This window comes from Hongsoonwoonella zoysiae (genome assembly GCF_013266695.1).
Taxonomy (GTDB): domain Bacteria; phylum Pseudomonadota; class Alphaproteobacteria; order Rhizobiales; family Stappiaceae; genus Hongsoonwoonella; species Hongsoonwoonella zoysiae.
This window is the reverse complement of the sequence record NZ_JABRXF010000001.1, coordinates 841,570-896,765: the sequence shown is the minus strand read 5'-3', so window position 1 is coordinate 896,765 and position 55,196 is coordinate 841,570. Positions and strand designations below refer to the sequence as shown.

The window sequence follows — 55,196 nt, the reverse complement described above, 5'->3', positions numbered from 1 at the left end:
TTTGAAGCGCGGCGTGCCCGTTTATATCGGCGATCCCGGCCGGTCTTATCTTCCAAAGGAGCGGCTTGTGGGGCTCGCGACCTACGAGATCGAGGTAATCCGTTCCCTGGAAGATGCCGAAATCAAAAAGACGAGCGTTTTCAAATTCGTGAGCTAGGTGGCCCGTTCGCTCCCGCATCACCGCCGGATGTACTTCCTAAAAATATGATGATACGGGACTTGCGCCTATGGGCCATTCCGCATGAGATACGTGCTTTCCTGCCCTCTCGCCCGACCCATATTCGCGGGCGGAACCCAAAAAACACCAGAGGACCGCAATGCCGATCGTAAATCGTTTTGCCGATCTTTCCGAAGAAATCACCGAATGGCGCCGGGACATTCACGCCAATCCGGAGCTTCTCTACGATGTTCACCGCACTGCGGCACTGGTGGAGGAAAAGCTCAAGGCTTTCGGCCTCGACGAAGTGGTCCCCGGCATCGGCAAGACCGGTGTCGTCGGCGTTATCAAGGGAAAGTCGGACGCATCCGGCAAGGTGATCGGCCTGCGCGCCGATATGGACGCCCTGCCGATCGAGGAAATCACCGGCAAGCCTTACGCTTCGACGGTGCCTGGCAAGATGCACGCCTGCGGCCATGACGGCCACACCGCGATGCTTCTGGGGGCTGCCAAATATCTGTCCGAGACGCGCAACTTCGACGGCACCGTGGTCGTCATCTTCCAGCCGGCCGAGGAGGGCGGCGCGGGCGCCAAGGCCATGATCGACGACGGCCTGATGACGCGGTTCGGCATCCAGGAAGTCTACGGCATGCACAACATGCCCGGCGCGCCGGTGGGAACCTTCGCGATCCGTCCCGGTCCGCTGATGGCGGCAGCAGACCGGCTGACGATCGAGGTGGAGGGCAAGGGCTGCCACGCCGCGAAGCCGCATGAAGGCATCGACACGATCTTGGTTGCGAGCCAGATCATCAATTCGCTGCAATCCATCGCAAGCCGCAATGCCGATCCCCTTGAATCCGTCGTCGTGTCCATCACCATGTTCAACGCAGGCTTCACGGACAATGTGATCCCGCAGACGGCCACGCTGCGCGGCACCGTCCGCACGCTCACCCCCGAGATGCGCGACATGGCGGAGGAGCGCGTCAAGCGCATCGCGACCTCTGTGGCTGAAGCTTACGGCGCGACTGCGACGGTAAACTACCGCCGTGATTATCCGGTGACCGTGAACAACGCCGAGAAGATGGAATTCGCCGCCTCCATCGCCGCCCAGATCGTCGGCGAGGAGAACGTGGAACTCAACGTTCCGCCGACGATGGGCGGCGAGGACTTTGCCTTCATGCTGGAGGAGCGCCCCGGCGCCTTCATCTTCGCCGGCAACGGCGACAGCGCCATGCTTCACCATCCGGCCTATGACTTCAACGACGAGCTGATCCCCGTCGGTTGCTCCTATTGGGTGAAGCTCGTCGAGACAGCGCTCGCCGCGAAGTAAGCCTTGTCGCAGGCGAAAGCATATCCCGGCGGGCAAAGCCCGCCGGGCCCGCCAACCGATGAGAATTTCATGTCCGACAGCGACGAGAGCAAAATCACGATCCGCGAGGTGGGCGAGATCGACGATGACGATCGCAGCTTCATCTTCAGCCTGTCGGAGCGTCTTGCGCGCGTTGCCGGGCTTGCCTGGTACACGGGCGACGAGCTGATCGAATTCCAGAACCGCTATATCGCTTCATTTCTGGCGAAGAAGCCGGAAGACCGTCTGCTTCTCATTGCAGAAGACACAGGCGGGACGCGCCGCGGATTCGCGGGAGCGGAGGAACGCCCGGACGAGGTGACCGGCGAACCCACAGCGCACCTGAGCCTGCTGGCGGTAACGCAAGAAGCGGAAGGCGAGGGCGCGGCGCGTGCGCTTGTCGGGGCGTTCGAGGCATCGGCGGCCGAACAGGGATACCGCCTCGCAAATCTCGCCGTCTTCGCGAACAACGAACGAGGCCGCGCATTCTACGAGCGGCTTGGGTATTTCAACGACACGATGACGATGACGAAACCTCTGGCTTCCGGGAACGGATAGACGCTTCGCATTACATGGACGCATTGATGGGCCTTCTCCTTCCCGATAGCATTTCCCCTGTCGTCGGATCCTTCCTGATATTCGCAAGTTTCTTCACCTCAGCCCTCACGGCGGCACTCGGCCTTGGCGGAGGCGCGGCCCTTATCGCCATCATGGCCAACCTGATGCCAATTGCCGCGCTAGTTCCCGTGCACGGTGCGGTACAGATCGGCTCCAACGCGGGCCGCGCGATCGTGCAGATACGCCATGTCGACTGGGCGATCCTTGCCTGGTTTTCAGCCGGCGCCATCGCGGGAGCCGCCATTGGCGGGTCGATTGCGGTAGAGCTGCCCGCGCCCGTCCTGCGGCTGGGGATCGGGCTTTTCATCCTCTGGATGCTTTGGGGAAAGGTGCCCCGCTTTCACGAAGCGCCTAAACGGGTTATCGCGGCAACGGGTTTCATCGCGACGGCGCTCAGCATGTTTTTCGGCGCCGCCGGCCCGATCGGCGGGGCCGTGCTGTCGAAACTCGGTCTCTCCCGGCACGGCTTCGTAGCAACGCAGGCGGTCACCGCGCTTACCATGCACGTCCTCAAAATCATTACCTTCGGTTTGCTCGGTTTCGCCTTCGCGCCCTGGCTCGGGCTTATCACGGCGATGATCGCGAGCGGCTTCCTCGGGACGTTGTTCGGAAGCAGACTTCTGACATCCATGAAGGATGAAACGTTTCGCAAGGGCTTCAAGCTCGTTATGACGGTCCTTGCGCTCAATCTGCTGTGGCGCGCCGTTCTGGAGATGGCCGGCGGCTGATCCTGCAAACATCGCGAGGTTCGAATATGCTTGTCTCCCCGGATGATATTGCAGCCGCCCATGACCGTGTTCGCCAGCATGTCCGCCGAACGCCGGTCATGGAGTCAGGCGCGGGCTCTTTCGGCCTCGACAGATCATTGTCCCTGAAGCTTGAGCTTTTCCAGCATTCGGGCTCCTTCAAGGCGCGCGGCGCCTTCAACAACCTTTTGTCGCGCGAAATACCGGCCGCTGGCGTCGCCGCCGCATCCGGCGGCAATCATGGAGCTGCCGTCGCGTTCGCCGCACGGGCCCTCGACAAGCGGGCCGACATTTTCGTCCCCGAGACATCTTCTGCACCGAAGATCGCCAAGATCCGGAGTTTCGGAGCGAACCTTCACGTGAGCGGCAAGCGATATGCCGATGCCGCCGAAGCCTGCAGGCGACACCGCGAGGAAACGGGCGCGATCGACATTCACGCCTATGATGCGGTGGAAACGATCGCGGGCCAGGGCACCGTCGCCCTTGAATGGGGCGAACAGGAGCCGGATCTCGACACGGTTCTGGTGGCGGTGGGCGGCGGAGGGTTGATTTCCGGCATCGCGGCGTGGTTCGACGGCAAGGTAAAGGTCGTGGGAGTAGAGCCTGTCGGCTCATGTGCGCTGCAGGCCGCGCTCGACGCGGGAGGTCCCGTCGATGTCGACGTGGACAGCATCGCCGCCGACAGCCTTGGCGCAAAGCGCTGCGGCGACCTTGCCCATGCGATCTGCAAGGAGAAGATCGACCGCGTGGTCCTGGTTGGCGACGATGCCATCGCCGAGGCGCAGTCGCGCCTGTGGCTGGAAGCTCAAATCGCCGCCGAGCCCGGAGGTGCGACGGCCCTTGCCGCGCTCATCTCCAACGCCTACCGGCCGCAGCCCGGCGAAAGGGTGGGCGTGCTGGTATGTGGAGGCAATGTCGACCCTTCGACGCTGGCAACCTGAGGGTTACGCCATATCCGGAAATTCGAAGGCAATACAACCTAACATCATGAAATGATTGATCGAATCGACATGTAAACCATATCTTAAATTTTAGAAAATTCGAAAATTACGTTGCGGCTTTATACGCTACCATGGGTTCGGCACAGGAATTGAGAGAGCCGACCATGAAGACGCTCAATAGTTCAGCCGCCGATCAGGCCCCGGCCATTGCGCGAGTTCCCTCCATGACCGACCTTACGGCCCGGGCGTTCATGAGCGCACGGGTCGCGAGCAAGCTTGCGCGCGAACGCCTTTCTCCCCCCGAAGCGCATATCTTCGAGCGCTACAGGCAGGTTTACGAAAACCGCCGCGTGCTCGACCTCGGCGTCGGCTCGGGCCGCACCACCGGTCCGCTGCTGAAACACGCCGCCGACTACCTCGGCACGGATATATCGCCGCAAATGCTTGCCCATGCCAGGAAACGCCATCCGGCCGCGCGTTTCACGGTTTCCGACCTGCGCGAACTCGAAAAGCTGGGCGAACCTGCGTTCGATTTCATCCTGATCGCCTACAACACCATCGACGTGCTGACGCACGATGACCGGATATCTTTCCTGCGAGCCGTCCGCGACCGGCTAACCCCCGAAGGTCTTTTCGTCTTTTCCACCCACAACCGCGCCTGGACGATGGCTGGGAGCCCGCCCAAATTGCCCCGCAAGACACCCCAGGTCGGTTGGCCGCGCTACGGCTGGCGCTTCATCAAGGCGATGAGGGCGCTCAAGAACCACCATAGGCTTGCGCGGTTCCAACGCTCGGAAAACGAATACGCCATCATTACGGGATCCATTCATCGCAGCGGCCTTGTCTATTGCATCGACCGCGAAGCTCAGGAGCGGCAGCTCGCGTCAGCAGGTTTCAACGTGGTTTCCGCCCACGCGATCGACGGCAGGGAGTTGAGACCAGGCGACCTCGCTCCCGACAGCTACAACCTGCATTTCGTCTGTTCTGCGGCGTAAATGTGCTGCAATCTTGCCAAGAGGCCTGAGAGGCTTTAGCAGAACGGGTCGAACAATCATCCCGAAGGCGGAAAGACGACCCATGGCAACCCACAAGCTCCTGCTCCTGCCCGGCGACGGTATCGGCCCGGAAATCATGGCCGAGGTCAAGAAAGTCATCGCGTGGCTGAACGCACGCGGCGGCGACACCTTCGAGACGGAGGAGGACCTTGTCGGCGGCGCGGCCTATGACGCCCACGGCAAGGCGATCTCCGAGGACGCCATGCAAAAGGCGCTTGCCGCCGATGCCGTCATTTTCGGCGCGGTCGGCGGCCCCAAGTGGGACAAGGTCGGCTACGATGTGAGGCCCGAAGCCGGCCTGCTGCGCCTGCGCAAGGATCTTGAGCTTTTCGCCAATCTGCGGCCGGCCATCTGCTATCCGGCACTGGCCGATGCGTCATCTCTGAAGCACGACGTCATCGAGGGTCTCGATATCCTCATTCTGCGGGAGCTGACCGGCGGCGTGTACTTCGGCGAACCGAAGGAGATCACCGATCTCGGCAATGGCCAGAAGCGCGGCGTCGACACGCAGGTCTACGATACCTACGAGATCGAACGTATCGCCAAGATGGCCTTCGAGCTTGCGCGCACCCGCCGCAACAAGGTCACCTCCATGGAAAAGCGCAACGTCATGAAAACCGGTGTGCTCTGGCATGACGTGGTCGACGACGTCCACAAGCACGGCTACGAGGACGTTGAGCTGGAGCATATGCTGGCCGATGCCGGTGGCATGCAACTCGTGCGCTGGCCGAAACAGTTCGACGTGATCGTAACCGACAACCTGTTCGGCGACATGCTGTCGGACGTGGCGGCGATGCTGACCGGCTCCCTTGGCATGCTGCCTTCCGCATCGCTGGGCGCGCCGGATGCGAAGACCGGCAAGCGCAAGGCCCTTTACGAGCCGGTGCACGGTTCCGCTCCGGACATCGCCGGAACGGGCGCGGCCAACCCGATTGCCATGATCGCTTCCTTCGGGATGGCGCTGCGCTATTCGTTCGACATGATCGAGGAAGCCGATCTCGTGGACAAGGCGATCGCCACCGCCCTCGACAAGGGCTTGCGCACGCGGGATCTCGCCACGCAGGGCGAAGCGACGGTCAGCACTGCCGAGATGGGCGATGCCATCGTCGCCGAGCTCGAAAACATGAGTGCCTGATCCAGATATACGCGCTGACGAAGCCCCGGCATACGCCGGGGCTTATCGCGTTACGGGTAATGTGAGTAAGGCATCCATGTCCGACACAGTTGAAAAGATCGCACCCTTCCTCGGCACCTGGCTGCTCGACCACGACGAGAGCGAGTTCGACCAGAGCGCGCCGCCGCAATCCGCCTCCTGCCGCATCGAAGAGGAATTCGGGCTTGTCCGCATTCTGATGACGGTCGTGGAAGCGGACGGCGAGAAGATGGAAGCGGAGATTTCCGGCGTCCCCGACGGCCCGGAAACACGGATGAGCGAAAGCGGCCTCATAGACAGGCTGTCGCTCTATTTCGAAGGCGAACGGACCCTGACGTCGGAAGGAAAACGAAAAGGCCTCACGCTTATGAGGGCGCGCAGAACCCTTTCCGAAGACGGCCGCTCGCTTGAGATAGAGCAGACCGTTGAAGTGCCGGGCGAAGGCCGCATCTCGAATTCCGCGGTCTACAAACGGGCGCAATAAAGAGACACCGCACCGATAAACGGTGCGGGCTCCGGCAAGCCGTCTTGATTGGCCGCGCCATCGCGGACACTCTTGCGGCAAGGTTCAATTTTCGGCTTCGGAGTTTCAATGACACACGTCGCAATCAAGTCACTCGGTCTGGACGACGCGCTGGCGCTAGCGCCATTGATCGCCGAATACGCCCAGGCGCAAAGGCGCGGCGCGCCGCGGCGGCCCGACCAGTATTATGCGGAACGTATCCTGAACGATCCGACGGCGAAGATGATCGGCGCTTTCGATGGCGAGCGGGCTATCGGCTTCGCGATCTATTTCGATCTGCCGGAAATCATCACCGGCCTCAGGATCGGGCAGCTCGACGAGATTTACGTGACGCCCGACGAACGGCGCAAGGGCATCGCCCGGAAAATGATCGAGGCGCTCGTAAACGAAGGACAAAGCCGCGGCTGGCTGGAACTGCGCTGGATCGTGCCCGGCAGGAACGAACCCGCGGTCACGCTCTACGACAAGATCGCGGAACCCGCCGGCTGGAAAGGCTACATCATCCCGATCGACCGCCTGGCACTGCAGCAAGCGGGAATGTAAGAGGCGGGCGTCAGAACGCCGGCGGCACCTTTCCGAGCGGGATAAGGCCGACGCGGGCGGTGCTACGGTCGAACGTAACCGTGACTTCGGCGGTTTCCTCACCGTCGATTTCCGATTTAGCGCCGAAGCCCTGCAAAGCTCCCTGCAGGCTTTGCGGAATGTTCGACCCTGGGGGGAAAACGGGGCGAAGTACCTCGGAAAGCTTGTCGACACCTGCGACCTTGAGCTCCAGCGTCCCGTTCAGCAACCCATCGTCGTCGAGGCCCAGCGATCCGCCCCCGGCAAGCGTCGTCTCGCCGCTTTTCAGCCTCAGATCCGTGATTCCGATACCGCCGGGCGCCCTGAGCAGGGCGGCCAGCGGTTCCGAAGGCCGGCCGGCAAGAAGAGACGCCGCATACGGCAGGTGCAGCACCAACTTGGCATCAAGGGGCGCGATTTCGCTTCCCGCCCGGATCTGCGACAGGCTCAGCGCGACATCGACCCCCGACGCGGTGTCTGAAGCGCGGCGGATATGAATTTCCCCGCTTTGCGAAACCATACTGAACGGCGCGGCGCTGCCTGCCGTCAGGACCAGCTTCGGCGCTTCGAAGATGGCATCGGCCCGCCCGAGCGCATCTTCCTGGAGGCGCACGCTCGCCCTTGCCGTCTCCCAGCCGGCAGACAATGCCGGCATGGACAGACTGCCGCCCGCGCGTCCGGGCGATACTTCGAGCGGGGCATCCGCCTCGAAAATCAGGTGGCGGGGATTATAGGCAAGCACGACCGCCCTGAGTCCGGCAAGCGTCAGCCTCGCCCCGGCTGCATCTCCCGCCTGCAGGGGAGCGCAGGTCAGCTCGAACCGGAAGGGAAAGCCGCCTACGGACTGATTTGAGCAGGCGAATTCGCCGCCGCTTGCGCTTGCCGTCTTCCTTGAATTTGCAAGCACATCGACAATTGCACCGCGCGCGACGGCCCAGTAAGTGGTCCAGGCGCCAATGACGACGGCGACAAGGAGACCGAGAACGATATAACCCCTGCGGGATGGCTTTCGGGGAAGGCTTTTTTCGGGCATGGGCGCTTCGCGGCCTTTCGTGGCATCGATGCTTTCAATGTCTCATTTCCTGCGAAGAAGCATGCAGGGCGGCGGGATGCAAGCGGCAGGTGGCATACGATGATTTTATCGGCGCGACCGAGCCTCCCCATTGCACGGACCGCTTGCCCTTGCTACCTCCCAAGCACCTGAAACGCGGTATCAAGAAAGCGGAAAACGCGAATGCAGGATTTGTGGGTCTTCGGATACGGGTCGCTGATGTGGCGGCCCGGTTTTTCCTATGAAGAGGCCGTTCCGGCGTTATTGCATGGCGCGCATCGTTCGCTCTGCGTCTATTCCTGGGTACACCGCGGCACGCGTGAACGACCCGGCCTGGTTCTCGGACTCGACCGCGGCGGAGCCTGCAAGGGAATGGCGTTTCGCGTAGCCGCCAAAAACCGGGAAGAGGTGATCGCTTACTTGCGCGAGCGCGAACAGGTGACCATGATCTACAAGGAAGCGACCCGTGCATTGAGGCTGGAGGACGGGTTTGCCACACGCACGCAAGCGCTAACGTTCCTTGTGGACCGGGAGCACGATCAATATGCCGGCGTACTGCCGCGCGAAAACCTGCTGCATGTGGTGAGGGGCGCGCAAGGCCAGTCGGGCGCGAACCCCGAGTATGTCATCAATACGGCCAACCACCTGGACCAGCTTGGCATTCACGATCCGGTCCTATCGTGGCTTTCACGGAAATTGGCGGGGGATGCCGCAGCGAAAGAAAGCGGCCTTCGGGCTCAGCCGTAGGCTTTCAGAAGATCGTCCAACGCCGCTTTCCTGTCGGATGCGCCGCTTGCGAGAAGGTGAACATAGGCACGCGCATCGGCAAGCTTGCAACTGAGAGATAAAGCACCCCGGCGCTTGCCGTCGCGATCGATCTCACCGATCCATGGGTTGCCGCTTCTGGCGGCGGCATCGGCAAGGGCTTCAAGCACAACGACGGCGTTGGGATAATCCTCGATCGTTTCCACCGGTACTGACGAGAAAAGATAGCGGCGTCCCGAAGCACCATAGAAATAGCGATAGCGATCGCCGAGACCGAGCATGCGCGCCACCTGCGGCGCTTCGTCTCTCTCTTCGCTTGTCGACAATTCAAGGGCTTGTTCGCTCATCCTGTTCCCTGAAGCTTTTCGCTCCTCGCCGGATAAATCCGCATTCAACTCAAGATCCGGACTATAGAACAAAAACGGAACAACAACCAACCGCTATCATGGATCTCATTGCAACATATCAAGAAGTGGCGACTTTTCCTGCCGATTCAAGAGTCTGCGGGATCCCGGACATGCCGGGCGGGGAGTATTTTCCCCCGTTCTTGCCACCTTTCGGCAACGCGATCGAGAACCGGTAGGTCAGGGTTGGCCACGGCAGCCTCCTCGATCAGGCGGTCCGAAACGGTCTCGATTTCCCGAACCAGCGTTTCTGAAAACTCACTCTGGGGCAGGCCTGGCTCTATGGGCGGGAGGATTTCGAAAACGACCTTTCCGGGGAACCGCAGAAAACCGCGCCTCGGCCAGAAAAGCCCGGTATTGAGCGCTACGGGAAGCACCTTGCAGCCCAGTTCCTTGTACAAATGCACCACACCATATTTAAACTTCGGCTCCGCACCCGCCGGTCTGCGCGTTCCTTCTGGAAAAATGAGGATCTGTCGTCCTTCGTCGATCGCTTCGCGCGCGTGCTTCGTCATGGAGGTGAGTGCCTGCGACCTCTTGCCCCGGTCCACCGGTATCTGTTTCAAGCGTGAGGTGTACCAGCCGAAAATCGGGATATAGCGAAGTTCGCGCTTAAGGATGAACGTCGGATCACGGAACAAGGGCACGAGGGCGAAGGTTTCCAGCGCGGACTGGTGCTTGGCCGCGACAATGAACCCGCCTTCGGGAATATTCTCTCGACCGCGCACCTCCAGTTCGATCCCCGCGATCCACCGAAGCGCGCTGATATTGAGCCGCGCCCAGAATGGTACGACATGCCAGCTCCACCGGCGCGGCAGCAGCAGCACGGGCAGCCAGACGACCATCAGAACCAATGTGGAAACATAGAAAGCGGCGTTGAAAAGAAGCGAACGCAGAGCAAGCATCAGGTGGTCCGGAATCGAGCACGGTCAGTCGGAGGTCAGGGATGCCGCCTCGGTCGTCCCAAGGTCGAGCCGCGCCTCCGTGCGAAGCCTTGCAACGATATACTTCACATATTCCCGCAATAGAAGCCGGGTCGTCGCCCCGTCGAGATACCAATGGTTGACATCGAGATCATCACGCACCACCGGATATGGCACAAGCGTGATGTTCGGCATCGCCGCCTGAAGTTCCAGAAGCGATCGCGGCATGTGGTACGAACTTGTGACCACAAGCAGTTCCGAAAAGCCTTCGCGATGCGCCCATTTCGCCGTCTCGCGGGCATTCTCGGTGGTGTTCAGCGCCTCGCGGTCCAGATCGATGCAACATTCGAACAGTGTCATGTCGCTGTCCGTCATCCGCACGATCTGCTCGCGTGTCGTCTGCGGATGGACACCGCTTATCAAAAGGCGCTTGGCCTCGCTTGCCTTGAAAAGATGCAGGGCCTGTGTAACCCGATCGCTTCCCCCGGTAAGCACCACGATCCCGTCACTCGAAAGGACCGCCGGCGGCGCGACTTCGGCAACCATCGAAGCGAAGCGGAGAAAGCTTCCCACGAACAGACCGAACCCCAGGAAAACGGCCAACACCATAACCGCAACTACAACCCTCAGAAGACCGGACGCGCGCGTTTTCCTGCGCGTCGCAGGCAAGGCCGTGCGCGCGTCATGCGCCGAATCCCCATCGAACTGGTGATCCGTCGGGACGGAAGTTGCACCCGGTTCGACCATGCCTTCTATGCGATTCCTTCTCATTGGCTTCTGGTGTTGACGGACCATGCTATGTGATTCGGGCTTAAAAACGGCATCAAAGCGTTGGGGTTTGGACCCTAGTCAAGTTGCGCAAGATGCATGTGAACCGAAAAACGGGACGTTATAGCGGTCAGGACGGTCACGAGGAAGATCACCGCGAGGATACCAAGGTAGCCGGCAGGGCCTACCGAGAGGTCTCCGAAAAGCACTGTCGCCTGCTCCACGCCCGGCAGGGCGGAACGCCGATCGGCCAGAACGTCGAGACCGATGAAAATAACGCAGGCTATAGCGCCGCCGATTATTCCGCCCTTTAATCCCAAGAGCAGGAAATGGCGCTGGAACTCGCGGGCGATAAAGCTTTCCTCGGCGCCGACGAAGTGCAAGACCTCAACGACCTCCCGGTTGCCGGACATTGCCGCGCGTGTTGCGAACACGACCGAGAGTACCATCGACCACAACACCAGCACGAGTATCGCAAATCCGGCGATCACCACCGCATTCGCCATCGATGCCAGCCTGTCCGTCCACGCCGAATGATCGTCGAGGCTTCCACCGGCGATCTCCCGCGACACCGCTTGCCGCAGGGCGGCAAGATCCAGGGCTTGGGGGTCGTCGACCGAAACCTTGATCAGGCGCGGCACAGGCAGGGCGTCCAGATCCAGACCGTCGCCCAGCCATGGCCTGAGCAGCTCCCTGGTTTCGGCATCGGAAAGGGCGTGCACCGTGCCAACGCCCTGGAACTCCTGCGCCAGCGCGATCGCCTTGTCGATCTCGCGCAGCATGTCGACGCCGTCGGCCGGGCGGATCTGGATTGTCAGTTCCCGGGTGATTTCATTCGCCCAGTCGTCAGCCGCTTCGCGCACGATCGCTACGGAACCGACCGTAACGCATGCCAGAAAGCTCATGATGGCGACGACGAGAGTGAGCGCACGCCCGGCAACGGCCTGCGGCGGTACAATCGCCGCGGGAGGGCGCAATCCGCCGCTGCGCCGCTTGGCCCTGGCTTGCCCTGCTGCGACAGGGGGACGGGGAGGCTTTCCCGCTTTCGTGTTTTTGCGCGGGCGCTGACGCACCCCGCCGCTCTGCCTGGCGGGACTTTCCTGCGCGGCTTGAGTTGCAAATAGCGGTTTTCCCGTCTTAGTCATGGATCGAAAGCCGCCCTTCGTTCAGGATCATGCGCCGTGCATCGACCTGTTCCATTAGCGCAAGATCATGCGTGGCGATCACGACCGACGTTCCAAGCCGGTTGAGCTCGATGAACAGACGAAGGAGCCTGCGAGCAAGTGGCGGGTCCACGTTGCCCGTAGGCTCGTCGGCGAGCAGAAGTTCGGGACGCGTGATCAACGCCCGCGCGATTGCCGCGCGCTGCTTCTCACCACCTGACAGCACGGGTGGAAGCACATGCATGCGCTCACCAAGGCCCACCCATTTCAGCAATTCTATCACGTCCGAGCGATAGTCGCTTTCCTCCTGTCCCAGAACACGCAACGGCAAAGCCACATTTTCGTAAGTTGTCATATGGTCGAGCAGGCGAAAATCCTGAAACACGATGCCGATCCGGCGCCTGAGCCCCGGAAGCTCGGATTTCGAAACGGCCGACGTATCGCGGCCAAACGCGTTCACGATGCCGCGGGTCGGCTTCATCGACAAAAAAAGCAGGCGCATAAGCGATGTCTTGCCCGCGCCGGATGGGCCCGTCAGAAACTGAAAGGATTGCGGCTCGATGCTGAATGTCAGGTCGCGCAGGACCTCGGATCCCATCCCATACCGCAGACCAACGTTTTCAAAGCGAATCACTGTGCGTCCTCATTAAGATTTTCGTAACCTAGAGGCGGCGCGTTAACGCTTCATTAATGATATGAATGCGTCATGGCATTGGAAATGCGCGTTGCCGAACCGAATCGGCAGCCTGACCAGAACGAGCTGCGGGCACTCGGGTTTGCCGCCTGTTAACGCCCGCGCGGGCATAACCGACGGGATACACTGGTGCATCCGGCCTACGAGCGAACGCAGGGCGAATACACTGGAACTTGATATGCGATCGGCTTTCCGACATCCGGATCGCACCCGGATCCGGAACGACCGATCCAGCCGAAGAGGATCGGGTCTTCCGCAATGAAGATCATCTGTCCAAACTGCTCAACTGCATATGACATAGAGCCCGAATCGCTCGGCACATCCGGCCGCTTGGTAAAATGCACAAGGTGCGACAAACGCTGGCATGCGTCGCCGGACGACGATCCTGTTGAAAATAACGAACCAGGCGTCGCGGATTTGCCCCTTGAGGCAGGCGGCGGTGCGGCCGATGAATGGGTGGAAGCCGCTTCCGGCAGCATCGAAGAGCAAGCCGATTTCAAAGCCGGAGCGGGCGCGCCGGAGGACACGGCCCTTCCCGCAACGGGCACCGATGTCCAGGAAACAATCGCCCAGGCTTACGCCAGCGAAGCACCACAAAAACCAAAGGATATAGAAAGCCAGGCGAAAAAGCCGAAGGTGAAGGTCAGGCGTCGCCGGGAGAAAAGGCCGCGCGAGGGACGGGCGTTTTCGAATATCAGATCGGCAACCAAGAAACTGAAGCTGCAGCGTGTTGCCGGAACGTTCGTTTTCGCGCTGGCGCTCGCGGTCGCGGCGCTGTCGGTTCAATTCCGAGCGGAAATCGTCGCACGAGTCCCGGACCTTGCCAGCCTTTATCAGCTGGCGGGGTTGGAAGTTAACCTCAGGGGGCTCGCATTCCGCGACCTGAGGACATTCCGCGAGCTGGAAGACGGGTCGGTGGTGCTGGTGATCGAGGGGACGATTGAAAATCCAACCCGAAAGCCGACATATGTTCCAGCAGTCCGTCTTGCATTGCGCAGCGAAGATGCCCAGGAAATCTATGCCTGGATCGTCGAACCGCGGGTCAGGCAGCTCGAAGCGGGCAAAACCACGCGTTTCCGCACCCGGCTTTCCACGCCGCCGGATCTTGCCGCGGACATTCAGGTCCGCTTCACCGACCGGAAGAACAGGCAGGCAAAGCTCTGATGACTGGAGCTCCGCATATAGAAGTTCTTTACGACGAGGCGGAGATCGCCCGGCGCGTCGAGGCGATTGCCCGCGAAATCGCCGATTCCGAGCCGGTTAGCCTGCTGGTCGTCGCCGTCTTGAAGGGAAGCTTCATCTTCGCCGCCGATCTTGCCCGGGCCATGCACGATGTCGGCCTGGCGCCCGAAATGGAGTTTATTCATCTTTCCAGCTATGGGGCGGGCACGAAATCATCGGGCGAAGTCAAGATCCTGCGGGATGTCGAAAGCGACGTTTCGGGACGCGACGTGATACTCGTGGATGACATTCTCGAAAGCGGGCGCACGCTGGCCTACGCGAAGGACCTTCTGACTGATCGCGGCGCAAGATCGGTGAAGGTGGCAGCGCTTCTCGACAAGCCGCATCGCCGCATCGCCGCCATCAATGCCGACTACGTGGGGTTCACCTGCCCGGACCGATTCGTCGTCGGCTATGGCATGGATATGGGGCACAAATGGCGGCAATTGCCATTTATCGGTCATGTGATCGTCGAAGAGGATGACGGCAGAAGGCCGCGTGATTCGAAAACGGGGACGTAAAATGGCGCGCATTCTTCTGGCAGAAGACGATGAGGCGGTCCGCAGCTTCGTGAAGCGGGCGCTGGAACTCGACAGGCACACCGTGGTCGCCGCCGAAGACGGCGCGGCCGCCGCCGAGGTTCTTCAGGATGATGATGACGGCTTCGACCTGATGCTGTCCGACATCAAGATGCCCGTGATGGACGGGATCGCCCTTGCGCTTGTGGCTGCGCGCGACAAGCCCCAAATGCCGATTCTGCTTATGACCGGATTTGCCGATCAGCGCGAAAGGGCGAGCGGTCTTGACGGCCTCGTGCATGACGTCGTCACGAAGCCGTTCTCGCTTGCGGAAATCCGGCAGGCGGTGACCGATGCCATCGTCGGCATCAACCGAGACGAACGCCGTTTGATGGCGTGATCTGCAAACCTGCCACGAGATGCTAAAGGGCTCTCCAATGCTATGAGGCGGCCTTTGACAAGTCGTTTCGGCCTTCCTCACTGCCGCTCCAGCAGCCTCTCCAGATAATCCAGCTCGAACGGCGGGCGGGACGGATCGGAGAAGCGGCGCCGCAGCTCCTCGAGAATACGGCGCGCTCGCTGGACGTCGATTTCGTCGGGAACGCGAACGCGGTCGCCGAAATCAGGTCCTTCGGTACGGCGCGGGCGGCCGAGCGGATCCTCGTCCAACGGGCTGCGTCCGCGCGCCAGGCCACGTCCCGGCCCCTGGCCCTGATCGCCCATCATCTGTTCCATCATGCCCTGGGCGCCCTGTCGCAATGCTTCCAGCGCATTGCCCTGCTCGCCAACGGCGTTACCCGTGTCGCCCCGGCCAAGTTCCTCGCCCGCGTTGCCCATGGATTCACCGGCCTGACCAAGCTGCTCGTTCGGCTGCATTCCGTTCTGCTCGAGCGCTTCCATGAGCTGCTGGAGCTGTTCGGCCAGATCGCCCTGCTCCTGCTGCAACTGCTGGAGTGCTTCCGCAAGTTCTTCAGGCGTCATCGGTCGGTTGCCTTGCCCCTGCCGACCCTGCTGCCCTCTCTGGCCCTGCTGGCCTTGTTGGCCCCTTTGACCCTGCTGACCCTGCTGACCCTGCTGATTCTGGTCGAAGCGGTGGGTCTGGTCCATCAGTTCCTGCTGACGCTGTATGATGCGGCCAAGCTCGTTCAGCGCCTCCATCATCTCCTGGTTCATGCCCTGCGGCATGTTCTGTTGGCGCCCAGCCTGAAGATTTTCCATCATCCGCTGCATCTGCGACAGCAGTTCGCGGGCCGCGTCGCGCGAGCCTGAACGCGCAAGTTCCTCGATCCGGTCCAGCATCTCGTCAAGATCCTGAGGTCTGAGCGACTGAAGATCCTGGTCGAACTGCTGCAGGGCATTGGGATTCTGCCGGAGCTGCTGCGCAAGGGACTGGAAATAGTCATTCATCGCCTGGCGAAGTTCCTCGGTCAGGCGTGCGATCTCCTCATCCGACGCACCTTCCTCCAGCGCGCGGCGCAAGGCCTCTTGCGCGTCCCTCAATCGCCGTTCCGCGACAGAGAGGTCACCATCCTCGATCGTCACGGCGACATCCCAGAGAAGATCCAGAACCTGCTTCAGGTCCTCATCCGTTTCCGCCTTCACAAGCTCGCGATAGGCAAAGCGGGTGCCGAGGTAGTGTTTCGGCTCCTCGAAGAAACGGTCGGGTGCGATCAGGAGTGCATCGAAAGCATCGATCGCCCGAAGCTGCGAATTGGCATCGAGCGCCAGTTCACGGCGCTGCTCGACGATGGCCCGCGCAAGTGGCTTCGCGAAGCGGCGCTGCGGCAGCGTGAAGCGGTGGGGCTCGGAGTAGCCTTCCTGGCCGGCCTGATCGCGCGCGCTCATCACCAGCTCCACTTCGGAGCCCGCCCAGGGATGGGATGTCAGGTCCTGGTAGGTCTCGCCGGTGCCCGACCTGCGATCGCCCGTCGGCAACGAAAGGGGAAACTCCGGAGCTTCCGCAAGAGGGCGCGGATTTGCCGAATTTTCGCGTTCCGGCCGCGCGACCGGGCGTATCCGGGCGGCTGCGGAGACGACGCCATAGTCGTCCTTGACGCGGTAGGTGAATTTCAGGCTGCCGCTGAACTGCTCCTCGGGATCGTCGAGAAGCCGGATTTCCGGTTGCCTGTCCGGTTCGACGGAAAACGCCCATTGCAGGACGGGCGTTCCGCCATCGCTGATAAGGACGCTCCCGTTTTCCTCGATCACCGAACGCCGGTCGACAGGTTGCGAGGGATCGGTGATATCGGCGGCGTCCAGCGGTTCGATAGGCTGCGCTTCGCCTTCGGTGCCGATGAAACTGACGGCAACCGCGTCGCTTCCTTGCGAACGGATCACGAGCTCGCTGCCTTCCGGAATGCGTATGGCCGATGACGGATCGCGAAGTTCCGCAGTGGCCCCGGTCAGGAATATCGGCGGTCTTTCCGTGTAGACGGGTGGTGTAATCCAGGCATCGATACGTGTCGCAACGCCTGCTGTGTCGGCTTCGGCGGGAAACAGATCGAACAGGCGCGACCAGCGGTCTTCTCCGCTTGAAACGAAACCGACCACCAAAAGCATGCCGGCGAGCGTTCTGAGGCCATAAGGGTCGGCGCGGAACGCACCCGGGCGCGGCCAGCCGGCTTTCAGCGACTTCAATGTTACCGCCATGCGGCGCCGGTGCGCCTCCCAAAGCGCCTGAGACTGTGCATCTCCGCGGCCGCCGGCCAGTTCGTCCTCGATCGCCTTGACGGGGCGATGACGAACGCCGGATTCCGTCTCGACGCGATGCAACGCCTTGTCCCGGCTCGGCCAGCGCACTTTGCGCAACGGAAGAACCGTCCAGACGAATGTGGCGGCGAAAAGCGCAAGCGCTATAACCCTTAGCCACACTGGAAGGAAAAGCCAAACTCCCGTCCAGGACAGTCCCACATAAAGACCGGCGACGACGAGAACCGGCACGAGAAGAGGCCAGAACCCTTCCCAGAAGAGCGCAAGTCTGCTTTGCAGGATCAGCCGTGAAAGCTTGCTTTCGTACGCCCGGGCAAGGTCGGGACCGGCCGGTTCCGCATCGCGCGAGGGGTCGGCTTCGGCCTTATGCGTATCGGTCACGCCGCTCTCCGTGTCATTCGCGGGTCAGGCCAAGCCAGCCGCATCCGCCGAAAGACAATAGGGTGGGGCATCTCTATGGCTTCGGCAAGGCGCATCGAGCGCCCGGCATCAAGATTCGGAGAGCCAGCCGGGAATACGGTCGAGGTCGATAAGGTCCTGATGGCTCGGGCGCGGGCGCACGACGGCGAATTCCCCTTCCTTTACGAGCACTTCCGGAACAAGCGGGCGGGAATTATAGGTCGATGCCTGCACCGCACCATATGCACCGGCGGAAAACACGGCCAGAAGATCGCCCGGCAGGACATCCGGCATTTCGCGGCCGAGCGCCAGATAATCGCCCGTTTCGCAGACCGGGCCCACCACATCGGCGGTGATTCTGGGCCGGTCCAGCTTGTCGAGGGCGACGGGGCGAACCTCGTGATGGGCGTCGTAAAGCGTCGGGCGAACCAGGTCGTTCATCGCCGCATCGACGATGACGAAGGTCTTTGCCGCGCCCTTTTTCACGTAGATTACTCGCGTGACGAGGATGCCCGCATTTCCCGCGATCAGCCGGCCAGGCTCGAATATGATCCTGCAACCGAGCTTTTCGACATGCTTGCGCACGACGTCGGCATAGGCATCCGGGTGCGGAGGCGGCTCGTTGTTGTCGTGATAGGGAATGCCGAGACCGCCGCCGAGGTCGATATGCTCGATATCATGGCCGTCGGCGCGAAGCTGCCCGATCAGTCCGCCAAGGCGCGAAAACGCAGCATCGAATGGCTCGAGATCCGTGATCTGGGAGCCGATATGCATGTCGATGCCGTTCACCTCGATGCCTGGCAGCCCGGCGGCTTCCGCATAGACCTCGCGCGCCCGTTGCCAGGGAATGCCGAACTTGTTTTCCGCCTTCCCGGTGGAGATCTTGGCGTGGGTACGCGCATCAACATCCGGATTGATGCGGAGCGAAATCCGCGCGGTCTTGCCCTTCTGGCTGGCGATTTCCGAGAGCATCAGAAGCTCGGGCTCGCTTTCGACGTTGAAGCAGAGAATATCCTCGTCAAGCGCGTGGGCGAGCTCTTGCGGCGTCTTTCCAACGCCTGAAAACATGATCCTGTCGCCCGGCACACCCGCGGCGCGCGCGCGGCGCAACTCGCCTTCGGACACCACGTCCATGCCCGCACCAAGGCGGGCGAGCGTCGTCAACACCGCCTGGTTCGAATTCGCCTTCATCGCATAGCAGACAAGGGTGGGAATGCCCTTGAAGGCTTCTGAAAACACCGTGAAGTGACGTGTCAATGTCGCCGTCGAATAGCAATAGAAGGGCGTGCCGACAGCTTCCGCCATTTCCGGTATCGACACGTCCTCCGCGTGGAGGACGTCGTTCTTGTAGGCGAAGTGATGCACGCGCGTCGTCCTGATCTGTCGTCAGCCGGCGGGTTTGGCGGAACTTTCCCTGGAAACTGCCGGAAATCGTGTGGAATATTCAGATAATGGCGTCGAGAATGAACGGCGTGTCCCGTTTTCGCGGAGCATCCGGCTCAGCCTGCTCCGCGGTCGCCGGATCGGACACGACCGCCGGAGCCGACCTTGGGCGATCGAGCGAGCCGCGCCGTCCGCAGCCGGCAAGCGTCAGCGAGGCGAGAGCCGTCACGAGAACCAATAGCTTGAGTGCTTTCGTCACCGAATTCCACCCCCGGAACAAACCCGCTTCAGGCTGACCGCGTCAAGAAATGGCAGAGCATCCTGCCTGCAATGATTTCCTTGCACGTTCGGCGGCAGGATCGCAACCCTCTTGCTCACGGACAAATGAATCCGCCGCCAATGCCCGTCAGCCTTTCGCCGTCTCGCGGTCAAGCGCCTTCAGCCAGCGCCGCGCCTGCTTGCGCACGTTGACCGGCGATGTACCGCCGTAGCTCGTGCGGCTTCTCACGGATTTGTCGACGGAAAGCACGGAATAGACGTCGTCCGTGATGCGGTTGTCGACCGTTTGCATGTCTTCAAGCGAAACGCGGTGCAGATCGATGCCTTTTTCCGCCGCGACGGCGACGATGCGTCCGGTGATGTGGTGCGCTTCGCGGAACGGCATTCCGACAACGCGCACCAGCCAGTCGGCGAGGTCTGTCGCCGTGGAATACCCGGAGCCGGCGGCCTTTTTCATCGCCTTTTCGTTGGCTTCCAAGTCGCGGACCATGCCCGTCATGGCGGCCAGAGCAAGCGACAGGCTGGAGAGCGCGTCGAACGCCTGCTCCTTGTCTTCCTGCATGTCCTTGGAATAGGCGAGCGGTAGGCCCTTCATCATAACGAGAAGGCCCGTGAGCCCGCCGTAGATACGGCCGGATTTCGCCCGCACCAGCTCGGCTGCGTCCGGGTTCTTCTTTTGCGGCATGATGGACGAGCCGGTCGAGAATTTGTCCGACAGGCGAATGAAGCCGAACTGGGCGGAGCACCAGATCACGATTTCCTCCGCCAGCCGCGAAAGATGCATCGCGGCGATCGACGCATTCGAAACCGCCTCGATCACAAAATCGCGATCGGAAACCGCATCGAGCGAATTCGCCGTCGGCCGGTCGAAGCCGAGCGCGGCAGCCGTCATTTCCCTGTCGATCGGGAACGACGTCCCGGCAAGCGCTGCCGAACCGAGCGGGCATTCGTTCATCCGTTTCCTTGCATCGCGCATGCGCGAACGGTCGCGGGCGAACATCTCCACATAGGCCATCAGGTGATGGCCGAAGGTCACGGGCTGCGCCGTCTGCAGGTGCGTGAAGCCCGGCATGACAGTGCCGGCGTATTCTTCCGCGCGCGTCGCAAGCGCCCTTATAAGGTCGGTCAACTGCTCGTCGAATGTATCGAGCGTATCGCGCACCCAGATGCGAAAATCGGTCGCAACCTGATCGTTGCGCGAGCGCGCGGTATGAAGCCGCCCCGCGGCCGGGCCGATCAGGTCCGCAAGCCGGGCTTCCACGTTCATGTGAATGTCTTCAAGCGCCCGGGAAAAGGCGAATTCACCGCTTTCTATTTCGGAAAGGATCGCGTCGAGGCCTTCGGCGATCTTGTCCGCGTCGTCCTTCGACACGATATTGCCTTCAGCCAGCATGCGCACATGGGCCTTCGAGCCGGCGATATCCTGCCGATAGAGCTTGCGATCGTAGTCGATGGAGGCATTTATCTCCTCCATGATGGCGTCGGGCCCCTCGGCGAATCGGCCGCCCCACATGCGGTTGCTCATGAACGTATCCTTCGGGATAGGATAAAACGGAAAGACAATGACGGACGTGACGAAAACCCGCTCCCGCCGACTGATGGCATTCACCGCGCTCGGCGTGACAGGACTGGTCGCGATCTCAAGCGCGGTATACGTGATCGGCGGGGTGAATGGCAATGTTTTGCCGGGCGGGAGCGCCTGCCAGGCCGCACTTTCGGCGGGCAAGGCGGGCAAAGCGGCCGCAACGGGAGAGGTTGCCGCGTTCCTTCCGGCGAAACAGCCGTTAAGCGTTGCCGATCTTTCCTTTCAGGACGCGGACGGCAAGACGATTACCATCGCCGATTTCAAGGACAAGACCCTGCTCCTCAATCTCTGGGCGACCTGGTGCGCACCCTGCCGGAAGGAAATGCCCGCGCTCGACCGGCTGCAGGCGGAACGCGGCGGTGAGGATTTCGCGGTGGTTGCCGTCAGCGTCGATCGCGGTCCGCTCGAGAAGGCGAGAAAATTCCTTGAAGACATGGGCACCGATGCTCTCACGCTTTATGCCGACAACACGATGGGCATCTTCAACGAGCTGCGTTCGCGCGGGCGTGCCGCCGGCCTTCCCACGACCATGCTGATAGACGGCGACGGCTGCGAGATCGGCTCGATGTATGGGCCCGCCGAATGGTCGTCCGATGATGCCAAGGTGCTTATCGACGCGGTGGTAACGGCACAGGACAAGCCTGCCTGATCCGGCCCGGGAACGCGAAAACGTGATCGGGATTGATATGCGGAGTCGGCCTAATCCCGTTCATTAGGGCGAAAGCTTTCCCTCAAGATGCGAGGCTCCGGTGAAACTGCGCGACGCTCCCCCGCTTGAAACCCTCTGCTGGCTGAATTCCCGCAGCGACATTACGCTGGAGCAACTCAGAGGCAAGGTCGTCATGATCGAAGCCTTCCAGATGCTTTGTCCGGGGTGCGTCTCGCACGGCCTGCCGCAGGCCATGCGCGTTGCGGAAACATTCAGCCCGGAGGATGTCGTCGTCCTTGGCCTGCACACTGTCTTCGAACATCATGAAGCGCAGGGAACACGTGCGGCACTGGAAGCGTTTCTGCACGAATATCGCGTGAAATTTCCGGTTGGCATCGACCAGCCTTCCGGAAACGGCGGCGCACCGAAGACAATGACCGCCTACCGCATGCAGGGAACGCCAACGCAGATCCTGATCGACCGGCAGGGAAAATTGCGCAAGCAGCACTTCGGTGCGGAGGACGACCTTGCGCTTGGCGCGCAGATCATGTCCCTCCTGCGCGAAGGCGACCTCGAAGCCGCTCTTGCCGCCGGAAAAACGAACACGCAAGGCGCAAATTGCGACGAGGACGGCTGCCGCCTCGAATCGTGAGAGATGACGTTTCGGCTAGGCCGTAATGTCGACAACGCCACCGAGGCCCGGTGCAGGTGCGCTTTGCGCCACCGTCTGCAGGGCTTCGCTCGCCTGCTCTACGAGTGTTGCGATATTCGCAGCCTGCTGCTGGTCCTGCTTGACGAATTCCGTGGCAAGCGCATTGCGGGTTTGAGCGGCTGATGAAACGGCGAGGCTCGCGGCGACACTGGACATAAGTTACTCCTGCTTTCGCAGGCGAAGTTTGCAACTTTCGGTAAAAGCGGCGTTAGCCCTCCTTCAGGGCACGCCGCAACACCTTGCCGCTCGGCGTGCGCGGCAGGGTATCGACGAACCGATAAACCTTGGGGCGCTTGTATTCGGCAAGCCTGGTGGCCGCGAATTCGCCAAGCGCGCTTTCGTCGCGCGCCGCACCCTCGCGCAATACGACAAAGGCCGTGACAAGGGCAATTCCATGCCCGGCCTGGATATCGGTTACCGCCACCTCGGCGACGTCGGGATGAGCCGATAGCGCAAGCTCCACCTCCTGCGGGGCGACACGGTAACCAAAGGCGTTCATCACGTCGTCGGAGCGCCCGCCGTACCAGACGTAGCCGTCCGCGTCGATACGTGCGAGATCGCCGGTCACGAACCATTCTCCGTGAAACACGGAAGCCGATTCATCCGGACGCCGCCAATAGCCAAGCATCAGACCGGGATCGCTCTTATGGACCGCAAGCAAGCCTGTTTCGCCGGGCGGAAGCGGGCTTTCGTCTTCGCTCTCGGCCGAAAGGACCGCAATTCGCCTCCCGGCCTGCGCCTTGCCCGGACTTCCCGGCTTCGTCGGCGTATCCGGCCCGGAGGAGATGTAGGTGGAAATCTCACTCATTCCGAGTGCTTCATAAAGCTGACGGCCAGTACGCTCCACCCAATCTTCATGCAGAGCGGGCGACAGCGCCTCGCCGGCGGTCAACCCGTGTCGCAGCGAGGGAAACGAGCTTTTCGAGACATCCGCATATTTCAGGATCCTGCGGTAGAGGCTCGGTACGGCGGCAAAGAGCGTGGCCTTCGCCGCTTCCATCAACTGCGGCCAGACATGCGGATCGCGCGGACCGTCGTAGACGATGCTGGTCGCGCCGTTAGCCCATGGGTCCATCAGGCCGACGCCGAGCGTATAGGTCCAGTTGAAGGCGCCTGCGTGTAGCAGCCTGTCCGTTGCGGAAATGCCGTACCAGCCCGCATACATCGGCCGCCGACCCCATGCCGAGCGATGGGCGTGCAAAACGCCCTTCGGGCTGCCGCTCGTGCCGGATGTGTAGACGAGAAAAGCCGGATCATCGGCGGCGGTTTCCGCGAACGGGCCGGGCTCGGAGCTTTTCAAGCGGGTGAGGCCCTCCGCATCGACCACCGTCCTCCCCTCAAGGTGCGAGGGAAGGCTTACCGTGCCATCATGCACGACCAGCGCGGCATCGGAGTCCTGCAGGATCCTGTCGCATTCCTCTGCAGTCAGCATGCCGGATGTGGGGATCGGCACGAGCCCGGCGGCGATCGCCCCGAAGAAGACGATCGGGAAATCGCTGGTGTGCCCCATGCGAAGTAGCACGCGCTCGCCTCGTGGCAGATCAAACCCGCTCAAGCCACCGGCGACGCGCAGGATCGCATCGCCGATTTCCCCATAGGACCAGCTTTCCTTGACAGCACCTCCCGGCCCGAGCACGACGAGTGCTTCCGCGTTCGGGTCAGGATCGGCGTTGGTCAGGCAATAGCGGGCGAGGTTCATGGGAGGCGCGTCCGGTTTCCGTCAACGAATGACATACCTTCGCGTGAGGAAAGAAAAAACCCTCCGCCTTGCATGCGGAGGGTTACGGGAAAGCCAAATCGTTCCGGGTTCAGCGCGTGGGAACCGGCGTCTCGCCACGGTAATCGTAAAAACCGCGTTGCGTCTTGCGGCCGAGCCAGCCCGCTTCGACGTATTTCACGAGCAGCGGACAGGGCCGGTATTTGGAGTCGGCCAAACCCTCGTAAAGCACCTGCATGATGGAAAGGCATGTGTCGAGGCCGATGAAATCGGCAAGCTGCAGCGGGCCCATAGGGTGGTTCGCGCCAAGCTTCATCGCCGTATCGATCGCCTCGACGGAGCCCACACCCTCGTAAAGCGTGTAGATTGCCTCGTTGATCATCGGCAGCAGAATGCGGTTGACCATGAAGGCCGGGAAATCTTCCGAAACCGCTATGGTCTTTCCGAGCCTGCGGGTGAATTCCTTCGCCAGTTCGAAGGTTTCATCTTCCGTTGCGATGCCGCGTACCAGCTCGATCAGCTCCATCAGCGGCACGGGGTTCATGAAGTGGATGCCGATGAACCGTTCCGGGCGGTCCGTGGAAGCCGCAAGCCGGGTGATCGAAATCGACGACGTGTTAGTCGCAAGGATAGCTTCGGGCTTCAGCAGCGGGCAAAGCTGAGCGAAAATCTTGCGTTTGACCTGCTCGTTCTCCACCGCGGACTCGATCACGAGGTCGATATCCGCCAGTTGGTCCATGCTGTCTGCGGCCTTGATGCGCTCCAGTGCCGCAACGCGGTCTTCTTCCTTGATGATCCCCTTGCCGACCTGGCGTGTCATATTGCCATTGATCGTCGCAAGACCCGACTGGATACGATCCGTGGAAATGTCGTTCAGCGCCACTTCATAGCCGGCGAGTGCACAGACGTGGGCAATTCCATTGCCCATCTGACCGGCGCCGATCACGCCGACTTTCTTGATTTCCAACACCATTTTTCAACCCGGCTTATTGTTATGGCGTCTTCCCGGGCCGAAATCCCGGGCGCGCCTGTTTCAGCGTGGCGTTATTCATCGCAACTTCGCTGCATGACCGCAAGAACTTCGGAGAAGTTTTTGCACTGCGGTACAAATTTATCGCAAAAGAAAGGCCCGCCAAGAGGGCGGGCCTTCACAAACCGGTTTTTGAGCCGTGATCGGGCTCAGCGCTTGGCTTTTTCCACTTCCGCCTTGAATTCCGGCAAGACGTCGAAGAGATCGGCGACGAGGCCGTAATCGGCAACCTGGAAGATCGGCGCCTCCTCGTCCTTGTTGATCGCAACGATCACCTTGGAATCCTTCATGCCGGCCAGATGCTGGATCGCGCCGGAAATGCCGCAGGCGATGTAAAGGTCCGGCGCCACGACCTTACCGGTCTGGCCGACCTGCCAGTCGTTCGGCGCATAGCCCGCATCGACGGCGGCGCGCGACGCGCCGACGGCCGCGCCCAGCGCATCGGCGACCGGCAGAATGACCTCCTGGAACTGCTCCCTGGAGCCCAGCGCACGACCGCCGGAAATGATCACCTTCGCCGAGGTCAGCTCCGGACGGTCGGATTCCTGCAGTTTCTCGCCGACGAAACTCGAAAGGTCGGAGGAAACGGCGGCGACTTCCTCGATCGCGGCCGATCCGCCCGCTTCCGCGGCCGGGAAGGAGGCCGTGCGCACGGTCACGACCTTCTTGGGATCGATCGATTTCACGGTCTGGATGGCGTTGCCCGCATAGATCGGGCGCTCGAAGGTCTCCGCGTCCACGACAGCGGTAATGTCCGACACCTGCATGACGTCCAGAAGGGCGGCAACGCGCGGCATGATGTTCTTGCCGTTCGCGGTCGCCGGCGCCACGAAAGCGTCGTAAACGTCCGCCATCGAAACGATAAGATCGGCGGTCGCTTCGGCAAGCTGATGGCCCAACCCGTCGCCATCGGCGACAAGCACCTTGGCAACGCCGGAAAGCTTTGCGGCCTGTTCTGCAACACCCTTGCAGTCCTTGCCGGCAACGAGGACATGCACTTCCCCGCCAAGAGCGGAGGCTGCCGAGAGCGCCTTCGCGGTGGCGTCGTTCAGTTCGGAGCCGGAGTGTTCGGCAACAAGAAGCGTGGTCATTTCAGAATTCCTCCTTCTTGCCGCTCAAAGCACGCCGGCTTCGTTCTTGAGCTTTTCGACGAGCTCGGCCACGGAAGCGACCTTGATGCCGGCTTCGCGCGCCGGCGGCTCCTTCGTCGCGACGACTTCGAGACGCGGCGAAATGTCGACGCCATAATCGTCCGGCGACTTTTCGTCGATCGGCTTCTTCTTCGCCTTCATGATGTTCGGCAGCGAGGCGTAGCGCGGCTCGTTGAGGCGCAGGTCCGTCGTCACGACGGCCGGCATCTTGAGCTGCACGGTCTGAAGGCCGCCGTCGACCTCGCGGGTGACGTCGACCGTGCCTTCGCCGAGATCGAGCTTGTTTGCAAAGGTGCCCTGCGCCCAGCCGAGCAGGGCGGCAAGCATCTGGCCGGTCTGGTTGCAGTCGTCGTCGATCGCCTGCTTGCCGAGAATCACGAGGCCCGGCTCTTCCTCGCCGACGATGCCTTTCAGGATCTTGGCGACAGCCAGCGGCTCGGTCAAAGCGTCGGTCTTCACCAGAATGCCACGGTCCGCGCCCATGGCGAGGCCAGTGCGCAGGGTTTCCTGCGCCTGCTGTGGGCCGACCGAGACAAGCACGACTTCGGTCGCCTTGCCGGCTTCCTTCAGCCTGATGGCTTCTTCGACCGCGATTTCGTCGAAGGGATTCATCGACATCTTGACGTTGGCGAGATCCACGCCCGACCCGTCGGCCTTGACGCGCACCTTGACGTTGTAGTCGATCACCCGCTTCACGGGTACGAGGATCTTCATGGGGCTCTTGCACCTCCCGCTCGCGCAGTGTTCCTCACCTGCGCATGACATGGTGGCCACCGGAGATTTCCGGTATCTGGAAACGGCAGATTTCCGCTTATTCCGACGATCGGGCGGCGACCGTACTGACGCTATCGTCAGGTGTCAACGCCGCCGGAAGTCCACCACTGTCGCAATTGCGACCTTGGACCCGATCGGCGGCGGTATGATGGCTTGGGCATCACGCCCCTCCGCCTCAAGCGGCGCGGTCGAACAACGGCACGCCGGGCCTTTTCAGGACGACGACGAGCGCTGCCCCCACGAAGAAGCCGGCCACATGCGCCCACCAGGCGACCCCTTCTTCCGGAGAGCCGACGGCCATTGCGATCTGATATCCGATCCAGGCGACCAGTGCCCAGCTTGCCGGGATCCGCAAGGGGATACGCCCAAGCGCCAGCACCCAGAGCCTGACACGCGGATGCAGGACCAGATAAGCGCCGATGACACCGGCCACCGCGCCCGATGCGCCGACGATCGGCACCGTGGACGCCGGGTCGAGGGCTGCTTGCGCAAAACCCGCCACGGCAGCGCAGGCAAGGTAGAAGAACAGGAATTTCACGTGGCCCATGGCGTCCTCGACATTATCGCCGAACACCAAGAGGAAAAGCATGTTGCCGGCCAGATGCACCCAGCCGCCGTGCAGGAAGGCGTAAGTCAGCATCGAAGCCGCTTCGGGCACCAGCACAAGTTCCGGCGAGAGCTCGCGCAGATCGAAGAAGACCGCCGGCACAAGACCGAGCGAGAGGGCGGAAGCCGCCAGGGCGTCATCAGACAATCCGCCGCCCTGAAAAAGCAGGAAAACGGCGATGTTCAATCCGATCAGCCCCCATGTGACATATTGTCGCCTGACGTAGGTGAGGGGGTTATGATCGTGCAGCGGAATGAACATCGCCCCTCGCCCAAGCTGGTGGTCAGCGGTTTTTGCCCGGCACCCAGAGGACGTCGCCTGTCCCCCTGGCGTTGACCCAGCGCGCGGCGACGAAGAAGAAGTCCGACAGCCTGTTCATGTAGACGAGCGCATGCCGGTTTATATTTTCCGCCTCCGCAAGCTCCGTCATAAGCCGCTCCGCCCGGCGCGAGACGGTACGGGCGTGGTGGAGATGCGCGGAAGCCGGCGCCCCGCCGGGCAACACGAAGGATCGCAGCGGTTCCAGATCGGCATTCAGCCGGTCGATTTCCGCCTCGACCGCGGAAACCTGCGCTGCCGTCATCCGCAGCGGTTCGTAGCCGAGGTCTTCGTCGGTTTCCGGCCTTGCAAGATCGGCCCCCAGGTCGAAAAGGTCGTTCTGGATGCGCGCCAGCACCTTATCCAGCTCCGCAGCGATCTTCGCGGCTTCAAGGCGGACGATGCCCACAATGGCATTGGTTTCGTCGACCGTCCCATAAGCCTGGATCCTCAGGTCGTGCTTCGCTCGCCGCTCGCCGCTTCCAAGCGCCGTTGTCCCGGCATCGCCTGTCTTGGTGTAGATCTTGTTCAAAACGACCATGTTTCACCTTGCCCGGCCCGGTAAGCGTCGCTCAAGGCCGCGTTCCCATGAAATAGAGCGTCGCCATTATGATGATGATTGCCAGAAACTGAAGGCCGACACGCCAACGCATCAGCATCTGGGAGCGTGAGGACGATCCTCCACGCATCATGTTCCAAAGGCCCATGAGCAGGACGACCGCCACCGCGCCGACCGCAACCGGAACCAGATTATAAAGGAATTCTCCCAATAGAACTCTCCGTTGCAAGGAAAATGAGCAGACCGCCGTGCCGCCAACGGCCGAAATCATCCCGGCGCTGCAAGCCGATCCATCTCATATGCGCATGAGCCCGGCGCCGACAATTACCCCATATCGTCGCGGATGCCTTATTCCTTCGATCCCGCCGCCCGCAACAGCAATCGGTCGAGAAGGCGCGTGGAGGAAAGCCGCCGGGCAATCGACATTGCCCGCGTCGGTACGGTTACGCGGTAGCGTGCCCTGGGATAAGGCGCCTCAAGCGCGTGTATGAGCGGCCTGACGACGGCCAGAGGCCCGAGCTTGAAACGTGAGGGTTCGCCACCTGCCATCCGCTTCAGGCGTTTTTCATAAACCGCCCGGTAGGGTGAGGCCTCCATTCCTGCCCTGCCGATCACACGATAGAAATTCGCCATCGCATTTTCTGTGAATTTCGTGGCGATCGGCCCCGGTTCGATCAGCGAAACATGGATGCCTGTCCCCGCGAGTTCGAGGCGCAGCGTGTCCGAATAGCCTTCGAGCGCGAATTTCGATGCGTTGTAGGCGCCGCGATAGGGCATGGCGATAAAGCCGAGGATCGAAGAGCATTGCACGATCCTGCCGTGGCGCTGCCTGCGCATGGCGGGCAAAACGCGCCGCGTGAGGTCATGCCAGCCTATGAAATTCGCCTCGAAAAGCTCCCTGAGCGCGGATGTCGGCAGATCCTCGATGGCCCCCGGAATAGCGTAGGCGCCATTGTTGAAGAGCCCGTCGATCCGCCCGCCCGTGCGCTCCAGTACGGATTCTACCGCGCTGGCAATCGACGCCTCGTCCTCGTAATCGAGGCGAAACGCCTCAAAACCCTTCCCGCGCAGCCTTTCCACATCGCCTTGTTTGCGCGCTGTCGGAAAAACCCACCAGTCGCGCCCGCGCAAGGCGTGAGCGGCCGCTTCGCCTATTCCCGAGGAACACCCCGTGAGGAGGACAACACGGCGGGAACGGTCCGGCGAGGGCTTGCGCGCAGCGCTTCCAGACTTGCCGCGCCTTTTCATCAGATCGGCTCGCCCGCCAGAAGCCGCGGCATTTCTCCGGTAAGCCCCGCCGCCTGGCGGATGAAGAAGCGCTTCACGAACGGCATGCGGTCGACCAGCCCGAGGCCGACATCGCGCACCGCGCGCAAAGCATCGCTATCGTTGGAAAACAGCCGGTTCAGGACATCCGTCACCACACCCATGCGGAACGTATCGAACCGGCGCCAGCGCTCGTATTTTTCCAGCACGTCGAGCGCGCCGATATCCTGACCGAGGCGCCGCGCCTCGATGAGTACCTCGGCAAGGGCCGCAACATCCTTGAAGCCAAGGTTGAGGCCCTGGCCGGAAATCGGGTGGATTCCGTGCGCGGCATCGCCGGCGAGCGCGAAACGCGGCTTCACGAAGGAGCGGGCGAGCGTCAGACCGAGCGGATAGGCATTGCGCGGACCGGCGAGCTTGATTTCGCCAAGGTGATGGCCGAAACGGCGCTCAAGCTCCAGCTCGAAGGTGAAATCGTCTCCCTTGACGAGTTTTTCGGCCTCTTCCTGTGTCTCCGTCCACACGAGTGAGGACTTGTTGTCCTTCAGCGGCAGGATCGCGAAGGGACCGGAGGGAAGGAAATGTTCTTCCGCGCGGCCATCGTGCGGGCGTTCATGGGCAACGGTGGTCACGATGCCGGCCTGTCCGTATTCCCACTTCACCGTCTGGATACCGGCAAGGTCCCTCAGGCGCGAGCGCACACCATCCGCGGCAACAAGAAGGCTTGCTTGCAGCACCTTGCCGGACCGCAAGATCACCTCCACTCCGGCGTCAACTTCGTGAAAATCGGTCACCGCATCGGGCGCGATGATTTCAACGCCAAGGCTTGCCGCCCGGTCGGCAAGGCTTGCGACCATCTTTCCGTTCGGCACCATATGCGCGAAAGGTTCACCCGGCGCGACTTCGCCTTCGAATGTCAGGAAAACCGGGCGGACGACGTCGCGAAGCCTGGAATCCGTGACAATCATTTCCATGATCGGCTCGGCATGAGGCTCGATTTCCCGCCAGACACCAAGCTGGTCGAGCATGCGGCTCGCCGCCGCGATAATGGCGGAAGCGCGCGGGTCCTTCTCCATTTCCGCACGCTGGCGCAGATCGACCAGGGCCACCCGGATCGCAGGGTCGGCCTGCTTCAATGCCACCGCCAACGACAGGCCGACGTATCCGCCTCCGCCGATCAGCACATCGAGACGGTCGCCATCTTTCGCCGTTCGCGTCTTTGCCATCTCCCGCTCTCCATTCACGAGGCGTGCCGCACTTGACTTTTACGTCAGGTGCCGGACAACTCCCGTACCACTTAGCTCAATCCAATGTCGGCGCCATCCGCCGGCCCTACCGGATCATAGGGGTTTACCCATGAACGATTCCAGTGCGGAATCAAAGGCCACGACCGGCAATTCCGCCGTCGAGGGGTTGCTTGCGATCCTCGATCTCGAGCCGCTTGAGCAGAACCTCTTCCGCGGCATGAGCCCCCAGGTCGGCTGGCAGCGCGTCTTCGGCGGACAGGTGATCGGCCAGGCGCTTGTCGCCGCGTCCCGCACGGTGGAAGAAGAACGGCCGGTACACTCCCTCCACGGCTACTTCATGCGCCCCGGCGACCCTTCCGTGCCGATTATCTACGAGGTCGACCGTATCCGCGACGGCGGCAGCTTTACCACGCGGCGCGTCGTCGCGATCCAGCACGGCAAGGCGATTTTTTCAATGTCCGCCTCGTTTCACGCGCGTGAAGAGGGATTGGATCACCAGATCGACATGGGCGAGGTTCCAGGCCCCGAAGACTTGCCGAGCGAGGCGGAACTGAAGGAAAAATTCCTTGCCGTCGCGCCGGAAAGCGTGCGCCGCTACTGGGAGCGGGAGCGCCCGATTGAGCTCAGACCCGTTGATCTTGCTCACTATTTCTCCCGCAAGAAACTTGAGCCTTCGCAAAAAGTCTGGGTTCGGGCCAGCTCCAGACTGCCGGACGACGCTCGAATCCACAGCTGCGTCCTGGCCTATGCGTCCGACATGACGCTGCTGGATACCGCGCTTTTCGCCCATGGAACCAGCGTTTTCGACAATAAACTGCAGGTGGCGAGCCTCGACCACGCCATGTGGTTTCACCGTCCGTTTCGCGCCGACGAGTGGCTGCTTTACTCCGAAGACAGCCCCTCGGCCTCCGGCGGGCGGGGGTTTACGAGGGGGTCTCTGTATACCCGCGAGGGCGTCCTGGTCGCCTCAAGCGCGCAGGAAGGGCTGATCCGCGTTCGTAAATAGTTGCGGCGAGGAAAAAGACTTTCGTGCCGAACTCGTGGCAAAACGGTCAGTCAAAGTTCCCTGAGAAACCCCCGATGGAAAGCGGGTTGTCCGTCATCGCTTCCCGGTCCGGCGTGTCGGGCGCCAGACCTCCCGTGAAGGCATCGAACATCCTGCGGACGAAGCCTTCCGGCAGATCGCACGTGATGAAGACGAGCCGCGTTCGCCGGTCGTCGCCATCCGGCCATGCGGGAAGTGTCGCCGGTGGATGGAACACATGCTGGACCCCGTGGATGACGACCGGGCGGTCCGGATCCTCCGCGATCCTCACGACACCCTTGACGCGAAGGAGCTTCGGCCCGTGGGCGGAGCGTAACAGATCGAGAAACATTTCCAGCGCCGCGGTCTGGACGGGTTTCGACGTCGAAAGCGTGAAAGCCCTGATCCGGCTGTCATGCCGGTTCACGTCGTGGGAATGGTCGTGCCCGTGATGATGGTGATGGCCATGATCGCGGTAGGCTTCCTCGTTCAGCCAGCGGGCGACATCGGGGATCTTGCTTTCGGGATCATAAAGCCCGGTGCCGATCAGATTGGCGGGAACAGCTTCGCCGGCTGACGCATCGAGACGCCTTGCGCCCGGATTGAGCGAGCCAAGACGCTCCAGAAGCCAGTCGAACCCGGATCGTTGCGCATCCGATTCAATCAGGTCCGTCTTGGTGAGCACGATACGGTCCGCCACGGCGGCCTGACGCACCGCTTCGTCATGACTGTCCAGAGTATCATTTCCGTTGACCGCGTCGACCAGCGTCACCACCCCGTCGAGCCGGTATCTGAGGCTCAAATAGGGGTGTAGCATGATCGTGTGGAGAATGGGCGCCGGGTCGGCAAGGCCCGTCGTTTCAATCACGACTCGTTTAAGCCGCGCGATCCGCCCGTTGTCGAGCCCGCGCAAAAGATCCTCAAGGGTGGTAACGAGATCCCCGCGAATGGTGCAGCACAGACAGCCGGACGAAAGCTCGACGATCCCCTCGCTCGAGCCTTCGACAAGCAGGTGATCGAGCCCGATCTCGCCGAACTCATTTATGACCACGGCGGTATCCGCCATCGCCGGGTCCTTCAGGAGCCGATTCAGGAGCGTGGTCTTGCCGGCACCGAGAAAACCCGTGATCACCGTGAGTGGAATAGGCGGCTTGGGGCCGCGACGGCCCGTATCGCTTGCAGTCATGAAAGGTTAATTCCTCAAAAGGCAGGGCAATCTCACGGAGATTTCGGCTTCAGGATCGGAAGCGGGGCGTTGGGCGCAAGCGTCCCCTTGAAAATCGCGCCGGGTTTCGCCTCGCCGCCGTCGGTTTCATCGTCCGAGCCTTCGTCGGAAAGGATCGCCCCGGGGTTGGCGGATTTCGCCAGGTCCCTTGTCGTTTCTCCCGCTTTAACGTCCGTCAGGCGGCCGGGCTTGGCGACCGGCACCACCGTGATCGCCGGTGTGGCCACCGCAACGGCATTTTCCGGAACGCCGACCGAAACCGAAATCGGCCGATAGGCGGCAACGCGCGGGCCGATCAGATCGTCCATGAGCTCGGCCCAGTCGATCTTGTTACCCTTCTTCGGCACCGCCGCCTTTTCGGAATTCTTCGATACGCCGACACCCGGGATGATGCGCCCGGAAGCCCCTTCAAGCCGCCCGTTGTAGGACAGGACGGCGGAGGAGCGTTTGGCATTCTTTCCGTAACGGGCGACCAGTTCCTCAGCCGAAAGGCGCGGATTGGACTTGCAGTAACCATCCTGTGGCGGGCGCGCGGAAACGCCTTTCAGATCCTCGATCGACCCGCGCCCGCGCTCGTCGAAGCCCTTTTCGATGAGTTCGCGCGAGTGGGCGAGACGTTCCAGCCCCGACCCGGCACCCAGAATGACGGCCATGACGGTGCGCCCGCGCCGGGTGGCAGAAACGGCGACATTATACCCCGAATTACAGATATAACCGGTTTTCAGGCCGTTCGCGCCGCGAACGCGGAGCAGAAACTCCCGGTTGGCGGAACGAAGCGTCTTCTTGCCGAATTTCAGGCCGGCATGGCCATAAAGCCCGCGATGTTCCGGAAAATCGAGCCAGAGCCGGCGCGCCAGCACGCCGAGGTCGCGCGCAGAAGAAACCTGCCTGTTGTCTGGAAGACCGTGCGGATTGACGAAATGCGTCGCCGACAGGCCCATGCGTTGGGCTTCCTGGTTCATCAGCACAATGAAGCCGGATTCCGTGCCGCCGATCGCCTCGCCCAGCGCGACGGCGATATCGTTCGCCGATTTGACGAGCACCATCTTCAGCGCGTTTTCCACCGTCAGCTTCGTGCCGGGACGAAAGCCCATCTTGCTCGGCGGTTCGGCGGCGGCGTTCTGCGAAACCGTCACGACCGACTGCATGCTGGCCCGGCCTTCGCCGATCGCCTTGAAGGTGACATAGGCCGTCATCAGCTTGGTGATGGAGGCCGGATACCACTGCCTTGTCGCGTCCTTTTCATCAAGCACGCGCCCGCTTTCGACATCGAAAACGACCCAGGAGGCGACATCCGCCAGCGCCGGACGAGCCGGGCCGAGAAGCAGGGCCGCGCTCAGGGCAAGCGACATAAAGAAAGGCGCCCGGCGGCAAAACCGGCGCCCGAAAAAACTTTGGAACATGGATACGCCCAGCACGATTTCCTCGCCGACCTTTGCAAAACTGCGGATGGTCCCGACGTCTCGCCCCTATCTGTAACCGATAGCGGGGGTCACATGCAAAGGAATGCGGTGAGGGGGCGGCGGAGCGGGGTTTGCGGGCCAGCGAGGGAAGCCACACCGCTGTCCGGTTAGGAAATCCCTGAGAGCGAGGTCTGTACTTCCACACGCTCCACCGCCGCTCCCGCCTTGAGCGAGGTCCGGTCCACATTTCAGCACATGGTCGCGAAATTGAATTCAGCGGGCCGGTGCCGAGTGCAACCTGAAATTTCGAAGTATTCGGCGACGTGGAATAGGCCCCGGGTCAAGCCCGGGGTGACGGTGGTGGATTGGGCTGCTGCTGAAGCTCACCAGCCTGTAATCGAGTCGAAACGAGTGTTTCGCCGTACCGTTGTCTCATGCCCTTTTACATTTACATCCTCGCAAGCCGAATGCGCGGGACGCTTTACATTGGCGTGACCAATGATCTTGGGCGCAGGGTATTTGAGCATAGGTCTGGAACAGGTTCGGAATTTACCAGGAAGCACGGCGCGACGAAGCTTGTCTATTACGAACGCTATGAACGGATCGACGAAGCAATCGCTCAGGAAAAACGTCTCAAGCGATGGGCGAGGTCGTGGAAAATCCAGATTATCGAGTCGTTCAACCCGAATTGGGATGATCTGTACGAGACGCTGAATTTGTAGCTTGATGGGATTTGGCACACTGACGCCGCAACCACTCAGGCGTCACCCCGGGCTTGACCCGGGGCCTAATCCACCTCTCCAAAACCTTCTGAATATCAGGCGTTTCGCGGCGGCAGCCTGCACCAATCGTTACGGCTTCCGGAGTTCGAACCGTGATTGGACCCCGGGTCAAGCCCGGGGTGACGGCGGAGAGTGGGTGAATGCCGTGGAAACGACCGCGCTCCAGACCGCATGCCCCACCCGAAACCTTCGTCGTAAGTGCTTTGTCTAAGACTACGAAAGTTCGATCAATGCCTTATGGACGGAGGGGAAGCCGATCAGCATAATGCGCGCGATTTCGCAAGGCCGGTGTGGAGGTTTGCCGGCCGCCGTGATTTGATGAGGTCCAAAGCGTATTCCGTCCGGAAAGGTTCGAACCGGGCAAGGAGAGACGCTTCAAACCGATCAATACCCAATCGGGAGGAACGCCATGTCCGAGACTGTCTATCCGGTGCCGGCCGAAACCGCCGCAAACGCGCTTATCGACAACGATAAATACCTGGAGATGTACCAGCGCTCGGTGAGCGATCCGGAAGGCTTTTGGGGCGAGCACGGCAAGCGCATCGACTGGATCAAGCCTTTCACCAAGGTCAAGAACACCTCCTACGACCCGCATAACGTCTCGATCAAATGGTTCGAGGATGGAACGCTGAACGTTTCCACCAACTGCGTGGACCGGCATCTGGCGACGCGCGGCGACCAGCCGGCGATCATCTGGGAAGGGGACGACCCGAACGAACACAAGGTCATCACCTACAAGGAACTGCACCACGAGGTGAACAAATTCGCCAATGTGCTGCACGCCTGCGGCGTGAAAAAGGGCGACCGGGTGACGATCTACCTGCCGATGATCCCGGAGGCCGCCTATTCGATGCTGGCCTGCGCGCGCATCGGCGCGGTGCATTCCGTCGTCTTCGGCGGCTTTTCGCCCGACAGCCTTGCCCAGCGCATCATCGACTGCGATTCCAAGGTCATCATCACCGCCGACGAGGGCCTGCGCGGCGGGCGCAAAGTTCCGCTCAAAGCCAATGTGGACAAGGCGGTTGAGGGCGCGGCCGTCGACAAGGTGGTCGTGGTGAAGCGCACCGGCGGCGATGTCGCCATGAAGGACGGGCGCGACATCTGGTACCACGAGGAGGCCGACCGCGTTTCGGACCATTGCAAGCCGGTGGAGATGAACGCGGAGGACCCGCTGTTCATCCTATACACATCAGGCTCCACCGGACAGCCGAAGGGCGTGCTACATACCTCCGGCGGCTATCTCGTCTATGCCTCCATGACGCATGAATACGTCTTCGACTATCACGACGGCGAGATTTACTGGTGCACGGCGGACGTGGGCTGGGTGACCGGGCATTCCTACATCGTCTACGGCCCGCTGGCCAACGGCGCGACGACGCTGATGTTCGAAGGGGTGCCGACCTATCCCACTCCCTCGCGCTTCTGGGACGTGTGCGACAAACACAAGGTCAACATCTTCTACACCGCACCGACCGCCATCCGCGCGCTGATGGGGGCGGGGCTCGAGCATGTCGAGAAAGCCTCCCTCGACACGCTGCGCGTTCTCGGCACGGTGGGCGAACCGATCAACCCCGAAGCCTGGAACTGGTATCACGATCACATCGGCAAGGGGCGCTGCCCGATCGTCGACACATGGTGGCAGACGGAGACCGGCGGCATCCTGATCACGCCGCTGCCGGGCGCGACAGCACTGAAGCCCGGCTCCGCGACGCGGCCCTTCTTCGGCGTCCAGCCGGCGCTGGTCGACGCGGAAGGTAAGATCCTGGAAGGCGCGACGGAGGGCAATCTGGTGCTGCTCGACAGCTGGCCGGGGCAGATGCGCACCGTCTACGGCGATCACGAACGCTTCGTGCAGACGTATTTCTCCGCCTACAAGGGAATGTATTTCTCAGGCGACGGCTGCAGGCGCGACGAGGATGGATACTACTGGATCACCGGCCGCGTGGATGACGTGATCAACGTTTCCGGCCACCGCATGGGCACGGCGGAGGTGGAATCCTCCCTCGTTGCCCACCCGAAGGTGTCGGAAGCCGCCGTCGTCGGCTATCCGCACGACCTGAAGGGGCAGGGCATCTATGTCTATGTCACGCTGATGGCGGGCGAAGAGCCGACGGACGAATTGAAGAAGGAACTGCGCGACTGGGTGCGCAAGGACATCGGCCCGATCGCTTCGCCCGACCTCATCCAGTTCGCCCCCGGCCTGCCGAAGACGCGCTCCGGCAAGATCATGCGCCGCATCCTGCGCAAGATCGCCGAAGACAGCTTCGAGAACCTGGGAGATACCTCGACCCTTGCCGATCCGGCGGTGGTCGACGACCTGATCGAGAACCGCCAGAACAAACACTGAGCGGGAACTTCCAGACGGCGAATACAAGAAAGGGGGCCATCGGCCCCCTTTGTCCGTCTCGTGACACTCTCCCCCAGTTAGCGGGACAGATAGGTCTTCTTGATCTGCAGCGCGATCTTCTGAAACTGCTCGCGAAGTTCCTGGTTGTTGGATGCGTTGTGATAATCACCCGAGGATGACGCGCAATCCTGCATCATCGCCTTCTGGGTGCTGCCGATCTGGAAGCCGATCGTGATGATGCGGATTTCCGTGTTCTGCTTGATCGAGTCACACAGGGCAATGGCACGCTGGCGGGCCTCATACGAGTTGTTCTGCGCCATCCAGTCATAATCCGTACCGTAATGGGTGGTCGGGCCGAAAATGGTGTTGAAATCGCCATCCGTCATCACGATCAGATATTTCAGCACGCGCTCGTCGGAATAGGGGGCCGGCCGGCTCTCGGCGGGCCAGAGCCCGGACCAATTCGCCGAAAGCGTATACCAGCCCCAGGTGATGCCGGTCGCGCCGGCCGTGTAGCCCTTCGCCTGAAGATTATCGATGGAATGCAGGAGCGAGCCGGAGACACCCGCCCCGCCGGGGTCGAGGGTCAGCGGGATTAAGGCGGATTCAGGGCAGATATAGTCCGAACTCGCGTAGAGGTTGGAACCGCTCTTTCGGTAACCTTTCTTCCTGCCGGCGCGAACCGTACCCGGGCCGACCGGTGCCGTTGCGTAGCTCACGTCCGTGGCCGCCTGCGCGCCGCCACGTTCCGAAACGCAATATTCGAACGAATTGCGCGACGCGTTCCAGCCGCCGGTGGCAAGAGTCGCGCGCGAGGTGCCAATGTTCACGCCCGTGCTGTAAGGCACCATCGATATGCGCACCTTCTCGTTGGTCGCCGCAGCTTCCGGCGGAATGAGGATGTTCACGAAATCCGCCGCCGCATCGCGCAACGCACCGATCTTGCCGCTTCCCGCCATCGAGCCGGTCACATCGACGACCATGGCGATCTCGACGCTCTTGGGATAGACGGCCTGGGCGGTAACGCCCATGGTCAGCGTTTCGGGACCGATGCCGCCGATGCTTATGAAATAGGTAGGGATTGTCGTTCTCGCGGAAACGTCTATCCGACGCTTGTCCGTATCGATCACCGGCGGGTCGAGAATGATCTTCGCATCGGGCGCGGTCGAGTTCTCGGAGTTCGCATCGAAGAAATCCTGATAGAATTCATCGACATATTGCTGAACTTCCGCAGGGGTCATGTTGCGGACCGAAAGCTCGCGCGCAACCGCCAGCATGGCCGCGTCAAGGCCGCGCGCCAGGGACCGCTTCTGGTTCACCGCCCTGCCGATGTCGATGGCCGCACCAACGATGACGATCGTGATGATCGCGACAAGGCCGAAAAGCGGAAGAACCCCCCCGCGCCTGTCCCGCCCGAACCTGAGGAACACGCCTCCGGCACTTTCCCAGTCCTCAGCTTTTTTCCGCCAAGACATGACATTCATCTCCAGCCTCGGCGCCTGCCACACCCGGTTGAATGCGATAGACGCCAGTACGCGAAAGAAGATCGACTTGATGGCGAGCGGTCCAAAAGATCAGGACGCCTGTCGACCGGGCAACAATACATTGCCATCGCCGGTAGAATGTCATTCTGGCGGTGCGAAAACGTTAAGAGCTGGCGTAAAGGAAGCCAATTCTTTCGAAAAGGTTTAAGGACAATTAACCGAATTGAAGAATCTGAAGGTCAAGGTTCGAGTTCCGTATCCCAATACAGGAAGTCGATCCAGCTTTCATGAAGATGGTTCGGCGGGAAAAGCCGGCCGTTGTTGTGAAGGTCGTGCACGGTGGGCGCAAAAGGCATGTGCCGCGGCCACATGTTTATATCCGAGCACGACTTGTTGGCCTTGCGAAGGTTGCACGGGCTGCAGGCGGTAATCACATTTTGCCAGGTGGTCTGACCACCACGGGAGCGGGGAACAAGGTGATCGAAAGTCAGATCGTTTTTCGATCCGCAATACTGGCATTGAAATCTGTCACGGAGAAAAACGTTGAACCGCGTAAAGGCAGGATGTCGGGAAGGCTTGATGAAACTTCGCAGGGAAACGACGCTGGGCAGCCGGAATTCGGAACTCGGACTTCGGGCCACCACGTCGTATTCGGAGACGATGTTGACCCGGTCGAGAAACACAGCCTTGACGGCATCCTGCCACGACCAGAGCGACAGCGGATAGTAGCTTAGCGGTCTGTAGTCCGCGTTAAGCACCAGCGCCGGGTGGGCGCCTGGAGAAAGCGCGACGTTCACTCCATAGCTCCTCATGCCGGTTCGAAGGCCCGATCTTCACCGGCCCTTCAGAGAGAACGCCGGTCTCAGGATCCACCTTAATGAGTTGCGCGCATATTGTAGAGCGATGGTGACACTCTTGTGAAGCCATTACTCGCAGCAAGACATACGCAGTGTAATGGAAACCGGATTGCCGGTTGCGGAAAAGTCCTTGTTTTAACGATTGAAACGGGCGCTTCAGGCTAAGCGGATGATCATTCGACAAAGGAAAAGGGCGCCCTTACGGACGCCCTTCACGATTTGTTTCACGATTTACGGGCCGAAGCCGGCCGCGAAATCGAATCACCCAGCTACGCCACTTACCGTCAGCCGCGATCCCACTCGCGGATATCGACGAAGTGCCCGGCGATCGCCGCAGCGGCAGCCATGGCCGGGGAGACCAGATGGGTGCGGCCCTTGAAGCCCTGGCGACCCTCGAAATTGCGGTTCGAGGTGGAGGCGCAACGCTCGCCCGGCTTCAGCTTGTCGGCGTTCATGGCAAGGCACATGGAGCAACCCGGCTCGCGCCAGTCGAAACCGGCATCCTTGAACACCTTGTCGAGACCCTCGGCCTCGGCCTGCTCCTTCACGAGGCCGGAGCCCGGCACGACCATGGCGTCCACCGTCTCGGCAACCCGGCGGCCCTCGATCACCTTCGCAGCTTCGCGCAGATCCTCGATCCGGCCGTTGGTGCAAGAGCCGATGAAGACCTTGTCGAGCTTGATATCGGTGATCTTCGTACCCGGCGTCAGGCCCATGTACTGCAGCGCCCGATGCTTCGACGCACGGCGGTTCTCGTCCTCGATCCCATCCGGGTCCGGCACGGCACCGGTGACGGAGACGACATCCTCCGGCGACGAACCCCAGGTGACGATCGGCGGAAGATTGGCCGCATCGAGCCGGATTTCCTTGTCGAATACCGCACCCTCGTCGGAGTAAAGCGTCTGCCAGTATGCCTTCGCCATCTCCCAGGCTTCACCCTTCGGCGCCTTGGGACGGCCTTCCAGATAAGCGTAGGTCTTTTCGTCCGGCGCGATCAGGCCGGCGCGCGCGCCACCCTCGATCGACATGTTGCAGACCGTCATGCGACCTTCCATCGACAGCGAGCGGATCGCCTCGCCGGCATATTCGATGACATGACCCGTGCCGCCGGCGGTGCCGATCTCGCCGATGATGGCGAGAATGATGTCTTTTGCGGTAACGCCTTCCGGCAGCTTGCCATCGACGGTAACGCGCATGTTCTTCGCCTTGCGCTGGATCAGAGTTTGGGTGGCGAGCACATGCTCCACCTCCGAGGTGCCGATGCCGTGCGCAAGCGCGCCGAAAGCGCCATGCGTGGAAGTGTGGCTGTCGCCGCAGACGATCGTCATACCCGGGAGGGTGAAGCCCTGCTCCGGGCCAACGATGTGAACAATGCCCTGACGCTTGTCGGTCTCGTTGTAATATTCGATCTCGAACTCGCCGGCATTGTTGGCAAGCGTCTGCACCTGCAAGGCGCTTTCCGGATCGTCGATGCCGTGCGAACGGTCGGTCGTCGGCACGTTGTGATCGACGACGGCAAGCGTACGGCCGGGCTGGCGCACCTTGCGGCCCGCCATGCGCAAGCCCTCGAAAGCCTGCGGGCTCGTCACCTCGTGGACGAGATGACGGTCGATATAAAGAAGGCTTGTGCCGTCTTCCTGGGTGTCGACGACATGGGCGTCGAAGATCTTGTCGTAAAGCGTTTTTGCCTGGGTCATCGGATGTCTCCTGAATTCTGTCGGGATGGGCCGCGCTCACTTGCCATCAAGGAGCAGCAGGCCGGGATGGGCGGCTATCGGATGGCGGATAGCAGGCCGTGGGCGGCGCTGAGGCGGGCGTGAAAGCGCCAAGGCAGGCGGCGGCGATCCTGGAGCACCACGCGGCAAAGAGGAACGGTCATGGTGCCCGCATCCCGATTTGCCGCGATTTCAGCCGTCCAGCACATTGACCTGCCGTTCCATCCTGCAAATTTCTGATATGCCGCATTCAATGACGCAGAAACGGCCCGCCGGTCAAGCGCGGGAGCCAATTTCAGCCGTCCGCAGATACGAATAAGGCGACCCGTGGGGCCGCCTCATCAGGGCTTGCAAAGTGAAAAAGCGCCAAAGACGCGCCGATCTTATTCGGCGTTCGACTCCGCAGCTGCGGCTGCGGCTTCCTTCGCGGCGGCCTTTTCGGCCTCGAAAGCAGCCTTGGCGGCGGCGATTTCGGCCTTCGTTGCGTCGTTGAGACGGCGGGCGCGCACGTTGGTCGCTTCCACGATACGCGCGGACTTGCCGCGACGATTGCGGAGGTAATAGAGCTTTGCGCGGCGAACCTTACCGCGACGGACAACCTCGACACCTTCGACGAGCGGCGAGAAGACCGGGAACACACGCTCCACGCCTTCGCCGTAGGAAATCTTGCGGACGGTAAAATTCTCGTCGAAACCGGCACCCGAACGCGCGATGCACACACCTTCGAAAGCCTGGGTACGGGTGCGGTTGCCTTCCGTAACCTTCACGTTCACCCGCAGCGTGTCGCCCGGGGAGAATTCCGGCAGCTTGCGGATGGATTCGATCTTCGCCATTTCCTCGGCGTTGAGCTGATCGATGATGTTCATGGCTCTTACCTTCTCGGTTCTTCGACCGGTCAGAGCGTCCGCATACGGTCAGGCCGCAGGGGCGAATTCACCGGATTTTATGGCTGAATGCCTGAATCTATCGGTCCGACCAAACAACCGCCGAGACGCATTCAACGCCACGCGGCCCACATCCGAACCCGTTTCGCGGTGGGTGATAACCCAACTTCCACCAAATGTCATGCCCAAAATGGCAGAAAGGTCAGCTTTTTTCGTCGCCATCGCGCCAAGCGTCGTAAAGATCGGGCCGCCGGGCTTGCGTAATTTCCTCCGCACGCGCCTTACGCCATGCCGCGATCTTTCCATGATCGCCGGACGTCAGGATTTCCGGGATCGTCCTGCCCTCGAATTCCTGAGGCCGCGTATACTGCGGATGCTCCAGCAGGCCCATTTCGAAGCTTTCGCTCTCGCCGCTTTCCCGATTGCCCATGACACCCGGCAGAAGGCGGACAACGGCATCCAGCAGCACCATGGCGCCAAGCTCGCCCCCTGAAAGGACATAGTCGCCAATCGAAACCTCCACGAGACCCCGCGCCTCGATCACCCGTTCGTCCACCCCTTCGAACCGGCCGCAGACGATGACCGCGCCCGGACCCTCGCTCAACTGCCGTACATAAGCCTGATCGAGCGGGCGCCCACGCGGCGACATGAGCAGGCGCGGGCGCTGGTCGGATGCCGGGCTTGCATGGTCGATAGCCTTTGCCAGGATATCGGGCCGCAGGACCATGCCCGCTCCCCCGCCCGCGGGCGTATCGTCAACACTGCGATGTTTGTCGGACGCGAAATCCCTGATCTGTACCGTTTCCAGGTTCCAGATATCCTTCTCCAGCGCCCTGCCTGACAAACTTTGGCCGAGCGGGCCTGGAAACATGTCCGGATAAAGCGTGAGCACGGTGGCGGCAAAGGGCATCTCGGCAATCCTGTCAGAGTGGCGCGAAATCGGGCTTGAAACGGGACCTTAAGTAATTCGGCGGCAATTTAAACGTTCGGCTGAAACGTGAAAGGTCCGTTCGTGCGGTTATCCCTTCCAGAAATTCCGCAAGCAACCGTCTTCAAGCTGCAGCAGCTCGGCTTCAGGCCGACGCCATGGCGCCTGGCCCCGGCGGTGCTGCTCGCGGTCTATGGGATTTGCATGGGCCTTGTCTTCAACGCCGGTTTCGACCACCCCTACGACAAGGTGCAGCACATCCTGTTTTTCGGGCTTCTGACGCTCGCAATCCACGCGCTGTTTTCCTGCAGGCTGCGCGTTTCGGCGATTACAGTTCTCATCCTCGGGCTGACCGGAGAGGCGATACAGGGTGTTTTGCCAAATCACCACGCATCCCTGCTGGATGCAGGCGCCAACACCATCGGAATAGCTGTCGTGGCCGTCACCATCGCGCTCGTCCGCTCCGAAGTGAAAGCCGCCGCAACCGGCAGCACCATCGCGGACATGCCCGAAAGTCAGGCCTTGTCTTCATCGCTTTCAGACAGGTAACCCTCCGGCAGGGCCACGACCACCCGCCCCTCGGCGATATCGACCTCGGGAACGAATTCCCGCGTGAAGGGAACGTAGAACGAGCGGCCACCCTTCGGCGCGATCTCCAGAAGATCGCCCGCGCCGAAATTCGGCACGGTGACTATGGTGCCGAGGTCAACGCCATCGGTATCCACCGCTGCCAGGCCGATCAGATCGCTATGGTAGAACTCGTCTTCCTCTTCCGGCTCGGGCAGCGCATCCCGCGCGACGAAGAGTTCCACGCCATTCAACGCTTCGGCCGCATTTCGGTCGTTCACGCCCTTCAACCGGGCTATGACAACGGATTTTTGCGGGCGAAGGCTGATGATCTCGAAGCTTTTCGAACCGTCTTTCGTGGAAAGCGGCCCGTAGTCGGCAAGGGCGAGCGGATCATCCCCATAGGGTTTGATCCGCACTTCGCCACGTATGCCATGGGCGGCGCCGATGCGTGCGATCGCGATCCGGGCACTTTTCTCACTCATGCCCGGATGTTCCCTCTACAAGAAACCCGCGCCGCATTGCGGATTATTCCGCAGCGGCTTCCTCGGAAGCGGCGGGCTCGGCCTGGGCTTCCGCAGCGGCGGCAGCCGCGTCTTCTGCCTTCTGGCGCTTTTCTTCAAGGCGCTCCTTGGCCTTCTGGCCGGGCTCGGCCTTCTGCGGATTGTTGCGCGGCGCGCGCTTCAGGACGCCGGCGGCATCCAGGAAACGCAGGACACGGTCGGTCGGCTGCGCGCCGTTGCCGATCCAGTGCTGAATACGCTCCAGGTTGAGCTCGATGCGGTTTTCATCGTCCTTCGGCAGCATCGGATTGTAGGTGCCGAGACGCTCGATGAAGCGGCCATCGCGCGGCGCGCGCTCATCGGCAACGACGATGCGGTAATACGGGCGCTTCTTCGCGCCGCCGCGTGCGAGACGGATCTTGAGGGCCATTTTGTCTACTCCTGTTAAATAGCGGTTCGCCGATCAGCGGCGAATGGCTTCGTGATGCCGAATGACTTCCCTGACGATGAAGTTGAGGAATTTTTCGGCGAAATCGGGATCGAGATTCGCCTTGTGCGCGAGATCGCGAAGGCGTTCGATCTGCCGTTCCTCCCGTGCCGGGTCGGCCGGCGGAAGATTGTGCGTGGCTTTCAGGACACCGACGCGCTGCGTGCAACGGAACCTTTCGGCCAGCATGTGCACCAGAGCCGCGTCGATATTGTCTATTGAGCCGCGCAATTCCTTGAGTTCAGCGAGCGCCGGATGGTCCGGGCCGAGTTGGGTCTCGGCATTGGTGCTCATTTCTTCTTTCCTTTCCCCAGTCCGGGAAGGCCGGGAAGTTTCATCCCGCCCATGCCCGGAAGCCCCGGCATACCGCCAGGCGGCAGGCCCGCGCCCGGAAAGCCGCCTGGCAGACCGCCGCCGGACATTCCACCCGGAAGCTGGCCCGACTTGGCGAGCTTTTCGATCTCCTTCGGGTCGACCTGCGGCATGCCGCCGCCGCCCATGCCGCCCATAAGCTTGCCGAAGAGACCCTTGCCCTTGCCCATCTGCTTCATCATGTCCGCCATCTGGCGGTGCATCTTGAGAAGCTTGTTGACGTCCGCGACATCCACGCCCGAACCGCGGGCGATGCGCTTCTTGCGGCTAGCCTTCATAAGCTCAGGCCGGCGGCGCTCGGCGGGCGTCATCGACTGGATGATGGCAACCTGGCGCTTGACGACCTTGTCATCGAGATTTGCCGCGCCGAGCTGCTTCTTGATCTTTCCCACCCCCGGCATCATGCCCATGATGCCGGACATTCCGCCGAGTTTTTCCATTTGCTTGAGCTGCTCGGCCAGATCCTCCAGATCGAAGGACCCTTTCTTCATCTTGGCGGCCATTTTGGCCGCCTGATCGGCATCGAATTCCTGCGCGGCCTTTTCGACGAGCGAGACGATATCGCCCATGCCGAGGATACGGTCGGCGATGCGCGAGGGATGGAACTCCTCCAGCGCGTCAGCCTTTTCGCCAGTACCGATGAGCTTGACCGGCTTGCCGGTGACCGCACGCATGGAAAGGGCTGCACCGCCGCGCCCGTCACCGTCCATGCGGGTCAGCACGATGCCGGTGATGCCGACGCGCTCATCGAATGACGTTGCGAGATTGACCGCATCCTGACCCGTCAGCGCATCGGCGACGAGCAGGATTTCATGCGGATTAGAGGCCTTTTTGACCTCCGCCATCTCCACCATCAGCGGCTCGTCGATGTGGATACGGCCAGCGGTATCCAGCATCACCACGTCGTAGCCGCCAAGCTTCGCCGCCGTCATCGCGCGGTTCGCGATCTGGACCGGCGTCTGGCCGGCGATGATCGGCAGGGTATCGACGCCGTTCTGTTCGCCGAGGACCTTGAGCTGCTCTTGTGCTGCCGGTCGGCGGGTGTCGAGCGAGGCCATCAGCACCTTGCGACGCTCCCGCTCCGTCAGCCGGCGCGCGATCTTGCCCGTGGTCGTGGTTTTACCCGAACCCTGGAGACCCACCATCATGATGCAGACCGGCGCCGGGGCGTCGAGATCGATCGGCCTGGCGTCGGAGCCGAGCATTTCGACAAGCTGGTCGTGCACGATTTTCACGACCTGCTGGCCCGGCGTCACCGACTTGAGCACTTCCTGGCCAACGGCGCGGTTCTTCACCTTGTCCGTGAAGGAGCGGACCACCGGCAGCGCGACATCCGCCTCGATCAGCGCGCGGCGAACCTCGCGCATGGCTTCCGACACGTCGGATTCCGACAAGGCACCGCGCTTGGTGAGCTTGTCGAGCACTCCGCTCAGGCGATCGGACAGACTTTCGAACATGATGGCCCTTTCAGGATTTCGGCATCGAGATTCCGGCACTCAACGCGCCTTCACCCCCTCCAGATAGGCGTGACGACGAGAAACGCCAGCGACCGCGCAAAGCAGAACTACACCCGAGGGCGCAACGCGCTGTCGGGTGGTAACCTCCGGGCTCTCTTTATACCTTTTCGGGGCCCGGTCGGCCGGATCGCAATGTCACATCCTGTCAAGGAGTGCGCGCGTGATAAGCGGGAACGGGCCGCGAGTCAAGGAAATCCGGGCCAAAGGCCAGCTTATCGCATCAGGCGGAGTAATCCCGCGCGCCGAAAATCGCCGAGCCAACGCGGACATGCGTCGCACCGAAGGAAATCGCGGTTTCGAAATCTCCCGACATGCCCATCGAAAGGCCAAGAAGGCCATTGCGGTCGGCGATCTTCTGCAGGAGCGCGAAATGCGGGCCCGGCGCCTCGTCAAACGGCGGAATAGCCATGAGGCCCTCTATCGCGAGGCCGAGATCGTTGCGGCAGAACTTCACGAAATCATCGACCTCGCCGGGTGCGACGCCGGCTTTCTGCGGCTCCTCGCCCGTGTTGACCTGAACGAAGAGGCGCAAGCGCTTTCCCTGCTTGTCCATCTCATCCTTGACCGCGCGGGCGATCTTCTCCCGGTCGATCGAATGGATCGCATCGAAAAGTTCCACCGCGTCCTTCGCCTTGTTGGACTGCAAGGGGCCGATCAGATGCAGTTCCACATCCGGATAATCGGCCTTCAGGGCCGGCCATTTCTTTTGAGCTTCCTGGACCCGATTTTCGCCGAAGACGTTCTGGCCCGCCTCGATCACCGGGCGGATATCTTCCGTACCGAAGGTCTTGGAGACCGCGACGAGTTCCACCGAGCCGGGCGTCCTGTGCGCTTCTTTCTCGGCGGCGGCAATCCTGGCCCAGATTTCGGAAAGGCGGTCGGCTGCGGTTTCGCTCATGGATTTCCCGGTCCTGTCTTTCCCGGATTGGTAGACGCTTGCGCGGACGACAGCAACCGGTTCAGCCAAATTCGGGCGTCCGCCGGAAGCCAATCGCCACATGCGGCTGAAATCCGCGTGTTCGCGGTTGACCGGCGCGGCTATTTCTGGTGACAGTCCGCGCAAAGCTATCCTGTTCGAACGAACAAGAAAATCTGGAACGGCGAAATCGATGGCGACGGAACGTTACAATGCCCGCGAGGCCGAGGCGCGCTGGCAGAAAGTCTGGGACGAAAATCAGGTCTTTGTCACGCGGAACGACGATCCGCAGCCGAAATACTACGTGCTCGAGATGTTCCCCTATCCGTCAGGGCGCATCCACATGGGGCACGTGCGCAACTACACGATGGGCGACGTGGTGGCGCGCTACAAGCGCGCGCGCGGCTTCAACGTCCTGCATCCGATGGGCTGGGACGCCTTCGGCATGCCGGCCGAAAACGCGGCGATGCAAAACAAGGTCCACCCCAAGGACTGGACCTACGAAAACATCGCCACCATGCGCGGCCAGCTCAAGATCATGGGGCTTTCGCTGGACTGGAGCCGCGAATTCGCCACCTGCGACCCGGAATATTACGCCCAGCAGCAGCGCCTGTTCCTGGACTTTCTGGAAGCGGGCCTTGTCGACCGGCGCAAGTCCAAGGTGAACTGGGACCCGGTCGACATGACCGTGCTTGCCAACGAGCAGGTGATCGACGGGCGCGGCTGGCGCTCCGGCGCCGTCGTCGAGCAGCGCGAACTCACGCAATGGTTCCTGCGCATCACCGACTACGCCGAGGAGCTGCTTGAGGCCATCGACACGCTCGACCGCTGGCCGGACAAGGTGCGCCTCATGCAGCGCAACTGGATCGGCCGTTCGGAAGGCCTGCGCGTAACCTTCGAGTTCGTGACGCCCGCCCCGTCCGGCGAAACGACGCTGGAGATCTTCACCACAAGGCCCGACACGCTTTACGGTGCGTCATTCATGGGGCTTTCTCCGGATCACCCGATTTCGCAGGCGCTTGCCGAAAAGGACCCGGAGCTAGCCGCCTTCATCGAGGAATGCCACCACCTCGGCACTTCCGAAGAGGCAATCGAGAAGGCGGAAAAGCGCGGCTTCGACACGGGCCTGAAGGTGAAACATCCGCTCGACGAGACGGTCGAGCTGCCGGTCTACGTCGCGAATTTCATCCTGATGGGCTACGGCACGGGCGCGATCTTCGCCTGCCCGGCGCACGACCAGCGCGACCTCGATTTCGCCCGCAAATACGGCCTGCCCGTCAAGCCAGTGGTGCTGCCGAAGGATGCCGACCCCGCAACGTTCGAGATCGGTGACGAGGCCTATACCGGCGACGGCACGATTTTCAATTCCGACTTCATGGACGGCATGAGCGTGCCGGACGCGAAGGAGGCGATCGCCAAGCGGCTTGAATCGCAAACCGTGGGCAACAACCCGCAAGGGGTGCGCGAGATCAACTTCCGCCTGCGCGACTGGGGCATTTCGCGCCAGCGCTACTGGGGCTGCCCTATCCCGGTCATCCACTGCGAGACCTGTGGCACCCTGCCGGTGCCCAAGGATAGTTTGCCGGTTAAGCTTCCCGACGACATCAACTTCGACAAGCCGGGAAATCCGCTTGACCGGCACCCGACGTGGAAGCATGTCGCCTGCCCCAAATGCGGCAAGGACGCGACGCGCGAAACCGATACGATGGACACTTTCGTGGATTCGTCCTGGTATTTCGCGCGCTTCACCGATCCGCGGAATTCTGAGCCGACGGACAAGGAAGCCGCCGACGCGTGGCTGCCGGTCGACCAGTATATCGGCGGCATCGAACACGCGATCCTGCACCTGCTCTATTCCCGCTTCTTCGCAAGGGCGATGAAGAAAACGGGACACCTTGGCGTGACCGAGCCATTCAAGGGCCTGTTCACACAAGGCATGGTGACGCATGAAACCTACAAGGGCGCAGACGGCGCCTGGATTTCGCCCGCCGAAGTCCGGTTGGAGGAGCGTGACGGCAAGCGCCATGCGGTGCTCGAAATAGACGGCAGCGCGGTCACCATCGGCCCGATCGAGAAGATGTCCAAGTCGAAAAAGAACACAGTCGATCCGACGGATATCATCGAGACCTATGGCGCAGATACCGCACGCTGGTTCATGCTTTCCGACAGCCCGCCGGAGCGCGACGTGGAATGGACGGAAGACGGCGTGCAGGGCGCATGGCGCTTCGTGCAACGCGTCTGGCGGATGACAGGAGAAATTGCGGAAAAAATGCCGGTGGCAATTACCAAGCTGGCTGACTTCGGCGACACCGCGATGGAGATCCGCCGTGCGACCCACAAGACGCTGAAGGCGGTTTCCGACGACATCGAAAAGCTTGCATTCAACCGCGCGGTCGCCCGGCTTTACGAACTCGTCAACACACTCACCAAGGCCCAGCAGCGGCAGGACGTGCCGGTGGACATGGCCTATGCCATTCGCGAGGGCGCGGAATACCTCGTGCGCATGATGGCCCCGATGACGCCCCATCTTGCCGAAAGCTGCTGGGAAGCGCTTGGCGGCGAAGGCCTGCTTTCGACCTCCGGCTGGCCCGAAGTCGATGAAAGCCTGCTCGTCGAAGACACAATCACCCTGCCGGTGCAGGTGAACGGCAAAAAGCGGGCCGATGTAACCGTCTCAAGAGAGGCTTCCAAAGAGGAGATCGAAGCGGCTACTCTGTCGCTCGATGCGGTCTCCCGTCTTCTTGACGGCAAGCCGCCGCGCAAGGTCATCGTCGTCCCAGCGAGGATCGTCAATGTCGTCATCTAAGCGAGACCGCCTCTTCGACCCGTCGCGCAGGCGGTCCGTAAGCCTCATTCTCGGTGCAGCCGGCCTTGTGCTGGCAGGCTGCCAGGTGAAACCGCTCTATGGAACGTGGTCCCTCGGCCCGGATTCGCCGGTTGCGGGGGAACTTGCCGCAATCGAGATCGAGCAGGTCGACAGCACCAGCGCCGACGATCTGAAGCGCATCGGGCAGGTGCTGCGGAACGAGATGCTGTTCGGCTTCCGACGGGGCGGACGCGGCGAGCCACCCCGATATCGACTCAGGGTGATTCTGGACCGGCAGCGAAACGAAGTCGGCGTGGAGCGGCTGGCGGACGTTCCCGCCTCCTATTCGGTGACGCTCAACGCGTCCTTCGTGCTGTCGGAGTTCGAAACCGACAAGACACTGATGACCGGACGCGCTTTCGCCACCGCCAGTTACGACTTTTCCAGCCAGCGCTTCGCGAACCTTCGCGCCGAACGGGATGCGGACAACCGGGCCGCCAAAGTTATCGCAGGCGATATACAGACCCGCCTCGCCGGCTATTTCACCGCGCAGGGACAAGGCTGAAACATACGTGAAAACAGAGGGATAAGCGGGCAATGGTTGCGCTGAAAGCCCAGGAGATCGAGCGCTTTCTAGCCCACCCTCCGGAAAGTGCCAACCTCATCCTTATATACGGGCCGGATACCGGACTTGTTTCGGAACGCGCGCAAAAGCTCGTCACGCAAGCAACCGCCGATAATGAAGACCCGTTTTCCCTCGTAAAACTGGACGCGGCCGATGTCGCCGCTGACCCGACGCGGCTGATCGACGAGGCACTGACCATCCCGCTTTTCGGAGGGCGAAGGGTAATCTGGGTAAAGGACGGCGGATCGAAAAATCTCACGCCGGCCGTAGACACGCTCCTGAAGCAACCCGGTGAAATGGCGCTCGTCATCATCGAGGCCGGCGATCTCAAAAAAGGCACCGGACTGCGTAGGCGCTTCGAAAGCGACAAGAAGGCCGTGGCACTGCCCTGCTATGCGGACAGCGCACGAGATGTCGAGCGATTGATAGAGGAAGAGGTTCGCCATTTCGGCCTGGCGATATCGCGCGAGGCGAAACAGGCCCTTCAGGAACATCTTGGCGCGGACCGCCTGGCCAGCCGGGGCGAGATTCGCAAACTCTGCCTATATGCGCACGGCAAGGAGAGGATCGAAACGGCCGATGTGGACGCGGTAATCGGCGATGCCTCAGCCTTCGTCGTCGACGAACTGGTGGATGCTGTAGCGACAGGAGACCTGGAAACGATCGACCACGGCATCGAGCGGCTGGAGGAAACCGGACAGAAGCCGGATATCATCGCCAATACGGCGCTCCGCCATTTCCAACTGCTGCATCGCCTGCGCGGCCTTTACGACAAAGGCGCACCCGCCGCCCAGATCGTTGGCCAATGCAGCCCGCCGATCTTTTTCCGCAGGCGCGATACCGTGGCGCGGGAAATCGGCCTCTGGAGCCGCGAAGACCTGGAAAAAGCCATAGAGCGCCTTGGCCGGACCGTACGGGATGCAAGGCTGAACCAGAATCTCGGCCCAGCCCTTCTTTCGGACGTGTTCCTGACCCTTGGCCGCGTATCGCGCGCGCGGCGCGGCAAAAGATGATAAACTATTGATTTGGTTATATAATTAATTCTGGATACCGAGTAGACGACAAAGTTCGTCAAGTTGTTCGACGGATTTGTATTTGATCTTCAACTCGCCAGTTCCCTTGTCCGTCTTGTGGGCAATCGCAACCTTCAAACCGAGACCATCAGTCAATCGCTTTTCCAGGGCCCTGGTGTCGGCATCCTTTTCGGGTTTCGGCGCACGCACATCCTTCACCCTGGTGAGAGCGTCCGGATCCTGCGCCAGCTTCTCCGCTTCGCGAACGTTCAACCCGCGCTCGACGATGAGTTCGGCAAGGGCGGCCGGATCCTCAGCCGTGATCAACGCGCGCGCGTGACCTGCTGTAAGCAGGCCCTCCGCCAGGTAGTCCTTCACCGAATTTGGCAGTTTCAGGAGACGAAGCGTATTGGCTACATGACTGCGGCTCTTGCCAATCACCTTGGCCAGTTCGCTCTGGCTGTAGGAGAATTCATCAACCAACTGGTCGTAACCGAGCGCTTCCTCGATCGGATTAAGATCCGCCCGCTGAACGTTTTCGATGATAGCAAGTTCAAGCGCTTCCTGATCCGTCACATCACGAACGACAACGGGAAGCTCGTGCAGGCCGGCCTTCTGCGCCGCCCGCCAGCGCCGCTCACCCGCGATGATTTCGAATGCATCCTCCCGCCCCGGGACAGGACGAACGAGTAGCGGCTGCACCACACCCTTCTCGCGTACGGATTCGGTCAGCTCGGAAAGATCTCGCTCGGAAAAATTCTTGCGCGGATTACGAGGGTTCGCCGTCAGATGCTCGATCGGCACTTTCCTCGTATCGCGCGGACGATTGGGTTCCACCGGCGGTTCGTTGCTGGCCTCGCCGATCAGAGCCGCCAATCCACGACCCAGACGCTTGCGCCCGCCGGCTGTGTCATTCTCTTTCATAATTTACGCCCACCGGATTATCCGCCGTATTCAAGACGGACCTGCTATGAGTAGTCCGCAACCAAATCACATTGCCCTGGCGACCGGTTGCCGAAGAGCCCGCAATTGCGGCCTGAATTGGTTTTGCTTCCGAATCGGATGCCGGCATCCGCCCATCAGGCAGCGACGGTCCGCAAATTCCGCTCACGCTGAATTATCTCCGACGCCAGCCGGAGATAAGCCTGGCTTCCGGCGCATTTCAGATCGTAGAGAAGCGCCGGCTTGCCGTAGGATGGCGCTTCCGAAACCCTGACGTTTCGCGGGATAACCGTCTCATAGACCGTGTCTCCCATTGTTTCGCGAACATCTTCGACAACCTGCGCAGACAGGTTGTTTCGGCTGTCGTACATCGTCAGCACGATGCCGTGGATATTGAGTTCGGGATTCAGGGACGCCTTGACCTGCTCGACAGTGCTCAGAAGCTGGCTCAGACCTTCCAGCGCGAAAAACTCGCACTGCAGCGGCACAAGGATGGAGTGGGATGCCGACAAGGCGTTTATCGTCAACAGGTTGAGCGATGGCGGACAGTCAACGAGCACATAAGTAAAATCCGGAAGACCGCGCCCGATATCCCGAGCGAGGCCGGAAATCGCGCTTCTGAGGCGGAAGGCCCGGTCCTGTTTGGAAGCGATCTCAAGCTCGACCCCCAGAAGGTCCATCGTCGACGGGGCGACCCAAAGCCGGGGCACCGCAGTATCCTGGATAGCTTCTCCCAGAGTGCAATCACCCGACAATACGTCGTAGGTGGAAAGATTCCTGCGGTTCCGCTCGATACCGAGGCCGGTTGACGCATTGCCCTGCGGATCAAGATCGACCACCAGGACACGCTCGCCTATTGCAGCCAGCGCCGTACCGAGATTGATCGCAGTGGTCGTTTTGCCGACCCCGCCTTTCTGATTGGCCAGCGCCAGAACGCGCGGGGAACGAGGAAGCATGCTCATGCGAGATCAGCCTTTCCCTGTCGCAGAACGCGCCGATATCCGAGAAATCACCAGTAACCGGCTGTCCGGATCTACGAGACTCTTCTTTTCTACCAGATCGAGCACCCAAGCGTGAGAAGCTTCGTTAATCTCATCGCGGAAATTTTTTCCTTTGTGGAAAATTGCGATTGCACCCTTGTTCACAAGGGGATGCGCGAAACCGCAAAGCACAGTCAGCGACGCCAGGGCCCGAGCTGAGACAGCATCGACGGATTCGTTCCATCCTGCCAGCACATCTTCAATGCGTTTCGCATGAACCTTCGCGGGACAGCCTGTCTCTCGCATGACTGTTCTCAGGAAAGCGGCCTTGCGCTGATTGCTTTCCAGCAGATGGACGATTGGCTTCACGCCTTCTGCGGGTTTCGCTTCCATCATGAGAATGGCTGTTACAAGGCCCGGAAATCCAGCCCCGCTTCCGAAATCCACCCAGCGGCGCGCCTGCGGAAGTAGGAGATGAGGTTGAAAGGAATCCGCGACATGGCGGGTCCAGATGTCGTCAAGTGTCGAGGGAGCCACAAGGTTTTGTGCCGGCTGCCAGCGTTTCAGGAGGTCGACATAGATATTCAGGCGCTCAATTGTTTCACGTGAAACGGCTGCGATATCCTCCAACACAGCGGGAGAATCGTGCGCCGTACCGCGCTTGACAACAGGCGTCTTTGTGTCCGCATTACCCAAAGGGCGCTTTATATAACGCTCTCCGGTCACGCGACATTCCGCCCGGATTCCGCCCGTGGTTCCCTCTTGCGCACATGAGCGAGAAGAAGCGTCAAAGCCGCAGGCGTCACGCCGTCGATCCGCGCTGCC

Annotated in this window: 58 protein-coding genes and 1 pseudogene (2 of these 59 only partly in view); 23 read left to right on the top strand and 36 right to left on the bottom strand. The window is 61.4% G+C overall.

All coding sequences use genetic code 11. The features are described 5' to 3' along the window. The 9 genes from HPQ64_RS04170 to HPQ64_RS04130 all read left to right on the top strand — a co-directional run. Positions 1–157: the 3' portion of a class I SAM-dependent methyltransferase gene (locus HPQ64_RS04170; RefSeq protein WP_172887103.1), read on the top strand. The gene continues 539 nt to the left of window position 1, outside the view; 157 of the gene's 696 nt are visible here — the last part of the coding sequence; its start codon lies beyond the left edge, outside the window; the stop codon is at positions 155–157. Between the two features lie 160 nt (positions 158–317). Further along, entirely contained in the window at positions 318–1,487 is a 1,170-nt protein-coding gene (locus HPQ64_RS04165; RefSeq protein WP_172887102.1) for a M20 aminoacylase family protein, read from the top strand. 69 nt (positions 1,488–1,556) lie between these two features. Beyond that, on the top strand, positions 1,557–2,063 hold the full coding sequence (locus HPQ64_RS04160; RefSeq protein ID WP_172887101.1) for a GNAT family N-acetyltransferase: 507 nt from the start codon (positions 1,557–1,559) through the stop codon (positions 2,061–2,063). A gap of 26 nt (positions 2,064–2,089) precedes the next feature. Beyond that, positions 2,090–2,851, top strand: coding sequence for a sulfite exporter TauE/SafE family protein (locus HPQ64_RS04155; RefSeq protein WP_210260082.1), 762 nt, complete (start codon positions 2,090–2,092; stop codon positions 2,849–2,851). Between the two features lie 26 nt (positions 2,852–2,877). Beyond that, entirely contained in the window at positions 2,878–3,810 is a 933-nt protein-coding gene (locus HPQ64_RS04150; RefSeq protein WP_172887099.1) for a threonine/serine dehydratase, read from the top strand. A gap of 164 nt (positions 3,811–3,974) precedes the next feature. After that, positions 3,975–4,805, top strand: a complete 831-nt coding sequence (locus HPQ64_RS04145; protein ID WP_172887098.1) for a class I SAM-dependent methyltransferase — start codon at positions 3,975–3,977, stop codon at positions 4,803–4,805. A gap of 82 nt (positions 4,806–4,887) precedes the next feature. Next, positions 4,888–6,000, top strand: a complete 1,113-nt coding sequence (leuB, locus tag HPQ64_RS04140) for a 3-isopropylmalate dehydrogenase (protein WP_172887097.1) — start codon at positions 4,888–4,890, stop codon at positions 5,998–6,000. A gap of 76 nt (positions 6,001–6,076) precedes the next feature. Then, a complete protein-coding gene (locus tag HPQ64_RS04135) occupies positions 6,077–6,502 on the top strand; it encodes a hypothetical protein (protein WP_172887096.1) in 426 nt (141 codons plus the stop codon). 108 nt (positions 6,503–6,610) lie between these two features. Then, positions 6,611–7,084: a GNAT family N-acetyltransferase gene (locus HPQ64_RS04130; RefSeq protein WP_172887095.1), complete on the top strand. Its 474-nt coding sequence runs from the start codon at positions 6,611–6,613 to the stop codon at positions 7,082–7,084. A 10-nt stretch (positions 7,085–7,094) separates the two neighbouring features. Here the strand turns inward: HPQ64_RS04130 and HPQ64_RS04125 are convergent, their stop codons facing one another. After that, complete coding sequence (locus HPQ64_RS04125) at positions 7,095–8,135, bottom strand: DUF2125 domain-containing protein (RefSeq protein WP_172887094.1); 1,041 nt, start codon at positions 8,133–8,135, stop codon at positions 7,095–7,097. A gap of 201 nt (positions 8,136–8,336) precedes the next feature. Between HPQ64_RS04125 and HPQ64_RS04120 the strand changes: the two genes are divergently transcribed. After that, entirely contained in the window at positions 8,337–8,900 is a 564-nt protein-coding gene (locus tag HPQ64_RS04120) for a gamma-glutamylcyclotransferase (protein ID WP_172887093.1), read from the top strand. On the opposite strand, the gene HPQ64_RS04115 is transcribed toward HPQ64_RS04120, so the two are convergent. From HPQ64_RS04115 to ftsE, 5 genes are all read right to left on the bottom strand, one after another. After that, complete coding sequence (locus HPQ64_RS04115) at positions 8,891–9,265, bottom strand: hypothetical protein (RefSeq protein ID WP_172887092.1); 375 nt, start codon at positions 9,263–9,265, stop codon at positions 8,891–8,893. The genes HPQ64_RS04120 and HPQ64_RS04115 overlap by 10 nt on opposite strands. A 146-nt stretch (positions 9,266–9,411) precedes the next feature. Continuing rightward, complete coding sequence (locus tag HPQ64_RS04110) at positions 9,412–10,230, bottom strand: lysophospholipid acyltransferase family protein (protein WP_172888499.1); 819 nt, start codon at positions 10,228–10,230, stop codon at positions 9,412–9,414. 21 nt (positions 10,231–10,251) lie between these two features. After that, a complete protein-coding gene (locus HPQ64_RS04105) occupies positions 10,252–11,016 on the bottom strand; it encodes a YdcF family protein (protein ID WP_210260081.1) in 765 nt (254 codons plus the stop codon). Positions 11,017–11,090: 74 nt separating this feature from the next. Then, a complete protein-coding gene (locus tag HPQ64_RS04100) occupies positions 11,091–12,158 on the bottom strand; it encodes a cell division protein FtsX (protein ID WP_210260080.1) in 1,068 nt (355 codons plus the stop codon). Then, positions 12,151–12,810 carry a cell division ATP-binding protein FtsE gene (gene ftsE / locus HPQ64_RS04095; RefSeq protein ID WP_172887091.1) on the bottom strand — a complete coding sequence of 220 codons (660 nt, stop codon included), beginning with the start codon at positions 12,808–12,810 and terminating at the stop codon, positions 12,151–12,153. The genes HPQ64_RS04100 and ftsE overlap by 8 nt, the downstream gene beginning before the upstream one ends. A 318-nt stretch (positions 12,811–13,128) precedes the next feature. On the opposite strand from ftsE, the pseudogene HPQ64_RS20785 reads away from it, so the two are divergent. The 4 genes and pseudogenes from HPQ64_RS20785 to HPQ64_RS04075 all read left to right on the top strand — a co-directional run. After that, a pseudogene (locus HPQ64_RS20785) lies at positions 13,129–13,227 on the top strand (zinc-ribbon domain-containing protein); the annotation flags it as partial. Positions 13,228–13,287: 60 nt separating this feature from the next. Next, positions 13,288–14,034, top strand: coding sequence for an FxLYD domain-containing protein (locus HPQ64_RS04085; protein ID WP_172886370.1), 747 nt, complete (start codon positions 13,288–13,290; stop codon positions 14,032–14,034). Then, positions 14,034–14,612: a hypoxanthine phosphoribosyltransferase gene (gene hpt, locus HPQ64_RS04080; RefSeq protein WP_172887090.1), complete on the top strand. Its 579-nt coding sequence runs from the start codon at positions 14,034–14,036 to the stop codon at positions 14,610–14,612. Before HPQ64_RS04085 ends, hpt begins: the two co-directional genes overlap by 1 nt. A 1-nt stretch (position 14,613) precedes the next feature. Continuing rightward, a complete protein-coding gene (locus HPQ64_RS04075) occupies positions 14,614–15,009 on the top strand; it encodes a response regulator (RefSeq protein ID WP_172887089.1) in 396 nt (131 codons plus the stop codon). A 77-nt stretch (positions 15,010–15,086) separates the two neighbouring features. On the opposite strand, the gene HPQ64_RS04070 is transcribed toward HPQ64_RS04075, so the two are convergent. The 4 genes from HPQ64_RS04070 to argH all read right to left on the bottom strand — a co-directional run bounded on the left by HPQ64_RS04070 (position 15,087) and on the right by argH (position 20,904). Continuing rightward, positions 15,087–17,699 (bottom strand): TIGR02302 family protein, encoded by a 2,613-nt coding sequence (locus tag HPQ64_RS04070; RefSeq protein ID WP_172887088.1) that lies wholly within the window; start codon positions 17,697–17,699, stop codon positions 15,087–15,089. A 108-nt stretch (positions 17,700–17,807) separates the two neighbouring features. Beyond that, positions 17,808–19,082, bottom strand: a complete 1,275-nt coding sequence (gene lysA, locus HPQ64_RS04065) for a diaminopimelate decarboxylase (RefSeq protein ID WP_172887087.1) — start codon at positions 19,080–19,082, stop codon at positions 17,808–17,810. Between the two features lie 79 nt (positions 19,083–19,161). Then, positions 19,162–19,359, bottom strand: coding sequence for an LPS translocon maturation chaperone LptM (gene lptM, locus HPQ64_RS04060; RefSeq protein WP_172887086.1), 198 nt, complete (start codon positions 19,357–19,359; stop codon positions 19,162–19,164). A 147-nt stretch (positions 19,360–19,506) separates the two neighbouring features. Beyond that, positions 19,507–20,904: an argininosuccinate lyase gene (argH, locus tag HPQ64_RS04055; protein WP_172887085.1), complete on the bottom strand. Its 1,398-nt coding sequence runs from the start codon at positions 20,902–20,904 to the stop codon at positions 19,507–19,509. Between the two features lie 37 nt (positions 20,905–20,941). On the opposite strand from argH, the gene tlpA reads away from it, so the two are divergent. Next, a complete protein-coding gene (gene tlpA, locus HPQ64_RS04050; protein WP_172887084.1) occupies positions 20,942–21,613 on the top strand; it encodes a thiol:disulfide interchange protein TlpA in 672 nt (223 codons plus the stop codon). Between the two features lie 100 nt (positions 21,614–21,713). Next, positions 21,714–22,265, top strand: a complete 552-nt coding sequence (locus tag HPQ64_RS04045; protein ID WP_172887083.1) for a redoxin domain-containing protein — start codon at positions 21,714–21,716, stop codon at positions 22,263–22,265. A 15-nt stretch (positions 22,266–22,280) separates the two neighbouring features. Here HPQ64_RS04045 and HPQ64_RS04040 read toward each other — a convergent pair whose 3' ends face one another. From HPQ64_RS04040 to HPQ64_RS03995, 10 genes are all read right to left on the bottom strand, one after another. Next, positions 22,281–22,481 (bottom strand): hypothetical protein, encoded by a 201-nt coding sequence (locus HPQ64_RS04040; protein WP_172887082.1) that lies wholly within the window; start codon positions 22,479–22,481, stop codon positions 22,281–22,283. A gap of 52 nt (positions 22,482–22,533) precedes the next feature. Further along, positions 22,534–24,024 carry a class I adenylate-forming enzyme family protein gene (locus HPQ64_RS04035; protein WP_172887081.1) on the bottom strand — a complete coding sequence of 497 codons (1,491 nt, stop codon included), beginning with the start codon at positions 24,022–24,024 and terminating at the stop codon, positions 22,534–22,536. Between the two features lie 109 nt (positions 24,025–24,133). Next, complete coding sequence (locus HPQ64_RS04030; RefSeq protein ID WP_172887080.1) at positions 24,134–25,015, bottom strand: 3-hydroxybutyryl-CoA dehydrogenase; 882 nt, start codon at positions 25,013–25,015, stop codon at positions 24,134–24,136. Positions 25,016–25,221: 206 nt separating this feature from the next. Next, entirely contained in the window at positions 25,222–26,163 is a 942-nt protein-coding gene (locus HPQ64_RS04025) for an electron transfer flavoprotein subunit alpha/FixB family protein (protein ID WP_172887079.1), read from the bottom strand. Positions 26,164–26,187: 24 nt separating this feature from the next. Then, positions 26,188–26,937, bottom strand: a complete 750-nt coding sequence (locus tag HPQ64_RS04020) for an electron transfer flavoprotein subunit beta/FixA family protein (protein WP_172887078.1) — start codon at positions 26,935–26,937, stop codon at positions 26,188–26,190. A 235-nt stretch (positions 26,938–27,172) separates the two neighbouring features. Further along, positions 27,173–27,865, bottom strand: a complete 693-nt coding sequence (locus HPQ64_RS04015) for a rhomboid family intramembrane serine protease (protein WP_172887077.1) — start codon at positions 27,863–27,865, stop codon at positions 27,173–27,175. 22 nt (positions 27,866–27,887) lie between these two features. After that, positions 27,888–28,463 carry a cob(I)yrinic acid a,c-diamide adenosyltransferase gene (locus HPQ64_RS04010; protein ID WP_172887076.1) on the bottom strand — a complete coding sequence of 192 codons (576 nt, stop codon included), beginning with the start codon at positions 28,461–28,463 and terminating at the stop codon, positions 27,888–27,890. A 31-nt stretch (positions 28,464–28,494) separates the two neighbouring features. After that, entirely contained in the window at positions 28,495–28,692 is a 198-nt protein-coding gene (locus tag HPQ64_RS04005) for a twin transmembrane helix small protein (RefSeq protein ID WP_172887075.1), read from the bottom strand. A gap of 137 nt (positions 28,693–28,829) precedes the next feature. Further along, entirely contained in the window at positions 28,830–29,729 is a 900-nt protein-coding gene (locus HPQ64_RS04000) for an SDR family oxidoreductase (protein WP_172887074.1), read from the bottom strand. Then, a complete protein-coding gene (locus HPQ64_RS03995) occupies positions 29,729–30,973 on the bottom strand; it encodes a ubiquinone biosynthesis hydroxylase (protein ID WP_172887073.1) in 1,245 nt (414 codons plus the stop codon). The genes HPQ64_RS04000 and HPQ64_RS03995 overlap by 1 nt, the downstream gene beginning before the upstream one ends. A gap of 130 nt (positions 30,974–31,103) precedes the next feature. Between HPQ64_RS03995 and tesB the strand changes: the two genes are divergently transcribed. After that, a complete protein-coding gene (tesB, locus tag HPQ64_RS03990; RefSeq protein ID WP_172887072.1) occupies positions 31,104–32,000 on the top strand; it encodes an acyl-CoA thioesterase II in 897 nt (298 codons plus the stop codon). A gap of 46 nt (positions 32,001–32,046) precedes the next feature. Here the strand turns inward: tesB and HPQ64_RS03985 are convergent, their stop codons facing one another. Further along, a complete protein-coding gene (locus HPQ64_RS03985; protein ID WP_172887071.1) occupies positions 32,047–33,204 on the bottom strand; it encodes a CobW family GTP-binding protein in 1,158 nt (385 codons plus the stop codon). Positions 33,205–33,236: 32 nt separating this feature from the next. Beyond that, a complete protein-coding gene (locus tag HPQ64_RS03980; protein WP_172887070.1) occupies positions 33,237–34,595 on the bottom strand; it encodes a D-alanyl-D-alanine carboxypeptidase family protein in 1,359 nt (452 codons plus the stop codon). Positions 34,596–35,080: 485 nt separating this feature from the next. On the opposite strand from HPQ64_RS03980, the gene HPQ64_RS03975 reads away from it, so the two are divergent. Further along, positions 35,081–35,368 carry a GIY-YIG nuclease family protein gene (locus tag HPQ64_RS03975; protein ID WP_172887069.1) on the top strand — a complete coding sequence of 96 codons (288 nt, stop codon included), beginning with the start codon at positions 35,081–35,083 and terminating at the stop codon, positions 35,366–35,368. Positions 35,369–35,837: 469 nt separating this feature from the next. After that, the gene (acs, locus tag HPQ64_RS03970) at positions 35,838–37,775 is read left to right on the top strand and encodes an acetate--CoA ligase (protein ID WP_172887068.1); all 1,938 of its coding nucleotides are present in this window, start codon (positions 35,838–35,840) and stop codon (positions 37,773–37,775) included. A 77-nt stretch (positions 37,776–37,852) separates the two neighbouring features. Here the strand turns inward: acs and HPQ64_RS03965 are convergent, their stop codons facing one another. From HPQ64_RS03965 to trmD, 5 genes are all read right to left on the bottom strand, one after another. Then, on the bottom strand, positions 37,853–39,250 hold the full coding sequence (locus HPQ64_RS03965; protein WP_172887067.1) for a pilus assembly protein: 1,398 nt from the start codon (positions 39,248–39,250) through the stop codon (positions 37,853–37,855). A gap of 248 nt (positions 39,251–39,498) precedes the next feature. Further along, positions 39,499–40,071: an HNH endonuclease gene (locus HPQ64_RS03960; RefSeq protein ID WP_210260077.1), complete on the bottom strand. Its 573-nt coding sequence runs from the start codon at positions 40,069–40,071 to the stop codon at positions 39,499–39,501. Positions 40,072–40,400: 329 nt separating this feature from the next. Beyond that, complete coding sequence (gene leuC / locus HPQ64_RS03955) at positions 40,401–41,813, bottom strand: 3-isopropylmalate dehydratase large subunit (RefSeq protein ID WP_172887066.1); 1,413 nt, start codon at positions 41,811–41,813, stop codon at positions 40,401–40,403. 401 nt (positions 41,814–42,214) lie between these two features. Beyond that, a complete protein-coding gene (rplS, locus tag HPQ64_RS03950) occupies positions 42,215–42,697 on the bottom strand; it encodes a 50S ribosomal protein L19 (protein WP_172887065.1) in 483 nt (160 codons plus the stop codon). Between the two features lie 220 nt (positions 42,698–42,917). Further along, on the bottom strand, positions 42,918–43,625 hold the full coding sequence (gene trmD, locus HPQ64_RS03945; protein WP_172887064.1) for a tRNA (guanosine(37)-N1)-methyltransferase TrmD: 708 nt from the start codon (positions 43,623–43,625) through the stop codon (positions 42,918–42,920). A gap of 102 nt (positions 43,626–43,727) precedes the next feature. Between trmD and HPQ64_RS03940 the strand changes: the two genes are divergently transcribed. Further along, complete coding sequence (locus HPQ64_RS03940; protein WP_172887063.1) at positions 43,728–44,192, top strand: VanZ family protein; 465 nt, start codon at positions 43,728–43,730, stop codon at positions 44,190–44,192. Here the strand turns inward: HPQ64_RS03940 and rimM are convergent. The 5 genes from rimM to HPQ64_RS03915 all read right to left on the bottom strand — a co-directional run bounded on the left by rimM (position 44,159) and on the right by HPQ64_RS03915 (position 47,987). Continuing rightward, complete coding sequence (rimM, locus tag HPQ64_RS03935) at positions 44,159–44,695, bottom strand: ribosome maturation factor RimM (RefSeq protein WP_172887062.1); 537 nt, start codon at positions 44,693–44,695, stop codon at positions 44,159–44,161. The genes HPQ64_RS03940 and rimM overlap by 34 nt on opposite strands. A 43-nt stretch (positions 44,696–44,738) precedes the next feature. Then, positions 44,739–45,143: a 30S ribosomal protein S16 gene (gene rpsP, locus HPQ64_RS03930; protein ID WP_172887061.1), complete on the bottom strand. Its 405-nt coding sequence runs from the start codon at positions 45,141–45,143 to the stop codon at positions 44,739–44,741. Positions 45,144–45,176: 33 nt separating this feature from the next. Beyond that, the gene (locus tag HPQ64_RS03925; protein WP_172887060.1) at positions 45,177–45,494 is read right to left on the bottom strand and encodes a chorismate mutase; all 318 of its coding nucleotides are present in this window, start codon (positions 45,492–45,494) and stop codon (positions 45,177–45,179) included. Continuing rightward, positions 45,491–47,029 carry a signal recognition particle protein gene (gene ffh, locus HPQ64_RS03920; protein ID WP_172887059.1) on the bottom strand — a complete coding sequence of 513 codons (1,539 nt, stop codon included), beginning with the start codon at positions 47,027–47,029 and terminating at the stop codon, positions 45,491–45,493. Before ffh ends, HPQ64_RS03925 begins: the two co-directional genes overlap by 4 nt. 280 nt (positions 47,030–47,309) lie before the next feature. Beyond that, a complete protein-coding gene (locus HPQ64_RS03915) occupies positions 47,310–47,987 on the bottom strand; it encodes a YggS family pyridoxal phosphate-dependent enzyme (protein WP_172887058.1) in 678 nt (225 codons plus the stop codon). Between the two features lie 211 nt (positions 47,988–48,198). Between HPQ64_RS03915 and leuS the strand changes: the two genes are divergently transcribed. Genes leuS through holA form a run of 3 tightly spaced genes read left to right on the top strand, consistent with a single transcriptional unit; the run spans position 48,199 to position 52,449 of the window. Continuing rightward, positions 48,199–50,811 carry a leucine--tRNA ligase gene (leuS, locus tag HPQ64_RS03910; protein ID WP_172887057.1) on the top strand — a complete coding sequence of 871 codons (2,613 nt, stop codon included), beginning with the start codon at positions 48,199–48,201 and terminating at the stop codon, positions 50,809–50,811. Beyond that, positions 50,798–51,376, top strand: a complete 579-nt coding sequence (locus HPQ64_RS03905; RefSeq protein ID WP_172887056.1) for an LPS assembly lipoprotein LptE — start codon at positions 50,798–50,800, stop codon at positions 51,374–51,376. Before leuS ends, HPQ64_RS03905 begins: the two co-directional genes overlap by 14 nt. A gap of 32 nt (positions 51,377–51,408) precedes the next feature. Next, positions 51,409–52,449 (top strand): DNA polymerase III subunit delta, encoded by a 1,041-nt coding sequence (gene holA, locus HPQ64_RS03900; RefSeq protein ID WP_172887055.1) that lies wholly within the window; start codon positions 51,409–51,411, stop codon positions 52,447–52,449. Positions 52,450–52,473: 24 nt separating this feature from the next. Here the strand turns inward: holA and HPQ64_RS03895 are convergent, their stop codons facing one another. From HPQ64_RS03895 to mnmG, 4 genes are all read right to left on the bottom strand, one after another. Next, positions 52,474–53,373, bottom strand: coding sequence for a ParB/RepB/Spo0J family partition protein (locus HPQ64_RS03895; RefSeq protein ID WP_172887054.1), 900 nt, complete (start codon positions 53,371–53,373; stop codon positions 52,474–52,476). 155 nt (positions 53,374–53,528) lie between these two features. After that, the gene (locus HPQ64_RS03890) at positions 53,529–54,353 is read right to left on the bottom strand and encodes a ParA family protein (RefSeq protein WP_172887053.1); all 825 of its coding nucleotides are present in this window, start codon (positions 54,351–54,353) and stop codon (positions 53,529–53,531) included. Positions 54,354–54,359: 6 nt separating this feature from the next. Beyond that, complete coding sequence (gene rsmG / locus HPQ64_RS03885; protein ID WP_343035903.1) at positions 54,360–55,097, bottom strand: 16S rRNA (guanine(527)-N(7))-methyltransferase RsmG; 738 nt, start codon at positions 55,095–55,097, stop codon at positions 54,360–54,362. Continuing rightward, positions 55,094–55,196, bottom strand: the 3' portion of a protein-coding gene (gene mnmG, locus HPQ64_RS03880) for a tRNA uridine-5-carboxymethylaminomethyl(34) synthesis enzyme MnmG (RefSeq protein WP_172887052.1). The gene runs 1,784 nt beyond the window's last position; only the last 103 of its 1,887 coding nucleotides appear in the window; its start codon lies beyond the right edge, outside the window; its stop codon occupies positions 55,094–55,096. The genes rsmG and mnmG overlap by 4 nt, the downstream gene beginning before the upstream one ends.

Bases quoted from the DNA above. Each gene is read 5' to 3' on its own strand.
- HPQ64_RS04165 (WP_172887102.1), top strand. From the start codon at position 318: ATGCCGATCGTAAATCGTTTTGCCGATCTTTCCGAAGAAATCACCGAA.
- HPQ64_RS04160 (WP_172887101.1), top strand. From the start codon at position 1,557: ATGTCCGACAGCGACGAGAGCAAAATCACGATCCGCGAGGTGGGCGAG.
- HPQ64_RS04155 (WP_210260082.1), top strand. From the start codon at position 2,090: ATGGGCCTTCTCCTTCCCGATAGCATTTCCCCTGTCGTCGGATCCTTC.
- HPQ64_RS04150 (WP_172887099.1), top strand. From the start codon at position 2,878: ATGCTTGTCTCCCCGGATGATATTGCAGCCGCCCATGACCGTGTTCGC.
- HPQ64_RS04145 (WP_172887098.1), top strand. From the start codon at position 3,975: ATGAAGACGCTCAATAGTTCAGCCGCCGATCAGGCCCCGGCCATTGCG.
- leuB (WP_172887097.1), top strand. From the start codon at position 4,888: ATGGCAACCCACAAGCTCCTGCTCCTGCCCGGCGACGGTATCGGCCCG.
- HPQ64_RS04135 (WP_172887096.1), top strand. From the start codon at position 6,077: ATGTCCGACACAGTTGAAAAGATCGCACCCTTCCTCGGCACCTGGCTG.
- HPQ64_RS04130 (WP_172887095.1), top strand. From the start codon at position 6,611: ATGACACACGTCGCAATCAAGTCACTCGGTCTGGACGACGCGCTGGCG.
- HPQ64_RS04125 (WP_172887094.1), bottom strand. From the start codon at position 8,135: ATGCCCGAAAAAAGCCTTCCCCGAAAGCCATCCCGCAGGGGTTATATC.
- HPQ64_RS04120 (WP_172887093.1), top strand. From the start codon at position 8,337: ATGCAGGATTTGTGGGTCTTCGGATACGGGTCGCTGATGTGGCGGCCC.
- HPQ64_RS04115 (WP_172887092.1), bottom strand. From the start codon at position 9,265: ATGAGCGAACAAGCCCTTGAATTGTCGACAAGCGAAGAGAGAGACGAA.
- HPQ64_RS04105 (WP_210260081.1), bottom strand. From the start codon at position 11,016: ATGAGAAGGAATCGCATAGAAGGCATGGTCGAACCGGGTGCAACTTCC.
- HPQ64_RS04100 (WP_210260080.1), bottom strand. From the start codon at position 12,158: ATGACTAAGACGGGAAAACCGCTATTTGCAACTCAAGCCGCGCAGGAA.
- hpt (WP_172887090.1), top strand. From the start codon at position 14,034: ATGACTGGAGCTCCGCATATAGAAGTTCTTTACGACGAGGCGGAGATC.
- HPQ64_RS04075 (WP_172887089.1), top strand. From the start codon at position 14,614: ATGGCGCGCATTCTTCTGGCAGAAGACGATGAGGCGGTCCGCAGCTTC.
- argH (WP_172887085.1), bottom strand. From the start codon at position 20,904: ATGAGCAACCGCATGTGGGGCGGCCGATTCGCCGAGGGGCCCGACGCC.
- tlpA (WP_172887084.1), top strand. From the start codon at position 20,942: ATGACGGACGTGACGAAAACCCGCTCCCGCCGACTGATGGCATTCACC.
- HPQ64_RS04040 (WP_172887082.1), bottom strand. From the start codon at position 22,481: ATGTCCAGTGTCGCCGCGAGCCTCGCCGTTTCATCAGCCGCTCAAACC.
- HPQ64_RS04035 (WP_172887081.1), bottom strand. From the start codon at position 24,024: ATGAACCTCGCCCGCTATTGCCTGACCAACGCCGATCCTGACCCGAAC.
- HPQ64_RS04030 (WP_172887080.1), bottom strand. From the start codon at position 25,015: ATGGTGTTGGAAATCAAGAAAGTCGGCGTGATCGGCGCCGGTCAGATG.
- HPQ64_RS04025 (WP_172887079.1), bottom strand. From the start codon at position 26,163: ATGACCACGCTTCTTGTTGCCGAACACTCCGGCTCCGAACTGAACGAC.
- HPQ64_RS04020 (WP_172887078.1), bottom strand. From the start codon at position 26,937: ATGAAGATCCTCGTACCCGTGAAGCGGGTGATCGACTACAACGTCAAG.
- HPQ64_RS04015 (WP_172887077.1), bottom strand. From the start codon at position 27,865: ATGTTCATTCCGCTGCACGATCATAACCCCCTCACCTACGTCAGGCGA.
- HPQ64_RS04010 (WP_172887076.1), bottom strand. From the start codon at position 28,463: ATGGTCGTTTTGAACAAGATCTACACCAAGACAGGCGATGCCGGGACA.
- HPQ64_RS04000 (WP_172887074.1), bottom strand. From the start codon at position 29,729: ATGAAAAGGCGCGGCAAGTCTGGAAGCGCTGCGCGCAAGCCCTCGCCG.
- HPQ64_RS03995 (WP_172887073.1), bottom strand. From the start codon at position 30,973: ATGGCAAAGACGCGAACGGCGAAAGATGGCGACCGTCTCGATGTGCTG.
- tesB (WP_172887072.1), top strand. From the start codon at position 31,104: ATGAACGATTCCAGTGCGGAATCAAAGGCCACGACCGGCAATTCCGCC.
- HPQ64_RS03985 (WP_172887071.1), bottom strand. From the start codon at position 33,204: ATGACTGCAAGCGATACGGGCCGTCGCGGCCCCAAGCCGCCTATTCCA.
- HPQ64_RS03980 (WP_172887070.1), bottom strand. From the start codon at position 34,595: ATGTCGCTTGCCCTGAGCGCGGCCCTGCTTCTCGGCCCGGCTCGTCCG.
- HPQ64_RS03975 (WP_172887069.1), top strand. From the start codon at position 35,081: ATGCCCTTTTACATTTACATCCTCGCAAGCCGAATGCGCGGGACGCTT.
- acs (WP_172887068.1), top strand. From the start codon at position 35,838: ATGTCCGAGACTGTCTATCCGGTGCCGGCCGAAACCGCCGCAAACGCG.
- HPQ64_RS03965 (WP_172887067.1), bottom strand. From the start codon at position 39,250: ATGTCTTGGCGGAAAAAAGCTGAGGACTGGGAAAGTGCCGGAGGCGTG.
- HPQ64_RS03960 (WP_210260077.1), bottom strand. From the start codon at position 40,071: ATGAGGAGCTATGGAGTGAACGTCGCGCTTTCTCCAGGCGCCCACCCG.
- leuC (WP_172887066.1), bottom strand. From the start codon at position 41,813: ATGACCCAGGCAAAAACGCTTTACGACAAGATCTTCGACGCCCATGTC.
- rplS (WP_172887065.1), bottom strand. From the start codon at position 42,697: ATGAACATCATCGATCAGCTCAACGCCGAGGAAATGGCGAAGATCGAA.
- trmD (WP_172887064.1), bottom strand. From the start codon at position 43,625: ATGCCCTTTGCCGCCACCGTGCTCACGCTTTATCCGGACATGTTTCCA.
- rimM (WP_172887062.1), bottom strand. From the start codon at position 44,695: ATGAGTGAGAAAAGTGCCCGGATCGCGATCGCACGCATCGGCGCCGCC.
- rpsP (WP_172887061.1), bottom strand. From the start codon at position 45,143: ATGGCCCTCAAGATCCGTCTCGCACGCGGCGGCGCGAAGAAGCGCCCG.
- HPQ64_RS03925 (WP_172887060.1), bottom strand. From the start codon at position 45,494: ATGAGCACCAATGCCGAGACCCAACTCGGCCCGGACCATCCGGCGCTC.
- ffh (WP_172887059.1), bottom strand. From the start codon at position 47,029: ATGTTCGAAAGTCTGTCCGATCGCCTGAGCGGAGTGCTCGACAAGCTC.
- HPQ64_RS03915 (WP_172887058.1), bottom strand. From the start codon at position 47,987: ATGAGCGAAACCGCAGCCGACCGCCTTTCCGAAATCTGGGCCAGGATT.
- leuS (WP_172887057.1), top strand. From the start codon at position 48,199: ATGGCGACGGAACGTTACAATGCCCGCGAGGCCGAGGCGCGCTGGCAG.
- HPQ64_RS03905 (WP_172887056.1), top strand. From the start codon at position 50,798: ATGTCGTCATCTAAGCGAGACCGCCTCTTCGACCCGTCGCGCAGGCGG.
- holA (WP_172887055.1), top strand. From the start codon at position 51,409: ATGGTTGCGCTGAAAGCCCAGGAGATCGAGCGCTTTCTAGCCCACCCT.
- HPQ64_RS03895 (WP_172887054.1), bottom strand. From the start codon at position 53,373: ATGAAAGAGAATGACACAGCCGGCGGGCGCAAGCGTCTGGGTCGTGGA.
- HPQ64_RS03890 (WP_172887053.1), bottom strand. From the start codon at position 54,353: ATGAGCATGCTTCCTCGTTCCCCGCGCGTTCTGGCGCTGGCCAATCAG.